Genomic DNA, 53,701 nt, shown 5'->3' with positions numbered 1-53,701 from the left:
TTGACCGAGAAGGCTTCGGATCTGGAGGCTTTGGCGCGGGGTCTGTTGGAGTACGAGACGCTCACCGGCGAGGAGATCCGCAACCTCATCGACGGACAGCCCCCAGTCCGCGACGCAGGCGGCGATCCGGTCACCCCGGCGCGTGGCTCCGCCGTTCCCACGACTCGGACCGGCCGTCCGCGCGAGAACGATGGGGGCATGGAGCCCCAGCCGCAGGCTTAAAAGTTTAGAGCTCTTCTGAACTACCTAGAACGCTCGCATTCCCGCGAGCGTTCTTTTTTGTTTACCTGAACCTTCTAGTTTCAATTCAACGAGAGGATATTTCGTTCTGTAACAATTGCTTATCACTTGTGATGAGCCTTGGCAGGACGAAGTCTTGACCCGGATTGGGGAGATTGCTTTGAAAAGGCAAGACGTGCAGCCGTACAACGGGATGGGGAGCTGAAGTCCATGCGTAAATACTTCGGGACCGATGGCATCCGCGGGCGGGCCAACGGGATCATTACGCCGGATCTGGCCCTTCGGGTTGGCCAGGCGGCGGGCCTTATGTTCAAGCAGAACGGCGATTACCGCCATCGGGTCGTGATCGGCAAGGATACGCGCCTGTCCGGCTACATGATCGAGAACGCCCTAGTCGCAGGCTTCACTTCGGTGGGCATGGACGTACTGGTTCTCGGCCCCATGCCGACGCCCGCGGTCGCCATGCTCACGCGCTCCATGCGCTGCGATCTCGGCGTCATGATCTCCGCTTCGCACAATCCCTATGAGGACAACGGCATCAAGCTCTTTGGTCCCGACGGTTTCAAGCTCAGCGACGATGTGGAGATGCAGATCGAGGCGCTGATCGATTCCGATCTGACCGCGCGCCTTGCGTGCTCCGCCACCCTTGGCCGCGCCAAGCGCGTCGAGAGCGTTCAGGCCCGCTACATCGAATTCGCCAAGCGCACCTTGCCGCGCCAGATCGATCTCGAGGGCATGCGCGTCGTGCTCGATTGCGCCAATGGCGCAGCCTACAAGGTCGCGCCCGAGGCCCTTTGGGAGCTCGGTGCCGAAGTGGTGAGCATCGGCGTTGAGCCCAACGGCTTCAATATCAACCACGAGGTCGGTTCGACCGCTCCGGACGCCTTGATCCAAAAAGTGCGCGAGCTTCGCGCGGATGTGGGCATCGCGCTCGACGGCGATGCGGACCGTGTGCTGATCGTGGACGAGAAGGGCCAGAAGGTCGATGGCGACCAGCTCATGGCCGTCGTCGCGCGCTCATGGCAGGAGGACGGCCGGCTGTCTCAGCCCGGCATCGTCGCGACGATCATGTCCAATCTCGGCATGGAGCGCTACTTGAATGGCCTCGGTCTCAATGTCGTGCGCACAGCCGTCGGCGACCGCTACGTGCTCGAGCACATGCGCGCGCACGGCTTCAATCTCGGTGGCGAGCAGTCCGGCCACATCATCATGTCGGATTACACAACGACGGGCGACGGCCTCGTCGCTGCGCTGCAGGTTCTCGCGGTGGTCAAGAGCATGGGCAAGACCGTGTCGGAGGTCTGCCACTGCTTCGAGCCCCTGCCGCAGATCCTGAAGAACGTGCGCTACAAGTCCGGTGCGCCCCTGCAGGAAGCCTCCGTGATCAAGGCCATCGAGGCGGGCCGCGAACGGCTCGGCGCTTCGGGCCGCCTCGTCATCCGCCCATCCGGCACGGAGCCGGTGATCCGCGTGATGGGCGAGGGCGATAACGAGGATATCGTTTCGCAAGTGGTGGACGATGTCGTGAATGCGGTGACGCAGGCCGCCTCCAAGGCTGCTGCCTGAAAAACCCGCGTAGCGCACAAGGACAAGGGCGCGGATGTCACCATCCGCGCCCTTTCTTTTGCCCCGCACACGCCGCAGGTCTTACCGAAGCGGCTTTGCGAAAGTGCGGCCAGCCTTAAGAATTAAGATTAACTCTCTCTTCACGGCCCAAAGTTACAGTCTAACGAAGCCGTCCTTCGCGGCGTGTCGTCGTTGAGTGAAGAAGAGCACCATGAGTTTCATCAGGATTGCGGTCCTGGCCGGTCTTGCCGGCATGACCGCCTCGGCTGCGACCGCTGCCGATCTCCCGCGCCGGGTGCTGCCGCCCGTTCCCGTCCTCGACACTACCGAAACCTGGTATCTGCGCGGCGATGTGGGCTATACCCATCACAAGCGCCCCGAGGCCGATTTCACGGCGGCAACGCTCGCAGGCAACATGGCGCGTGAAAGCATCGGCGACACTGCCGTGGCCGGCATCGGTATCGGCTACCGCTTCAGCCCTCTGCTCCGCGCCGATGTGACCCTGGACCACCGCTTCAACACGCGCTTCAAGGGCCTGCCGTCCGGTGACGGCATCGCAACGGGCTCCGTGTTCGACAAGGGACGCTTCCAGTCCTCGACGCTGATGATCAACGCCTATGCGGATCTCGGCACCTATAACGGCTTCACGCCTTATGTCGGCGCGGGCGTCGGCGTCGCGCGCAACATGATCGCCCATTACGTTCGCACCACCGATACGTTCACGGGCGTGACCGCGCAGGAGCATCTTGCGGGCGGCGACGATTACGCCTTTGCTTGGGCTCTCATGACGGGCGTCGGCTACAAGCTCTCGGACAGCTTCACCATCGATCTCGGCTATCGCTATGTGAGCCTCGGCGACCTGAAGACACGCGGTTACGCGAGCGGCGCTGGCACTGACGTGGAATCCATTGGCTCGCATGAAGTGCGCCTGGGCGTGCGCTACGCATTCCAGTAAGGCTGCCTGATGAAAGCCGACGGCGATCATGACGAACTCTGTCGGCTTTTAAATCAGCTTACTCCTGGCTTGCTCCCGCGCGATGTGTTCCACGCAATCGCGCGATTGATGGTGACGACAACATTCGTTGTCGTGCCGCTGCTGCAAAGGCTTGAAAAGACCTTCGCTTATCTGCCTCGCCGTAGTTCTGACGATCTATACTATCCGTCAATGCTGAATGCTCCAGGGACTATCATTCGCGCCAATGACGAAAGTCTTTCTGATGTGTGCCGAAGATTGGCTCAGGCAGAGTTTCCTGAAATCACGATCAAGCAGAGTCCCGTTTTCGTCGATACGGTCTATGACCGGATCGTGCGTGGGAGAGAGATATCTCTCATTCACTGGGCGGAGATAGATGATGCGTCCGACATAAGTCGCCTCACCGATGTGGATGAGTTGCCATCCGATGTCGTGCCGACGGACCGTGCGCGCATCCTGATGGCGGCGACTGCTTTCAAGAAAATTAGATAGAAAATAAAAAACCCTCGGCAATCGCTGCTGAGGGTTTTTAGGTTGGCAGTGGCCTTCTCGCTCACTCCGCCGGATGAGGCGGCGGTTCCGGGCGAGGGTGGATGTCCTCGCCATGTGGGCGCTGGCCCGTCTGCTTGCGCAAGCGGTCGAGCATCTCGCTCACGTAAGTGGCGGGCTTGGTGTAGCCGCCGAGAAGCAGATAGATCGACGGCACCACGAGCATAGTGAGGATGGTCGAGACGGTGACACCGCCCACGATCACCGAGCCGATGGCGTTGCGCGCTTCCGCGCCGGCGCCGGTGGACCAGGCGAGCGGGATCGCGCCGCCGATCATGGCAATCGAGGTCATCAGGATCGGACGCAGGCGCATCACCGAGGCTTCGAGCACCGCGTCATACACCGAATATCCGCGCTCGCGCAGCTGGTTCGAGAACTCGACGATCAGGATGCCGTTCTTGGTCATCAGGCCAATGAGCAGGATCATGCCGATCTGGCTGTAGATGTTGAGCGTCTGTCCGGTCACGAACAAAGCCAGCAATCCGCCCGTTACCGCGAGCGGTACGGTGAGCATGATGATGAACGGGTTGATCCAGCTTTCGAACTGCGCCGCCAGCACCAGGAACACTACGAGCAGCGCCATGGCGAAGGTCACGTAGATCGCGCCGGTGGAGTCGAGGAAGTCCTTGGACTGGCCGTTGTAACCGATGCGCACTTCCGCAGGCAGGTTGTCGCGCACGATCTGCTGCAGGATCTCCAGCCCCTCACCGATGGACACGCCCGGCGCGAGGCCCGACTGGATCGTGATCGAGCGCAGGCGGTCGAAACGGTTGAGGGCCTGCGGTGCGGCCGATTCCGTCAGTGTGACGAAGGAGGAGAGAGGAACGAGCTCGCCGTTGGCGGCGCGCACGAAGGTATTGGTGAGATCGTTCGGCGATGCGCGGTCCTGCGCACGGGCGCGCATGATCACTGGATACTCATCGCCGCGGCTGACGAAGGTCGACACTTCCGTCTCACCGAACATCAGCTGGAGCGTGTTCCCGATATCCTGAACCGAGACGCCGAGATCGGCGGCGCGCTGACGGTCGATCTGCACGCGGATGTCAGGCTGGGACTCGCGGTAGTTGGAGTCCATGTTGACGAACTTGCCCGTCTCCTGCGCCTTCTGCATGACTGTGTCGCGCCAGCCTCGGATGGTCTCGTAATCGGGGCCGCCGAGCACGAACTGGATCGGCTGGCCGAAGCCGCCCGCGCCGCCGAAGGCCGGCGGGTTGACCACCGATGCGCGCGCGCCGGGGAAGTTCGACACCTTCGGCGTCATCTGGCGCACGAGATCCTGCTGGCTCTGCGTCCGCTCCTCCCAGGGGACGAGGCGCACGATCACGATGCCCTCGTTGACGGGGGAGGGGCGCGCGAAGCCCGGTGCTACCTGACTCAGCATGGAGGCGACGACGCCCTGTTCCTGCAGAGGCAGAAGCGCCTTCTCGACTTCCTTCACCCGATCGCGGGTATAGTCGAGGCTTGCGCCCTCCGGCGCCTGAAGGCGCACGATGATGGCGCCGCGGTCTTCTGTCGGAGCGAACTCCTTCGGCAGCGCCTGGAACAGGGCATAAGCCGACAGCGACACCAGGAAGCCGACGGAGAGGATAACCACCGGGATACGCAACGCGCGCGAGAGCAGCCAGCGATAGCCGTTGTTCATCTTCTCGAAGACCGGCTCCGTCATGCGCTGGATGCGGCCATGAGCCGGCACCATGAGCTTGGAGCACATCATCGGGGTCAGTGTGCGCGCCACGACGCCGGAGAAGAAGATGGCGGCGGCGAGCGTGATGCCGAATTCGCGGAAGAGTTTGCCGGTGTTGCCGGTCATGAAGGCCAGCGGCACGAACACGGCCATGAGCGTGGCGGTCGTCGCGATTACCGCAAAGCCGATCTCGCGCGCGCCGTCGAAGGAGGCGAGCAGCGGGGGCTGTCCCTCCTCGATGCGCCGGTGCACGTTCTCGATCTCCACGATGGCGTCGTCCACGACGATGCCGATAGCGAGCACGATGGCGAGTAAGGTCAGCACGTTGATCGAGGCGCCGAAGAACGACATGACCATGAAGGCGGCGATGATCGAGACCGGGATTGCGACCATGGCCACGATGGTGGAACGCCAGTCGCGCAGGAAGACCAGGATCACCAGGATCACGAGCGCCACGCCTTCCAGAAGCGTTTTCAGCACGCCGTTGATGGACGCGCGGATGAACTGGCTCTCGTCATAGGCGACTTCCGCCGTGGTGCCGGGCGGCAGGGAGCTTTTAAGCTCCTCCAATTCCTTGCGCACGCCATCGACGACGGACAGCGTGTTGGCGGTCGACTGGCGCACGACGCCCATGCCGATGGCGGTCTCGCCCGATTGATAGAACTCGAAGCGCGTGTCTTCGGGGCCGACCTCGACCTGCGCCACTTCGCCGAGACGGACGAGATAGCCGTTCTTGTTGGTGACGATCACCTGTTGGAACTGTTCGGGTGTGGCGAGGCGGGAATCCGTCTTGACGGTGAACTCGCGCTGACTGGATTCGATACGTCCGCCGGGCAGCTCCACGTTCTGGCGCTTGATGGCGGTTTCCAAGTCCTGCACCGTGAGGCCGCGTGCCGCCAGCGCCGGACGATCCACCCAGATGCGCATGGCAAAGCGCCGCTCGCCGCTCAAGTTGACGTTGGCGACGCCCGGCACAGTGGACAAGCGATCCACATAGACGCGCTTGAGGAAATCGCTGAGCTCGAGCGCATCGAGCGTGGTGGAGGTCACGCCCACCCACAGGATGGCAGAGGCATTCGCATCCACTTTGCGCACTACCGGCGTGTCGGCGCCGTCCGGCAGACGTCCGGTGACGCGCGACACGGCATCGCGCACGTCCGAGGTTGCTGCCTCGGGGTCGCGGGATACTTCGAACTCGATGGAAACGGACGAACGGTCGTTCTGGCTTTGCGACGTGATCTGGCGAATGCCCTCGATGCCTGCGATGGCGCCTTCGATGATCTCCGTGACGCGGCTCTCGATCACTTCGTTCGAAGCACCGCGATAGACGGTGGAGACGGAGACGACCGGACGGTCGACCTGCGGGTATTCGCGAACCGGCAGGTTCATGAGCGAGGCAAGTCCGCCCACGATCAGCAGCAGGCTGACCACGACGGCGAAAACGGGACGGCGGATGAAGAGGTCGGAAACCTGCATGGCAATTCAGCTCTTGAGGCCAACGTTTAACAAAAGTTCTCCCGCCGGAGCGGGAGACGAGGATTACTTCGCTTCGGCGGCCTGCGCCGTGCCGATGGCGTTCGGTGCATGCAGCGTGCTGCGGGAAGGCTGCTGGCGGTTGGCTGCGGGCGTGCTTTGCGGATCCTGTGCGCCGGAGCCCAACGGGCGGGCGTTCACCTCGGCGCCCGGGCGCACGCGCTGGACGCCCAGCACGACGATGGTCTCGCCGGCCTTCAGGCCCTCCACCACCTCGACCTTGCCGCCCTGGCGCTGGCCGATGACGATGACGCGGCGCTCCACCTTGTTGTCCTTCACCGGATAGATGATGTGGCGCAGGCCCTCGCTGACGATGGCCTCTTCCGGCACCACCACCGCATCGTCCTTGGTGGAGACTTCGAGTGCGACGGACAGGAACATGCCGGGCTTCAAGGCCTCGTCGGCATTGTCGAACTCAGCGGTGAGGCGCGCGGTGCGGGTCGTCTGTTCCACGCGTGGATCGATGGTGGAAACCTTGCCCTTGAAGATGCGGTTCTTGTAGGCGGCGGAAATGGCGTTCACCGTTTGGCCGGGCTGAAGACGGCCTAAAAGATTCTCCGGCACGGCGAAGTCGAGACGGATCTTGGAAAGATCGTCGAGGGAGGTGATGCGCGTGCCGGGCGCGATATAGGCGCCGAGCGAGACGCTGCGGGTTCCGACGCGGCCGTTGAAGGGCGCGCGGATCGTCAGATCCTCCAGCCGCGCTTCGGCAGCCTTGCGCTGGGCCTGAGCCGAGGCGATGGAGCCTTCGAGGGATTTCAGCTGAGCGGTGAGGTCTTCCACCTGGGCGCTGGTGCCGGCACCGGTGCGGTTCAGCGCCTGGGCGCGCTCGAGCTTGATGGCGATCTCGTTCTTGAGTGCCACGGCACGGCTGGCTTCGGCGATGGCCTGATCGATATCGGCCTGGCGCTCGGCGGCATCGAGCTGCACCAGCATGTCGCCCGCCTTCACCTGCTGGCCTTCATCGAAGCCGATCTTGTCGATCACGCCCGCCACCCTGGCGGTCACCGTAATGGATTCGAAAGCGCGGACCGTGCCAACGGATTCGCGGACCTCCACGATACGCCCGGTCTTGACCGTATCGACCTCTACCGTGGCAGGGCCTGTGGGACCGCCCCGGCCGCCGCGCGCGCCGGCAGGAGCGCCCTGCTGGGCGGCAGGTTGACCGCTGCTCTGATACGCATACCAGCCGCCCAACCCTGCTGCCCCCAGCAAGGCGATGACGGCGAGTTGACCGGACGCACGCATGCTCGCTCCTTGAACTCTCGGAAGTCTTTTCAGCTACAAATAATCGGATGAGGCCTAACACATCATAGGTCAGGTCCCATGACTATAATGCAGCAAGCACGATGTTTTGTATTACGATTTCGTAATCTGGGACTTTTCTCCGCTGCCTAACCTTGCGGCATCTGCCTTGACCATAGGCGTTCCTTCCGTCATACCGGTCGGCGGGACACCTCTCCCCACCGAGAGGCGCCCATCTGTAAGGATGGATTAACATGACAGACCTGCCCAACGCGCGTCCTCGCGCGCCTTTCTTCTCGTCCGGCCCCTGCGCGAAGCGCCCCGGATGGTCTCTGCAAAACCTGAAAACCGATTCTCTCGGCCGCTCGCACCGTGCGAAGCTCGGCAAATCGCGCCTGAAGCTCGCCATCGACCTCACCCGCGAGGTTCTGGACGTGCCGGCCGATTACCGCATCGGCATCGTGCCTGCTTCCGATACCGGCGCCGTGGAGATGGTGCTGTGGTCGATGCTGGGCGCTCGCCCCGTCGACATGCTGGCCTGGGAAAGCTTTGGCGAAGGCTGGGTCACGGACGTCGTGAAGCAGCTGAAGCTCAGCGATGCGCGCGTCATCAGCGCCCCTTACGGCGAGCTGCCCGATCTCGCGCAGGTCGATACCAAGAACCGCGATGTGGTGTTCACCTGGAACGGCACCACCTCCGGCGTGCGCGTGCCGAATGCGGACTGGATCGCCGCCGACCGTGAAGGCCTGACGATCTGCGATGCGACCTCCGCAGCCTTCGCGCAGAAGCTAGATTTTGCGAAGCTCGATGTAGTCACCTTCTCCTGGCAGAAGGTGCTCGGCGGCGAAGCCGCTCATGGCATGCTCATCCTCTCGCCGCGCGCGGTGGAGCGTCTCGAAACCTACAAGCCTGCTTGGCCGCTGCCGAAGATCTTCCGCATGACCAAGGGCGGCAAGCTCATCGAGGGCATTTTCGAGGGCGAAACCATCAATACGCCATCCATGCTCGCGGTCGAGGATTACATCGACGCGCTCGAATGGGCGAAGTCCATCGGCGGACTCAATGCGCTCGTCGCCAAGGCCGATGCCAACGCGAAGGTCATCCTCGACTGGGTCGCGAAGACCCCATGGATCGCCAATCTCGCGAAGGTACCTGCCACCGCTTCCAACACCAGCGTATGCCTCGTCATCGCCGATCCGGAAGTGGTCGCAAAAGGCCCAGAGGCCGTGGCGCAGGTCGCCAAGGGCATCACTTCAGCGCTCGACAAGGAGGGCGTCGCCCTCGACATCGGCGCCTATCGCGATGCGCCTTCCGGCCTTCGCATCTGGTGCGGCGCGACGGTGGAGCAATCCGACCTTGAAGCCCTGACGCCGTGGCTCGATTGGGCCTTCGCGCAGGAAAAGGCGAAGCTCGCGAAAGCGGCTTGATATTCATCCTCCCCTTTGAGGGGGAGGGTCGACGCCCGTAAGGGCGGCGGGGTGGGGTGGCAGCGCTACCCGTCATCGTCGCCCTCGGACACAACACACAGCTCAATCAAACCGACTGCGCCGTTCACCCCACCCCGGCTCTTCGAGCCGACCCTCCCCCTCAAGGGGAGGATGGGACGGCGGCAAACAACAGGTGCACCATGCCCGCTCCCCGCGTACTCATTTCCGACGCTTTGTCTCCCGCCGCCGTGCAGATCTTCAAGGATCGCGGCATCGAAGTCGATTTCCAGCCAGACCTCGGCAAAGATAAAGACAAACTCGCCGCCATCATCGGCAATTACGATGGCCTCGCCATCCGCTCCGCCACCAAGGTGACGGCGAAGATCCTCGAGCAAGCTTCCAATCTGAAGGTCATCGGCCGCGCCGGCATCGGCGTGGACAATGTCGAGATTCCCGCAGCCACGGCGAAGGGCATCATCGTCATGAACACGCCCTTCGGCAATTCGATTACGACTGCCGAGCACGCGATTGCGATGATGTTCGCGCTCGCGCGCCAGATCCCGCAAGCCGATGTCTCCACACAGGCCGGCAAGTGGGAGAAGAACCGCTTCATGGGCGTCGAGCTCACCGCAAAGGTGCTCGGCGTCATCGGCTGCGGCAATATCGGCTCCATCGTCGCCGATCGCGGCATTGGACTCCGCATGAAAGTGATCGCTTACGATCCCTTCCTCTCTCCGGAGCGTGCGCTCGAACTCGGCGTCGAGAAGGTGGAGCTCGACGAGCTGCTGCGCCGGGCCGACATTATCACGCTCCACGTGCCGATGACGGAAAAGACGAAGAACGTGCTCTCGGCGGAAAACATCGCCAAGACGAAAAAGGGCGTGCGCATCATCAACTGCGCCCGCGGCGGCCTCGTCGATGAGGTGGCATTGCGCGCCGCCCTCGATTCCGGCCATGTAGCCGGCGCTGCCTTCGACGTGTTCGTCGAGGAGCCCGCAACGGCCAATCCGCTCTTCGGTCATCCCAACGTGGTCTGCACGCCGCATCTCGGTGCCGCGACGTCGGAAGCGCAGGAGAACGTGGCGCTGCAGGTGGCGGAGCAAATGTCCGATTACCTGCTCCAGGGCGCGATCCAGAACGCGGTGAACTTCCCCTCGATCACGGCGGAGGAAGCGCCGCGCCTGAAGCCTTTTGTGGCGCTCGCCGATAAGCTCGGCTCGTTCCTCGGCCAGCTCACGGAAGCCTCCATCAAGGGCATCCGCATCGAGTACGAGGGCGCCGTCGCCGAAATGAACACCCGTGCGCTCACCTCCGCCGCCGTCACCGGCGTGCTGCGTCCCTTCCTGCAGGACATCAACATGGTGTCGGCCCCCATCGTCGCCCGTGAGCGCGGCATCACCGTTGAAGAGGTGAAGCGCGAGAGCGCCGCGCGCGATTACGAGAGCTTCATCCGCATCATCGTGCAGGCGGAGGACATGTCGAGGCACGCAGGCGGCACCGTGTTCCAGGATGGCAAGCCGCGCGTCACAGAGATCCGCGACATCATGGTCGATGCCGAGTTCGCGCCGCACATGATCTATGTGCGCAATGACGACAAGCCCGGCTTCATCGGCCGCTTCGGCACGCTGCTGGGCGAATCCGGCGTGAACGTCGCGACCTTCGCGCTCGGCCGCGACAAGCCCGGCGGCGACGCGATCTGCTTCGTGTCGGTCGATGAGCCCGTCTCGGACGAGCTTCTGCGCAAGATCGAGGAGATCCCGCAGGTCAAGCGCGCCCGCGCGGTGCGTTTTTAAGGTGTAATGCTATGGCTAATGCCCCGACACAGCGCTTCGTGCTGACGCTCGCCTGCGCGAACCGCCCCGGCATCGTGGCCGCCGTGGCGGGGCATCTGTCCGAAGCTGGCCTCAACATTCTCGATGCCCAGCAATATGACGACACGCAGACGGATCGCTTCTTCATGCGTGTCGTCTTCGACCCCGTGAGCGGGCAAGCCGATCTCGGATCGTTGAAGGGCGGCTTCGCGCCGCTTGCCGAGCGCCTCAGTATGACATGGACTCTTCGCAACCGGAATGAGCGCCGCAAGGTCATGCTCATGGTGTCGAAGTTCGATCACTGTCTTGCCGATCTTCTCTATCGCTGGCGCATCGGCGAGCTGGATTTCGAGCCTGTCGGCGTGATTGCCAATCATCCGGTCGAAGCCTACAGTCACGTGGATCTCGGCAGCGTGCCGTTCCATTACCTGCCGATGACAAAGGACACGAAGCTCGAACAGGAAGGGCGCGTCTGGGAGATCATCCGCACCTCTCAGGCCGATCTCGTGGTGCTGGCGCGCTACATGCAGGTTCTGTCGGATGGATTAGCCGCGAAGCTCTCAGGCCGCTGTATCAACATCCATCATTCGTTCCTGCCGAGCTTCAAGGGCGCGAAGCCCTATCATCAGGCGCATGCGCGCGGCGTGAAGCTCATCGGGGCGACGGCTCACTACGTGACGTCCGATCTCGACGAAGGACCGATCATCGCGCAGGACGTTGAGCCGATCACGCACCGCGACAGCGCGGACGATCTCGTGCGCAAGGGTCGCGACATCGAACGGCGCGTGCTTGCCCGCGCGGTGCGCTATCACCTGGAAGATCGCATCCTGCTCAACGGCCGCAAGACGGTGGTGTTCGCGGACTAGAGGCGAGGGTTACTTCCGCTCCGCCAGCCAAATGCCGCCCAGCACCAGCAACAGACCGAGCGCGTGGTAATAGGCGAAGGGCTCGCCCAACAGCAGCACCGCGAGCAGCGCGCCGAAAACGGGCACGAGATTGACGAACAATCCTGCCCGCGCCGGGCCGATCAGTTCCACGCCGCGAATGAAGAAGATCTGGGAGAGCAGTGACGGCAGAAGGCCGATATAGAGAAGGATCAGCCAGCCCTTCGGCGTCGGCCATTGCACCGTTCCTTGAGCGATCTCCATCGCGAGCAGGGGAAGCGACGTCAAGAAGGCGATGCCTGCCAGCGCGGTGAAGAAGACGAGACCGGAAACGGGCGGACGGCGGCGCAGGCCCAGCGTGTAGCCCGCATAGAACACGCAAGCGATCAACATCCACACGTCGCCGATATTGAGCGCGAGCGTCTTCAGCACTTCGAGATCCGCTTTCACCGACACCAGCACCACGCCGAGGATCGTGACAAACATGCCGAGGATCTGGAGCGGGATCACTTTCGCGCCGAAGAACAGGATGGTGCCGATGAGCACGAGAACCGGAATGGCGCCCTGAAAGATCGTGAGGTTGACCGCGCTCGTGTGATAGGCGGCGGCATAGAAGAGGGCGTTGAAGGCGGTAAAACCCGAGGAGCCCATGAGGATGATGTAGAGCCAGCGCGATCCGATCTGCGGCCACTCCGCCACCACCTGCCGCCCCACGAGAGGCCCGAGGATGACGGCCACGATGGTCCAGCGGATACAGGTGAGCAGCATGGGCGAGACCTCGCCGACTGCGAGACGTCCGGCAATGGCATTCCCGCCCCACATGAGCGTGGTGAGAATGAGGAGCAGATAGGCCTGTCCCCAAAGTCCCTTCCAGAGCGATTGCAGGATTTTCATGGAAGGTAAAACCTCATGACGCTTGCCGCCGCGCGCAGTTTCGATAAACCAGCGCCAAAGAAGCGGGTGATACTGATGGCCTTACGGTTTCTGGTGGTTGAGGGCAATACGCGTGGCGCAAGGGAGGCCCACAGGGCAGCCTATGGACAGATGCTGTCCGAGTCCTATGCGCAGGTGATTCAGGAGGCCGGGCAGAGTGCCGTCTGCGACATCGCTTTCGCAGCTGACGAGGGCGCGAACCTGCCGGATCGGGCCGGGCTCGAGAGCTACGACGGAATCGTGCTCACCGGCTCGCATCTGAGCATCTACGACCGCACGCCCGAGATCATGCGCCAGATCGACCTGATGCGGGCGATCTACGCCTCACGGACGCCGTCCTTCGGCTCTTGCTGGGGCCTGCAGATAGCGGCGGTCGCGGCCGACGGTGATGTGCAGAAGAACCCGCTCGGCCGCGAGGTCGGTTTCGCTCGCCGCCTGCGCCGCACCGAGGCGGGGAGGGGGCACCTGATGCTGGACGGAAGGCCGGAGGTTTACGATGCCCCTGCCATCCATCTCGACATGGTGACGACGTTGCCTAAGGACGCGACGATCATCGCCACCAATCCGGTCTCCGAGGTCCAGGCGGCGGAGATCCGCCAGGACGGCGGCACCTTCTGGGGCGTGCAATACCATCCGGAATTCAGCCTCTCGGAACTCGCCGTCATCATCCGTCTGCGCACCGAACTCATGATCCGCGAAGGCTTCTGCCGCACGCCCGAGGAGGTTCACTCCTATGCGGACGACCTGACGGCTCTCGATAAGGAGCCCTCCCGCTTCGATCTGGCCTGGCGCCACGGGGTCGATGCGGAAGTGCTGGAGCCTGTCCGCCGCACCCGCGAGATCCGTAACTTTATCGAGCACCGGGTGAAGCTGGAGAAGAGTGCGCGCGGCCGCGCCTGAGTTCTGGTTCAAGCTTTACAGCACATCCACGATGATGCGTTCTGAAACTGGAGTGGCTGCGGATGGCGCACTCACCACGAAGCCTCGGCACTTTGTCGTAACCGGGCGGATGGGAGTGCGGTGCTTGTCGGCTCCGACCAGGTAGTTGACCGTGTAATAGGGGTGGCCGCCGACGAAGACCGTTTCCTTCGTCTCATAGACGTATCCGATCTCGGTCGGACTGATCCGGTAGGTCGCCCGAGGCGGACCCAGAGCCGCAATTCGCTCCGAAATCGGTCGGCCTATGAACTCCGAGCATGCGGCCGTCACGGTCTCCTGTGACGTCGACACGCATCCAGCAGTGCTCAAAGCCACGCCGACGGCGGCAGCCAGTCTTTTCACGTCAGTCCCCTCATCCCGTCCCTGGAAGAAGGATGTAGAGGACGATGTGCCCTAAGGGAAGCAGCCAAGGTTGCCGGAAGTGCTTCCGCTCTTGAAATGCCGGGAACAAGGGGCATCTCGCCCCAATAGCCGGCACCACGAATTATGGGACAGGGCTCATTCCGGCTTGACCTGGGGCGCGCGATCCACGAAGAGGGTTTGCAAGGTTTTTACCCAACCAAACCCTGGCCTTGCGCCGGGGTTTTTTCATGTGAGGCTTGAGCGATGGCGAACGTGGTTGTCGTGGGCGCCCAGTGGGGCGACGAAGGTAAGGGCAAGATCGTCGATTGGCTGTCCGAACAGGCGGACGTGGTCGTGCGGTTCCAGGGCGGGCACAATGCCGGCCATACCCTCGTGATCGGCGACAAGGTCTACAAGCTGTCGCTGCTGCCCTCCGGCGTGGTGCGCCCCAACAAGCTCTCCGTCATCGGCAACGGCGTCGTGCTCGATCCGCACGCTCTGGCATCGGAAGTGGAGCGCCTCACGGAGCAGGGCGTTGCGATCTCCCGCGAGAACCTGCGTGTGGCCGAGAACGCCACCCTCATTCTCTCCATCCACCGTGAACTCGATGCGCTGCGCGAGAGCGGCAGCGCCGGCACGAAGATCGGCACCACCAAGCGCGGCATCGGCCCCGCTTACGAGGACAAGGCGGGCCGCCGTGCGATCCGCCTCATGGATCTTGCCGATCTCTCCTCGCTGCGCGACAAGATCGATCGCCTGCTCACGCATCACAACGCGCTGCGCCGCGGTTTCGGCCTCACCGAATTCAAGCCCGAGGAAATCTACGAGGAGCTGTCCTCGGTTGCGCCGAAGGTGCTGCCTTACATGGATGCCGTGTGGCGCCTCCTCGACGAGGAGCGCCGAGCCGGCAAGCGCATCCTGTTCGAGGGCGCGCAAGGCGCGCTGCTCGATGTCGATCACGGCACCTATCCCTTCGTCACCTCCTCCAACACGGTGGCGGGCCAGGCGGCGACCGGTTCGGGCATGGGTCCCGGTGCGGTCGGTTACGTGCTCGGCATCGCCAAGGCCTACACCACCCGCGTGGGCGAAGGCCCGTTCCCGACGGAGCTGTTCGACGAGACCGGCGAGCTGATCGGCCAGAAGGGCAAGGAATTCGGCGTGGTCACGGGCCGCAAGCGCCGCTGCGGCTGGTTCGACGCCACGCTCGTGCGCCAGACCGTTCGCACCTCCGGCATCGACGGCATCGCGCTTACCAAGCTCGATATTCTCGACGGCTTCGAGACCATCAAGATCGGCGTCGGCTACAAGCTCGATGGCGAGACGATCGACTACTTCCCGGCAAGCCAGGGCGCGCAAGCTAGGGTCGAGCCGATCTATGAGGAGTTCGAGGGCTGGAGCGGTTCGACCGCCGGCGCGCGCTCCTGGGCCGATCTTCCGGCGCAGGCCGTGAAGTATGTTCGTCGCATCGAGGAATTGATCGGCGCGCCGGTCGCTGTGCTGTCGACCTCGCCCGAGCGTGACGACACAATCCTCATGAAGAACCCCTTTGAGGGTTGACGGCGGAGCCTCGGCGGGTCATTCCCAAAGCAATGGCAGATTATTACCCTCTCATTGCACGGGCCGTTGAAGGCCTGACAGAGCAGAATCCCGCCTCGCGGCGCGCTGTTTACGAGCGCGCCCGTACGGCTCTGGTCGCTCAATTGCGTTCGCTCAACCCGCCTCTCGGTGAGGAGGCCATCCAGCAGGAATGCGCCTCGCTCGATGAGGCGATCACCCGGGTCGAGGCCGATTTCGCGCCGCCGCCTGCAGGTTTCGATCCTAGTACCTTCGCCGACATGCTGGCCGAGGATCAGCGCGAGCAGACACCCGCCGAGCGCCTGCGCAGCGTGGTGTCGCCGGGGCAGGCGCTTCGGGCTCCCTCGCAGGATGAGCCGGAACCCGAAGCGGTTTCCGAGACTTTCGAGGACGCAGCTCCCGCCCGTCCGCGTGTCGACACGCGCCCGCATCCGGCCATGCAGAGCAACCGCCAGACGCGGTCCATTCTGCTCGGTGCCGCCATCGGTCTCGTGATCCTCGTCATCGCGGGTCTTGCCTGGTGGCAGAGCCGCTCGGATGCTCCGATTCCGGAGACGCCCGTCGCGGAAGCCCCGCAGGCTCCTGCGAGCCCTGAGAACTCCAAGAATAACGAACGCGTCGGCGGCCAGGCGCCGCAGGCCCCGGCTCCGGCCGCCCAGGCCATCGGCGTGGCGCATCGCGCCGTCTTCTATGAGGAAGATGCCACCAATCCCCAGACGCCGAAGGCTCAGGTGGGCCGCGTGGTCTGGCGGCTCGAGGACGTCAATCCCGGCCAGGGGCAGGCATTGGAGAAGGCCGTCACGGCCAATATCGAGATCCCCGATGCGGGCGTGACCATGAAGCTGGTCCTGCGCCGCAACCTCGATACGACGCTGCCGGCCTCGCACACGGTCGAACTTACCTTCACCACCCGTCAGGGCGACAGCGGCCGCGTGATTCGTGACGTGGGCCTCCTGCAGTTCAAGAACGAGGAAGCCGCGCGCGGCACGCCGATTGCAGGCCTGCCGGTGCCGGTGCGCGAGAACCTGTTCCTGATCGGCCTGTCCAACCTGCAGGGCGACGTGGAGCGCAATACGGAACTCTTCGTGCGCCGCAACTGGATCGACCTTCCGGTCCGCATGGCCTCCGGCCAGCGTGCGATCCTGAGCTTCGAGAAGGGCACCACGGGCGAGCAGGTTCTGAACAGCGCCTTCAGCCAGTGGCAGTAAGACTTATCCCGTGAACAACAAAAAAAGCCGCGCATTGCGCGGCTTTTTTCATGGAACTGAGCTTGCCGTTCAGGCCGAGGCTTCGGCTGAGGCCGTGCTCTCGATCTGGGTGAGGTTCTTCTTCACCGCTTCCTGAATCTTCTCGAAGGCGCGCACCTCGATCTGGCGCACGCGCTCGCGGGAGACGCCGAACTCGGTGGAGAGTTCCTCCAGCGTGATCGGATCGTCCGACAGGCGGCGGGCCTCGAAGATCCGGCGCTCGCGCGGGTTCAGAACGGAGAGAGCCGTGCGGAGCGCGGTCAGCCGGTTCTGGCCTTCCTCTTCCTCCACGAGGATCTGCTCCTGACTTTCGCTCTTGTCGACCAGCCAATCCTGCCACTCGCCGCCACCTTCGCCTTCATCGCGCAAGGGTGCGTTGAGGGAGGCATCGCCGCCGAGACGGCGGTTCATGTCCACCACGTCCTGCTCGGTCACGCCGAGCTGGGTGGCGATCTGCTTCACCTGATCGGGGCGCAGGTCGCCTTCGTCCAGGGCCGAGATGCGGCCCTTGGCTTTGCGCAGGTTGAAGAACAGCTTCTTCTGGTTCGCGGTGGTGCCCATCTTCACGAGGGACCAGGACCGCAGGATGTATTCTTGAATCGCCGCCTTGATCCACCACATGGCATATGTAGCGAGGCGGAAGCCCTTGTCGGGCTCGAAGCGCTTGACGGCCTGCATGAGGCCGACATTGCCTTCCGAGACCACCTCGCCGATCGGCAGGCCATAGCCACGGTAACCCATGGCGATCTTGGCGACGAGACGCAGGTGGGATGTCACGAGCTTGTGGGCAGCCTCGCGATCTCCATGCTCCCGCCAGCTTTTGGCGAGCATGAATTCCTCATGCGGCTCAAGCATGGGGAAGCGACGGATCTCGTCGAGATAGCGGGAAAGGCCCCCTTCATTGGCAAGCACTGGAAGCGCTGCAGCCATATCTTTTTCCTCCTTTGGCTCCTTCAAATCCGAGGCAAGCCTGAGGCGGCCCCCTCAATGGCTGGCCGCCCAACTTCCCTATATAAGCGGTTCGACCTTGTCCGAATAGAGGCGCCAGACTTCAAGACGTGGTGAACGCACCAAATCCGCAAGGGTGCCAGCGTGGCCGGATTTTGCGACGCATTGACGCTTGAAAGTCAGGCTCGAAGGGTTTCCAGCAGCAGGGCCAGATCAGCTGGAATGGGGCTCTCGAAGCGCAGGAACTCGCCCGTTCTGGGGTGCTCGAAGCCCAAAACGGCTGCGTGGAGCGCCTGCCTGTTCAGGGCCTTCAGAGCGTCCTGCTGGGGTTCTGAGAGGCGGTTCGCCTTGGTCTTGAACCCTGAGCCATAGACCGAATCCCCCAGAAGAGGATGGCCGATATGAGCCATGTGCACGCGGATCTGGTGCGTGCGCCCGGTCTCCAGCTCGCATTGCACGAGGGAGGCGATGGGATTGCCGGAGGGGAGGGCCTCCAGCAGCGCATAATGGGTGATGGCATAGCGCCCGCGCTCGTTGTCGTCGGAGACGATGGCGATCTTCTCCCGGTTATGCTGGCTGCGGGCCAGCGCTGCCTCCACCGTGCCCCGCCTGCGCTCGGGAACGCCCCAGACTAGGGCCTGATAAAGCCGCTCCAGGGGGCCGGTGCGGCCGTGATCGGCGAATTGCTCCGCCAGTCCCTGATGGGCGAGATCGTTCTTGGCCACCACGAGGAGGCCAGTGGTGTCCTTGTCGAGCCGGTGCACGATGCCCGGGCGCTTCACCCCGCCAATACCGGAAAGGCTCTCGCCGCAATGGGCGATGAGCGCGTTGACCAGGGTGCCCGATTCATGCCCAGCCGCCGGATGAACCACGAGGCCCGCCGGCTTGTCGATGACGATGAGATCGTCATCCTCATAGACAATGACGAGATCCATGGCCTCGCCCTGAGGCTCCGCCGCAACGGGCGGAGGCACCTGCAGCGCAATCCGCGCGCCGGCGCCGACCTTACGGCCCGGATCGAGCACGGGCGCGTCGTCGACGGTCACCTGGCCCTCGCGGATCAGCGCCTGCAGGCGGCTGCGGGACAAATCGCTCGCGAGCCGCGCCAGCACTCGATCCAGCCGCTCGGCCGCCGTTCCATCTTCCAGGGTCCATTCCTGCCGGGTCGTATCGTCCACCGCATCCTCATATTCATCGACGCCCTCGCTTTTTTGAGAGAAAGGGCTTGAAGGGATTCCCGATGGTGGTTATACGAGCGGCCTCCACCTTGCTAGCTCCCTTCGTCTAGCGGTCTAGGACGTCGCCCTCTCACGGCGAAAACAGGGGTTCGAGTCCCCTAGGGAGCGCCATTCCTCACGGAGCGGCCATGCATAGGCAAGGTGTAGAGTTCATCCCCCATCGATAAGTACCGACTCGCTCAGACGAGAAAATCCTTTCGTTCTGCAAGCAGGTTTCCTGGGCGGGATGTTGCTGCCTCAATGCTTAAGGCTGTGCAGAAATCCCGTCACGCCGAGAAGTGTCGCGCAATTGGGCAATACGGGCGCATGTCGGTGCGCGCGAGCGGTAGCTTGGGCTTGGTGAGGGGGGAAATCCGCTTGCGCCAGTAAATTTTTTCCAGGCCACGAGTTGAGCCGCATTGTGCGGAAAGCGCTTCCGCAAGCGTTGGTTTTATAAAGTGAAATTTCTTCAAGCGCCGCTATTCTGCGAAGCGCGAATAGGTATTTTTTCAGGGCGAAGCCTCAGAAAAACGAACATTGATGCGCCGGGTCACGATTTCGCCCTATTTAGTATAGAGAACGTTCCCAACAGATTAGCAGATGGCTGACTGGCTAAACTGAATTGAAGTCGAGTAGAGTATTTTAGAACAAGCAGCCAAATCTACCGCGTAATTGCGTATATTCCCGCCTGCCTAAAGTCTTTTGTTCAAGATCCATCAACGGTGTCTCGGAAGCCTCGAATAATGAGGCTCGGAAGACACCTGGGGCAAAACTCATGTCTTTGAATTTTGATGTCGCGCTCAGCGGCAACCTCGACCTGTCGTCTCCGGCAAAGCATCCGACACGACCTTCAGTATTCAGACCTTGCTCCGCATGAGATGAACGGCTTCGACAAAGCCGTTCTGACAGCCCCCGACCTCATCGTGAATTAGCACGATGATGCCGATCGGAGGCGGCGCTCATTCCTGTCGCTCTGCCTCCCTTCATCCTCGCCTTTGCACGGAATGCATTTTGATCCGCTGCAAGAACCGGCACTTCATTTTTTTGCCGGAAAGAGATTTTTCCAAGGATTGCTCTTTAACGCTCTCATTTTGAGAAAGCCTTTTCAAACAGGCCCCGCTTTCACGCGGGGCCTTTTTCATGAGCCGGTTGAAAAGGCTGATTCATTCAGCGGGCGTCATTCGCATCGTGGAACTGGGTTGAACGGCCGGTGCGGGGCGAAACACGAAATAGGCGAAGATCAGCATCGCGGCGAGAACGACAATCGATGCAATCCCTGCGACAGGCTCTGTAGCGGTGTAACCGAGATGGATGGCGGCGACGGCAATGGTCAGAACCACGGTGCCGATGGACCACAAGATGACCTGGATGAGCGCCAACCGGCTCGTATCAAGGGCGGGGCGACGCTCGTAGTAGATTCCGAACAGGAACAGCGACACCCATCCGAGAAGGTTTAAATGTGCATGCGCCGGCATGATCGAATGATCCTGCGTTGCCGCCATACCGATGCCCATGGCCATGCCGACTATCACGAAAAGCACGGCGAGCCTGAAGCTGAGGGACGATGCCGTCATGATGCCTACTCCTGAGCGGGTTCCCATGATCAAATGCGATTGTTGTTGTGAGCACACTCCCATCGATTCATCGGTGTGTAAAATCACAACGGCTACCTCTGAAGCATAGCTGCCCCAGAACGATATTCCGTTGATCATTCCAAAGGCGGAATTACTCCCAACGCCAAAAGAAAACGGCCTGCTTCAGCAGGCCGTTTGCGATCAAGGAAAGTCAAAGTATCGGTTGCTTTGTGCGGCGCTTGTTCGCGTGCCGCATTCTCACGATGTAGGCCGGGCATCCGATTTTGAATGAACTGATTGCGTCTTTTCCAATCCTTCTCTTTGCTGGTTCTCCGGCACAATGCGATCGCCGGCTGCCCTCTCACCGTGCTCCTTAGGATTTGAACCGCTTTGATCGGGATGCACGATGCTGGTGTTCACGCTTCGCTCAGCCAGGCCTTGCGGATGATCGCCGTGTTTGTCCGCCATGGCTCAGCTGTCGCCCTTCATGCCTTGCTGGCTTTGCAGGGCGTGCTCGCAGCGTTCCACATGGTTGATCGCGCGTTGCTTCATCTCTTGCCTGTTGTGGCAGGGATCGCCGACATCCTGATGGCAGAACTGACATTTCATGTGGGCCTCCTTGGCTTCAATGCTGTGAAGGCCAACGTGAAGAAAGAGGTTGTGTTCCGGCTTCGCAGGACGTCAGCCGCGCGAAGCCGCAGCAACAATCTCAACTGTAAAGATAATTAGGCAGCCAGAGGCCAAGCTGCGGGAAGATGTAGAACATCGCCATCGCGACGAGAACCAGAAACAGGAACGGCATTACGCCTGCGAAGATCTCGTTGATGGTGACATGAGGCGGCGCGATGCCTTTCAGGTAGAAAGGCGCCATGGCCACGGGCGGGGAGAGGAACGAGGTCTGGATGTTGAGCGCGATCAGGACGCCGAAGAAGATCGGATCGATGCCGAAATTGTCGAGGAGAGGCAGGAAGATCGGCACGAAGATCACCACGATCTCCGTCCATTCCAGTGGCCAGCCGAGCACGAAGATGATCGCCTGCGTCAGGATCAGAAACCAGAACGGCGAGAGGTTCAGATGCGTGACGAAGTTCTCGATGGGCTGGTGCCCGCCGAGAAATGCGAAGATGGACGAGAAGATGAAGGAGCCGACGAACAGCCAGCACACCATCGCCGATGTGCGCGCGGTGAGAATCACGGATTCCCTCAACTTGCCGAAGGTGAGTGAGCGATAGGCTCCTGCGAGAATGAGGCTGCCCAATGCTCCGACCGCAGCCGCTTCCGTTGGCGTTGCGATGCCGAAGAAGATCGCGCCGAGCACGGACAGGATGAGGAGCGCCAGCGGGAAGAACGAGGTGACGAGTGACCAGACAACCTTTGCGAGGGAAACCTTGCGCTGCTCCGGCGGGAGCTTTGGCGCAAGGCTTGGGTTGAGCGCACAGCGGATGATCACGTAAGCCATGTAAAGCCCCGCGAGCATGAGGCCCGGGAAGAGGGCGCCCGCATAGAGCTTCGGCACGGAGACGCCCGCCGTTGCGCCGTAGAGGATAAGCATGACGCTCGGTGGAATGAGAATGCCGAGACAGCCTCCGGCGCAAACCACGCCTGAGGCAAGGCGCGTATCGTACCCTGCGCGCAGCATGGCGGGAAAAGCGAGGAGCCCCATCAGCGTCACCACCGCGCCGACGATGCCGGTGGCAGTGGCGAAGAGCGCGCAGGTCAGAAGGGTTGCGACCGCGAGCGAGCCGGGAATGCCGCCGACGGCGATCTGGATCGAATGGAACAGCCTGTCGAGAATGTTCGCTCGTTCGATGATGTATCCCATGAACACGAAGAGCGGGATGGCGACCAACGTGTCGTTGGTCATGACCGAGTAAGATCGCTGCACCACAAGCGCGAACACGATGTCGCCCATTGCCATGTATCCGAAGCCGAAGCCCAGCGCCATGAGCGTGAATGCGATCGGAAACCCGAACATGATGAACACGATGAACAGGCCGAGCATCAGCACACCCAGTTCGGGATTCCCCAGCCCCCATGATGCCAGCATCAGACGGTTCCTTTCGTGAGGCCTTGTTGTTCGGCTTGCTCGAGAATGAGCTTTTCGGTTTCTTCCACGTCATGAAGGCGTGGGGGCCAATCGCCTGTGCGCAGGCAGGTAATGCAGCGGATGACTTCGGCGACGCCTTGGAATGCCATCAAGACGCCGACGATGGGGATGAGCGCCTTGAACGGATAGATCGGCGGTCCGTTCGGTGAGTTCATGGAATGCTCGTTCATGAGCCAGGACATTTCCGTGAAGGGAATGCCCGCATAGATGAGCGCGAGAATGCCGGGAAAGAAGAAGAGGATGTAGAGGACGAGATCCATGCCGGCCTGCCGGCGTGGCGACCAGTTGCGGTAGAGGAAGTCGCCTCGCACATGGTTGTTGCGCGCCAGCGTATAGGGGCCCGCCACCATGAAGAGCAGGCCGTACAGCATGTAGCTTGCATCGAATGCCCATTCCGTGGGCGCGCGCAGCACATAGCGGGAGAAGACCTCGTAGCAGACAGCGAAGGTGAGGGCGAGGATGGACCAGGCAACAATCTTGCCGATGAATGTATTGATGCGGTCGACGAAATAGGCGAAGCGCATGCAGGGGAGCCCTTCTCACGCGAGCTGATGGATGCAGGAAGAGGACGGCACATGCGTGCCATCCTCGATCTTGGGAGGCGGCAATGCTTCGCGGCTCAAGTCGCCTTGAAGAAGTGATCGTAAGCCATCTCGCGGGATGGCTCGTTCAAGCGCTCATAGGCATAGGTGCGCTGCACCCAAGCCTTTTGGCTGTCGATCACCTTCTTGAAGAACGCATCCTTGGAGAATTCTTCGATCACCTTGTTCCATGCATCGAGCTGCGCCTGCAGCACGGCGTCCGGGGTCTTCTTCACCGTCACGCCGCGCGCCTTGATCGCCTCGAGATCCTTCGAGTAGCGATCGAGGGCCTTCCACGACATGTCGGCGGATTCGGACTCGGCTGCGTATTTCACGATGGCTTTCAGTTCTGCGGGAAGCGCATCGTATTTCGCTTTGTTGAAGAGCAGCTCGAAGGTCTCACCGGATTGGTGATAGCTCTGAAGCATGAGGTTCTTCGAGACGTCGGGGAAGCCGAGCACCAGATCGGAGGAGGGGTTGTTGAACTCCGCTCCGTCGATGACGCCGCGCTCCAGGGCCGGGACGATTTCGCCTCCCGCCAGAATGGTAACGGCTGCGCCAAGCTGCCGGTTGAGATCGGCGGCAAGGCCCACGGTTCGGTACTTCAAGCCCTTGAAGGCATCGGCGGATGTCACCTCGCTCTTGAACCATCCCAGCGGTTGAGCGGGCATGGGGCCGGACAGGAAGCCGACGAGATTGAGCTTGAGGATCTGCTGCTGCAGCTCGTTGTAGAGATCGTAGCCGCCGCCGTAGTTCATCCAGGCCAGGAACGAATTGGCGTTCCAGCCGAAGGACGGGCCGGTGCCGAACAGGGCGTAAGCCTTGTTCTTGCCGTACCAGTAGGCCGACACCCCATGGCCGCCGTCGAGAATGCCGGCATGCACGGCGTCCTGCAGCTGGAAGGCCGGAACGACCGCGCCGGAGGCGAGAACGTCGAGCTTCAGACGTCCGCCCGACATGTCGTTCACGCGCTTGGCGAAGTCGTTGCAGAATTCGTGGAAGATGTCGCGGTTGGGCCAGGTGGACTGGAATTTCCAGGTGGCCGTTTGTGCTCGTGAGACTTGCGGAGCAGCGATGGTTGCTGCCGTGCCGAGGCCGGCGACCTGCAGGAAACGCCGACGCGAGTGTTTGGACGATCCCGGAAGCTGAGCCTCCGGAGACTTGCCTTTTTTCATGGCTTCCTCCCTCACCCCTATTGTTGTGAAGGATCGCGCTTTCTTGTGAAGGAGCGCGTGTTCCCAAGAGAATGGTGCGTCACTTTGTCATGAAATTCAAGAGGCACCCTCCTAAAGCATCAGCAATACCTGGAGAGCCCGGCTTTTACTTGGCCAGGAGAAGAACTTCTTCTTTTCAGGTGGGAAGGTTTGCGGCCTGACGTGTCAACTTGTCGTGATATGTCGTTTTAAACCCGCTCAAGCGCCGTCGTCAGATCGGCCAGCAGATCGTCACGATGCTCCAACCCGACGGACAGCCTCACGAGACCATCCGAGATGCCCATCTCGGCTCGCAGATCCGGGGCGAAGCGCTGATGGGTCGTGGTCGATGGATGCGTGACGAGGCTTTTCGCGTCGCCGAGATTGTTCGAGATGCGGATGAGCCGGAGCGCATTCATAAAGCGGAACGCGCCTTCCTTTCCGCCTTTCACGGTGAGTGCGATCATGGTCGAGCCGCCGGTCATCTGGCGTCGGATCAGCTCCGCCTGGGGATGGTCGGCGCGGCCGGGATAGGTCAGGCTCTGGAGCTTGGGATGATGGTGCAGGGCATCGGCCAGGAAGCCGGCATTCGCCGTCTGCCGCTCCACGCGCAAGGACAGCGTCTCTAGGCCTTTCAGCAGGACCCAGGCGTTGAAGGGCGAGATCGAGGGTCCTGTCATGCGCATGAATTGCTGCACCTTGTTCTCGATGAAATCCGTCGAGCCCAGGATGATGCCGCCGAGACATCGGCCCTGGCCGTCGATGTGCTTGGTGGCGGAATAGACGACGCAATCCGCGCCGAGTGCCAGGGGCTTTTGATAGAGCGGCGTGGCGAAGACATTGTCGACGGTAAGCGTCGCTCCCGCCGCGTGGGCGATATCGGCAACAGTTGCTATGTCGATGATCTGCAGGCTGGGATTGGAAGGCGTCTCCAGAAGGAAGGCCTTCGTCTGCGGACGCACGGCCTTGCGCCATGCTTCGGTGTCCATGCCGTCGACCAGGGTGCAGGCCACGCCGAAGCGGGGGAGAAAATCCTCGACTACCCATCGGCATGAGCCGAAGAGGCCGCGTGCCGCCACCACATGGTCGCCCGCCTGCACTTGGCTCACCATGGCCGCCGTGACCGCCGCCATGCCGCTTGCGGTGGCGCGGCCGGTTTCCGCGCCTTCCAGCGCGGCCATGCGCTGCTCGAACATGTCGATGGTCGGGTTGGAATAGCGGCTATAGCTGTAGCCCCCTTCCTCGTTCAGGAAGCGGCGCTCGGCGCTCTCCGCGCTCTCATAAATGAAGCCCTGGGTGAGGAAGAGGGCCTCGGAGGTCTCGCCGAAGGGCGTGCGCAGCTGCCCCTCATGAACGAGGCGGGTTTCGAGGCAGTAATCGGGGTCGCGGTTCGTCGTCATGGGCCGATACTAAGTTCGTTCTTTAAAAAGAACAATTGTTTTGTATGGAGAAAAGGTCGCGATACTCTCTCGCCTATGCCGCACCGCTTTCGCGGATGAGGCGCTCCAGGCAGGGCACTAGCGAGGCTCTCCAGGAGGGAAGGCTGATCCCGTGGATCGTTGCGAGCTTGGTACCGTCGAGGCGAGAATTGGCTGGGCGCTTCGCAGACGTTGGGTACTCTGCCGTTGAAAGAGGCCGAACCTTGGCGCTGGGGCCGCCCAGGCGTGCCGAGACCGCAAAGATTTCGGTCGCCAGTTCGGCCCAGCTCGCGAAATCCGGGGCGGCCATGTGGAAGATGCCGCGAAGGGTGCGATCCTGCGGTTTATCCAAGAGGTTCCTGGCGACGGCATAGATGCCGTCTGCAAGGTCGAGTGCGCTTGTCGGGGAGCCGAACTGGTCGGCAACGACGCCGATTTCGTCCCGGTCCCGGGCCAGCCGCAGCATCGTCTTGACGAAGTTCTTGCCGAAGGGACTGTAGATCCAAGCGGTGCGCAGGATCGCATGATCCTCCGCCGCCTCCGTCACCGCTTGCTCTCCCAGGAGCTTGGAGGCGCCGTAGGCTCCCAGCGGGTTGACTACATCGTCCTCGCGATAGGGGCGGTCCAAGCTGCCGTCGAACACGTAATCCGTGGAGATGTGGATCACGGGCACCCGCATGGCCGCCGCCACGCCGGCGATGACGCCCGCTCCGATGCCGTTGATCGCCTCGGCCAGCTCCGGCTCGGTCTCGGCTTGGTCCACGGCCGTGTAGGCGGCCGCATTCACGATCACGTCCCCGCCGGTGTCCCGAAGGATGTCCTCGATCCCGGACGGGTCTGCTAGATCCAGCTGCGGCCTGCCGAGCAGCACGGCCTTGGCACCATGCTTCGCCGCGCGCTCCGCCAAAGCGCGGGCGACCTGTCCCTCCCTGCCGATCACGACGATACGCATGAACCTCACTGTCCTCATTCTGGAGGCGTGGCCTTGCGGCCTTTTGCCGAGCGTAACAGGATTTCTAGGGAAGGCCCGAGTGTTTTCTGCCGTTGCTGCGCTGCAATATCACACTCCCGTCATGGTTTTCCCACACATTGCGATTCGCGACGCGATAAAATGGGTATGGGGATGACGAGGGAGGTGGACATGTACGCTTATAATCTGTTCCGAAACACGCAGCAGGACGGTCTCGTCTGCGCGGTTCCGGAGGAGCGTTCGGTCCCGGCTTTCGTGACCGGCCCGCATTGGCAGTTTGGCGGTCGCCTCGACGGCGGCGAGACGCCGCTCGGGTTCGACCAGCAGGCGGCTATGACAGGCGTTCGCTTCAACGGCTTTTACCTGTTCGCCTCATTTCTGAAGGATGCGCCGCAGCAATAACCCGAGCTGATGGAATGCATGAAAGCTTTTGAACTAAGTTACGCAAGGAGCTGATCGGGGTTGATCTGGTAGGACGTCTGCTCTCTACTTCGTGAATGCGGCGTCCGCCGTTGCCCTTTCTCCTGCGTGGTCCCTTGAATTCCTCTCTCGCTCTTATCTGGACCATTACGGCAGCCACGACCTTGCTTCAGGCGGCGAACGGTCTGTTGCAGGTTGTGATGCCGTTGCGCATGCAGGCCGAGGGACTCTCTGTTTCCTCCATCGGCATCGTGGCGGCGGCCTATGGCCTTGGCTTTTCGACGGGCTGTTTCATGGCGCCCGCCTTCATCCGGCATGTCGGCTATATCCGCGCTTTCGCAAGCCTTGCGGCGCTCGTCGCAATTCTGGTGCTGGCCATGACGCAGGCGCATTCCACTCTCGCCTGGGCGCTGCTGCGCGGCCTCATGGGCGTCACGCTTGCCTGCATCTTCACCGTCACCGACGGCTGGATCAGCGCGCGCGCCACATCGAGCCATCGCGGGCGGATTCTGTCGATCTACATGATCTGCACGAAGATCGCCCTGATGCTCTCACCGCTCTGCATCGGCTTCGGCGACATCAGGACCGACGGGCTATTCATGGCGATCAGCGCCGTGATGTCCCTGTCCCTCCTGCCGATTTCTGCCACGACCACGAAGGAGCCACCGGCGCCTCTGGGCGTGAAGATCGAGGTTGGGACCCTCTTCGCGCTGGCTCCCTCGGCGGTGGTCGGGGCTTTCGTCGTCGGGCTCGTCAACGGTCCGGTGATCGCGATCACGCCCGTGTTCGGCGTCAGCATCGGATTGAGCCAGGAGCGGGCAGCGGCGTTGCTCTTCGCCCTGCAAGCGGGCAGCCTCCTGCTGCAATGGCCCTTAGGCTGGCTCTCCGACAGGGCGGACAGGCGCTATATCATCGCCGGACTGGCGGCGGGAACGAGCCTCATCTCCCTGTTCATCCTGTTCGCGAGCGCGCAAGGCGCGCAGAACATGATCCTCTGGAGCTTCGCGGCCTGGGGCGGATTGGCGTTGTGCATCTACTCGGTCTGCGTGGCCCATGCCTGCGACATCGTCGATCCCGGGCGCATCGTCTCGACGGTCGGGACGCTTCTCTTCTCGTGGGCTGCGGGCGTCACGATCGGTCCGCTCATCGGCGCGGGAGCGATGGAGCTGCTCGGGCCGCAGGGGCTCTTCATTTATTCCGCGCTCGCCTCGGCCGGTCTTGCGGCCTTCATCGTCCTCCGCATCATCAAGGTTCAGCGCCCGCCTGCCGGAGGCGGGTTCGTGGTCGCCTCCACCAACTCCACCGCTCCAACCGTGACCGCCCGCACGGATATGGAAGCGGGAGAGCGCGAGGCGTCCGATCAGAAGCTGGCGTCGGCGGTCGCGCGGGATGAGACGTCCGAGTAACGCTCGAGACGCTTGTCGATCATCGTGTCGATCTTGTCATAAACCTCGGACACGCTGAGCTGGCGTGTCTTCTTGCCGTTTTGGGCAAAGAACAGCGACTTGTTCGACTGCGCCGCGCGCGGGAACGCGCTCTTGGCGCTCTTCTTCGGCGTATCGTCCACAAGCGCAATGAACCTGCTCGCGCTGTCCACGCCGAAGAAATGCGAGAGATAGAACTCGGAGCGGCTGAGCTTGCGGCCGAGGCTCTTCTCGATTTTCGTCTTGTCTCGCTGCATCATTTCCGCCGCCATGAGCGCCGAGATGTAGGGATTGCGGCGCAAGCCGAGGATGTACTCGCGCTTGACCTCGTCCGCCACCGCGAGCTTGCCGTCCTGTCTCTCGATGGACGATGCTTCCATGATCAGGCCATGCTTGGGGCCGAACGAGCGCACGGCTTCGAGCCACGTGCTCGAGATGAACTGGAAGAGACCGACAGCTGAGGAGGTCGATGCCTTGTTGCCGGGCAGGAAGCTCGATTCCTTGTCCGCGAGCGCCATCATGTAGACCGGATCGGCGCCCGTGAGTTCCGATGCGCGCATGATCGTATCGACGATCCAAAGCGGCACGCGCATCTCTTCGAACTCCATGTACTCGACCGGCGTCACGTCGATCTCGCTCCCGACATCGCCTTGAGCGACGGGAGGGTTCGTGAGCGGCATGGACGTGATGAAGAGTTCCTGCAACCGATCGTAGCTGAGCATCTCAGCCGGTTCCACGGGGGCGATGGTTTCCAGGGGATCGGCGCTGCCGTGCTGCACGGACGGCTGTGACGTCATGTCGAAGGCAGGCACGCCATCCTTCTGCGTGTTCGCTGCAAGAGCCGGAGCGCTCGCCAGCATGCAGGTCAGCAATCCCAGGCTTCCGAAGATATTGCACAAGGTATAGCGCTTGCCGGAAGGTAAAAGATTTTCCGACGCGGCGCACGCTTGAACTCCAGCGCAAGTATTGTGCTGGTAACGAAGAACGGATGACTGGCATGCGCGATGAAGCGCTGTCAGAACAATCTGCATTCGGGATGGCCCCCTGAAACGACTGCTTGCCGCAGAGCGGTTGCGCAGTCCTTCTTGATTTAACGAGGACCAGTATGTGCGAAGTCGGTATGTCCAGAATAGGTCAGCGTGGCCTTGAGGTAGGTTAATTGTCCGATGTGCGGCGAAGCGTCGCCCGCCCGAATGAGGAGGAAACCCCACGTATGAAGGGTTTCAGGCGTTTAACAAATCGTTCCATGACAGGTTGACGCAAGGGAATATTTGCTTCTTTTGAGCCCTTGTTACCCTAGCGGAAAGAGCTTTGGGCAGCGCCAAATTCACCGGTTTGCCACAATTCAGCAGTGTAAAAAGAAGAGGCCGGACGCTGCCGTCCGGCCTCCTGCAAAGCGCATTGCCGTGAAACGCGATGTTACCAGGTCGCGCGCAGGCCGGCGTAGAAAGAGCGGCCGGCTGTGCCGTAATCGTAGACCTCCTGATAATTCGCATCGGTCAGGTTTTCAGCACGGGCATAGATGCTGAAGGTATCGTTGATCTTGTAATCGGCGTAGAGATCGAAGCGTGCATAAGGGGCAAGCTCATACAGCTCACCCGGCGAGGAAAATCGGCTTCCCACGAGCACGATGGACGGCTCGATCGAGAGGCCCGGCAGGGGCGTGAACGCGAAGCCGAGACGTCCCTGATGCTCGGGACGGCGGGCAAGACGCAGATCGGTCTCTTCGTCGAAGGCTTCAAGGTAGGTATAGCTGGCCTTCACGCGCATCCAGGCGGGGACGACATCCACATCTGCCGAGAGCTCGATGCCGCTGGTGCGCGCACGGTTCACGTTGATGAAGCAGCCATAGATCTGCTGCGGACCGCAGGTTTCCGCCATTCCATACGCAATCAGATTGCGGAAGCGGTTGGCGAAGAACGTCGCCGAGAGAAGCACGCGATCATCGGCAAGGCGCTGATCGATACCGACATCGAAGCCGACGGAACGCTCGGATTCGAGATCGGCCGTGCCTGAAAACGGATCGAACTTCTGATAAAGCGTCGGAGCCTTCGCACCCGTGCCCAAGCTTGTGCGCAGCTTCGTGCCGGAATTCGGAATCTCGTAAGCCGCCGTCGCGCGCCAAGTGCCGAAAGTGTCGCCATCCTCGATGTCGTCGATGCGGCCGCCGAGCGAGAGATGCAGGTTCTCAATGGGGCTGAACTGATGCAGCGCATAGACGGAGCGCGTGTTCTGCGAAGCGTCGACGTTTTCCACTTCGTTCGTCGGGAAGGGAAGCACGTTGCGCGATGTGGAAAGCAGCGTCTCCTGCTCGATCTTCGCGCCGAAGGTGAGAAGGCCGAATGTACCGAGCTTAAGATCGCCCTGGTATTCTGCCGCCGTCCGACCGCCCTGATAGCCGTATTCATCCCAGTAGAGGCTCGGGAGGAAATAGGAACCGATCAGCTTATAATCGCGGTCCGTGCGGCTACCGGAGACAAGGAAGGTGTTCTTGAGAATACCGTCAAAGGTGTTGGCGGTGAGACGCGCATGGCCTTCGTACAATTGCTGCCGGGTCTTGGAAGGACCGTCGGGCAGGAATTCGAAAGAGGATGCGCTGTTGTCGATGGCCGCGTTGTTCTGGCTCGCATAACCGCCGATCTCAACCTCGACGTCGGGAGAAAGAGCAACCGCGACACGACCTGCCGCGCCGATGCGAGACGCGCCATCCTTCTCGAGCGGCGAAGAGAGAGCGTCCTCGATGCGGCCGATGCGATAGCCGTAGCGGGAGAAGCCACTGGTGTTGAAACCCGTTGTCGAGAAGGCGTAGGACACGGGCCCGGTGCTGCCCGAGACGGCAGCACGTCCGGCGATGGTGCTGTAGCTGCCGCCTTCCACGCCGACGCTGAAGCGCGGTGCGCCTTTACCCTTGCGGGTGATGATGTTGATGACGCCGCCGATGGCATCCGAACCGTAGATGGCGGATTGCGGGCCGCGCAGGACTTCGATGCGCTCGATGTCAACGGCGGCAAGGTTCGAGAAGTCGAACTCGCCGGAATCCGTCGAGGGATCGTTCACGCGGATGCCGTCGATGAGAACGAGCGTCTGACCGGATTCGGCGCCGCGAATGCGCACCGTGGTGGTGGCGCCGGGGCCGCCGGTCTCGGTGACGGTCACGCCCGGAACGCGGCGCAGGACATCGGCGGGGCTTTTCGGGGATTCCTTTTCGATCTCTTCCGCGGTGATCACCGAAATCGCGCTTCCGGCCTGCGAGATCGCGAGCGGCGAGCGCGTCGCCGTGACCACGAAATCGGGCGCAGGGGCCGGGTCGCCGGCGGTTTGAGCGTGAGCGATGCTCAGAGAGAGAGCGCAAAGAGAAACAGATGCCGCAAGAACGCGGCACGAAGGCACGATCATGGAGACCTCCTGCTCGCCCCACGCGAGCAATAAGGGTTGCGTTTTTCAACGCCGGCCGGTCTCCTGGCTTGCGGGTCGTTGCGAGCAATCCGCCTTCCCAAATTCTCTTGAGCTTGTGCCGCTCAAAGATTCAGTGGCATGAAGGATTGCCGCTCGCCGCTTACAGTTGCGGGGGCAGCCACGGAATAGGACTAGGTCCGCACCGTGTTCCCGTTTCACCTCGATGTTCGAGGCACCAACGTTGGATCTCTCTTTACGGACTCGTTTCTTATGCCGCAACTCCACCCCGGTCGGTTTTCCAAATGGATGTGGCCGATCTGCATCGCCCTCGCTTTAGGGGGTGGCGCTGCGGAAGCTCAGCATCGGCCCCGGCGCGTCGTGTCGCTCAATCTCTGCACCGACGAGATGCTTCTGGCCTTTGCCGACCGGGAGCAGATCGCCTCACTGACCCATCTCATCAGGGACCCGTCGATCTCGATCATGGTCGAGCAATCGCAGGGCATTCCCGTCAATGACGGGAGGGCCGAGACGATTCTGTTCAATGGCCCCGATCTCGTGATGGTCGGCACCTATGGCCAGCATTACCAGGCAGCCCTTCTGAAGGCGCAAGGACTCGAGGTTCTGACGCTGGGCGCATGGACGAGCCTCAAGGACGGGCAGGACCAGATTCGCACCATGGCGCGTGCTCTCGGCCATCCTGAGCGCGGCGAGGCTTTGATCTCAGAGATCGAGGCTGCGCTTCAGCGCACGAAGAATATCGTTCCGGGCAAGCCCAGCATCCTTGTTTATGACCGGGGCGGATGGGTGTCATCGGCGGGTTCGCCCCTGAACGAGCTCCTGGTCCATATGGGATTTGAGCTGCATCACGGATCTTTGGGATTGCCCTATGGCGGCGTGGCGCGTCTCGAATCCATCATCACCTCTCCGCCCGATTATCTGCTCGTGGACGAGGATGCGAGGACCACGGTCGATAACGGAACGGCGCTTTTTTCCCATCCGGCGCTCGTCAATGCCGTGCCTTTTGCGCGGCGTCTCGTGGTGCCGAGCAAGCTCACGATCTGCGGCGGACCTTCAACGCCTGCCGCCATCGAGGCGCTGGCGGCAGAGGTAAGAGCGAAGGTGCGCTGACCGCTCAACCCAGTTGCAGGTTGAGGGGAGGGGACGGCTTGAGCAGCACCGGACATCCGGCAGTCACCAAGACCACCGCATCGCAGGCTTGCGCGATGCGCTGGTTCAGGCGGCCCTGCTCATCCCGGAACGAGCGGCCCAGGGCCGTTGCGGGCACAATGCCCTGGCCGACTTCATTTGAGACGAGCAGCACAGGGCCTTGGATACGCGACAGCGCATCGACGAGCCCATCCGTCTCGCCATTCACGTCGCGTCCGGCCAGCATCACGTTCGAGAGCCACAGGGTCAGGCAGTCGACCAGGACGATCCGTTCGGGATGTGCGCTTGCAAGGATGGCCTCAGTGAGATCGAGGGGCGCTTCCCGCGTCTGCCATGACGCATCGCGCACCAACTGATGATGCGCGATTCGCTCACGCATTTCATCATCGAAGGCTTGAGCCGTTGCAATGAAAACGCGCGTTGACGCCGCTGACTCGGCCCATTCCTGCGCGAGGCGGCTCTTGCCCGAGCGGGCTCCGCCCAGAACGAGAACGCGGCGATGAAGGGGCATGTGCGTTTCCAGGAATGCAGGGTCGATCAGCCGTTAGCCCGTAAGACGGCTGAGAGGCAAGATCATGTGGACGCGCAGGCCCTCAGGCAGCCATTCCTGCTCCAATGTGCCTCCGAGCTGGCCGGCGATGCTTCTCTGCGAGAGCTGCGTGCCGAAACCCTGAAAATTCGGGGGAGTTTCGATGACGGGGCCACCGCTCTCCGCCCACATCAGGTCGACCGCCTCGTCGTGAATCGTCCATCGAATGGACAGGCGGCCTTCCGGACTCGACAGGCAGCCGTATTTGGCAGCGTTGGTGGCCAGCTCATGCAGGACGAGAGCTAGGCTCGTGGTGGTGTTGGAGCCCACATGCACGCTCGGTCCTTCGATGCCGACTCTGTCCGTGCCGACCTGCCGGTACGGTTCGAGAACCGCTTCGCATAAGCGGGCAAGATCGACATCGGGTCCAGCCCCATGCCCCATGGCGGCAGCCGGCTGAACCAATTCGTGAGCCCGCGAGAGCGCGCTCAGGCGGCCGCGCAGGGCCGTCGCCATTTCCTTCGGGTCCTTGGCCGTGCGCGCCGTCATCGAGACCATGCCGTTCGCGATGGCGAAGAGGTTTTTCACCCGATGGTTCAATTCCCGCGTGAGAAGCAACTGGGCTTCCTCGAAGGTGTGCCGTTCCGTGACGTCGCTCAGCACGCCGGAGAGGCTCACCGCCTGCGCCCCCTCTCCGTCGGGCGCAAACGAGGCTTGGCCGACCGAACGGAACCAGTGGATCCGCCCATCGGGCATGAGGGCGCGATATTCGCACTCGTAATGCCCGTCTGAGCGCGGATCGCAGGCTTTCTCGATGCGGATCCGGACGTTTTCCCTGTCGTCTGGATGAACCATCTGGATCGCTTCATCGAGGGATCGGGTGTGTGCTTCCTGGTGAGGCAGATGATGGAGGATGCTGGTCCCCTCATCCCAGAGGACCACGTTCTTCTCGAAGTCGATCTGCCATGTGCCGAGATCGGCGGCTTCGAGGGCCAGGCGATAGCGGGTCTCCAGGTTGCGGACAGCTTCTTCGGCTTTCTTCTGCGCGTCGATATTGGTGCTGGTTCCAAACCACCGCACGGTATCTCCCGAGAGATCCTGGATAGGAACGGCGCGGCTGAGCATCCACTCGTATCGGCCTGACGCATTGCGGATACGGTATTCGCATTCGTAAGGCACGCCAGTTTCGACGGATCGGCGCCATTGCGCCTGAATCTCGGGCAAATCTTTCGGATGAACGGCGACCTGCCAGCCGTCGCCCAAACATTGCTCAGGGGTCAGCCCTGTGAATTCGTGCCAGCGGCGGTTGAAATAATCATGCGATCCGTCCGCCCGAGCCGACCACACAAGTTGGGGCAAGGATTCCGCCAAAACGGCAAACTGGTTTTCCGTTGCGTTGAAATCCACTCGGATCTCCCTGGGGCCGCGACTTGCCGCCTGTTCTCCCGCCGAAGGGAACTTCATTCTTGTGGGCCTTTTTGATGCTGACAACCTAAATCGTGCTCAATTTGTGATTTCAGGCGCGAAAGAGTAGCCCCTGTGAGGGGAAAGGATTAAGAAACCGCTCCAGTCTGGCGCTCCGCCGCCGGAACACATAGATGCAGGACAGCCCTTGAACCCCTTGAGGCGTTTCGCGCCGAGGCTGATTGAACCTTTTCATGAACGATATGAGTCCCCATCCGGTTGCCGCGCCGGACATTGCATCTGCCGAAGCCCTGCATCCCAAGGAGCGCCGCTCGCGGCGTTTCGCCTGGATCGGTATGGCGGCAAGTGTAATATTGTTCGGAGCCTCCCTCGTTGTTCTCTGGCACATCGTCTCCGAAATCGACGTGAACGAGCTGAAATCGGCCTTCACGGCCGCAAGCCTGCGCCAGATTGGCCTTGCGGTCCTTTTTACGACAATCAGCTACAGCCTTCTCACCTGCTACGACGCCATCGCCCTCAGGCAGCTCAAGCTGAAGATTCCCTATCTCACGACAGCGATGGCCTCCTTCACCAGCTATGCGGTGAGCTTTACCCTGGGCTTCCCGCTGCTCACGGCGGGCACCGTCCGCTACTGGATCTATTCCCCTAAGGGCCTCAGCCCGGGGCGGGTGGCGAGCCTTACCGTGATCACCGGCGTGACCTTCTGGCTCGGCATGGCCCTGGTTCTGGCCTGGAGCCTGATCCGCATGGCGGATGAGCTGGCGAGCCTTGTCTACACCCATATCTGGGTCAATCAGCTCATCGGCCTAGTCGCGGCCGTCTTTGTGGCGGGCTACCTGGTCTGGGTCTCGCTCAAACGCCGAAGCGTGCGCATCCAGGGCTGGAAGCTGGAATTGCCGGGCCTGCGCCTCTCCCTCGGGCAAATCCTCATCGGCGCTGCCGATGTCTGCGCCGGAGCGGGCGTTCTCTTCGTCCTCTTGCCCGGCGGGCACGGCCTGAGCTTCGAGACGTTCCTGGCGGTCTATATCTTCGCCGTTATGCTGGGCGTGGCGAGCCATGCGCCGGGAGGCTTGGGGGTCTTCGAGGCCACGATCCTGCTGGCCCTGTCGAGCTATCCACGCGAGCCGGTGCTCGGCGCGCTGCTGCTCTATCGCCTGTGTTATTACCTCGTTCCCTTCGTTCTAGCCCTTGCCCTGCTTGGAGCCTACGAGGTGCGCAACCGCCTCCGCTCCTCGCGAGGAGCCTTCAAGCCCGACGACGAGCCTGCGGAAGAGAGCTTGGCCGGGAGGTGACTTCGTGAGGCGCGCACCGTAAAAACGGACGCGATACTCACGCGGGGCTGTAAGGCATCATGAGCGATCCCAGCGAAAACAGGCCTGCGAGCGGCTCTCCCGAGGCCGGCCCGCTACGTATGGCGGCTTTTCGCGGAGCGCTTGTGGCATGCCTTCTGCTAAGCGCCATCGCTCTCTGGCGCGGCTACGGCGATGGCTGGTTCGTCTTGGGTGTCGTCAGCGCCATCGTGCTCAGTGCCTTGGCCGGCGGCCCGTATCGGAAGCGGCTGGGCGAAGCGCTGCAGCCGCGCCCCAAGTCTTCCGGGCGCAGCGACATGGCCGAGGCTCTTCTGGCCCATATTCCCGATCCCGTGATCATGGTGGATCGTCGTCAGGTGGTTCTTGAGGCCAACAAGGCCGCTCATCGTCTCCTGCCCGGGTTGAAGATCAGCCAGCCTCTGTCCTTCGCCCTTCGCAGCCCCGATGTGCTCGACGGCATCGAGGAGGTGCTGGAGGCAGGGACTTCGTTGCGTATCGAATATTCCGAGCGGGTGCCCACGGAGCGGACATTCGAGGTGCATATCGGCCCCTTGCAGGCGGAAGCCTTGAATGTTGGCGTTCAATCGGGCGTCGTGCTGTTCTTCCGCGATCTCACCGAGGCGCGGCGTCTCGAGGTGATGCGGGCGGATTTCGTGGCCAATGCGAGCCACGAGCTCCGCACGCCCCTGGCCTCGCTTCTCGGCTTCGTCGAAACGCTGCAGGGCCCGGCCCGTGACGACCTCAAGGCGCGCGAGCGTTTCCTCGAGATCATGCGCGTCCAGGCTCAGCGCATGAAGCGTCTGATCGACGATCTCCTGTCGCTTTCGCGCATCGAGATGCGGTCGCATGTGTCGCCGACGCAGAAGGTCGATCTCGGCTCTCTTGTTGCTCCGATGGTCGAGACGTTTTCGCCTGCCGCGAAGGAAAAGGGCGTGGCGATCCGCGCCGTCCTGCCCGAGCGTCCCGTCCATGTCTTCGGCGATCGTGACGAGCTTCTGCGGGTGATCGAGAACCTGATCGAGAACGCCGTGAAATATGGGGAAAGCGGCAAGGCCGTAGATATTACCCTGGAGAGCATCGAGTCCGAGGCCGGTCCATACTCCGTTCTGTCCGTTCAGGATTATGGCCCCGGTATCGCGCCGGAGCATCTGCCAAGACTCACCGAGCGGTTTTACCGGGTCGATGCCGCTCATAGCCGCGACAAGGGCGGAACGGGCCTGGGTCTCGCGATCGTGAAGCACATCGTCAACCGTCATCGCGGCCAGCTCGACATTGCCAGCGAGCCGGGGCAGGGCGCGCGTTTCACCGTCAGGCTCCCCGAGGCTCCCACAGGCGAATGAGGCCGGATTTCAAGCCTTTGCCAGGGGATCCTTTCGGGCTGTCATCTATTTGTCATCCAACTGTCGTAGAGGCGACATGCGCCGGGCCTAGCTGTCCACTCGCGCGGTCCGGAATGGGTCATGGAACCGCCTGCCGCGCTTGTATGAACAGGGAGATTTACCGTGAAGATCATGTCCTTCGCCCTTGCGGCCGGCCTTGCCGTCGCTAGCCTTTCGACCACGGCGTCCGCTGCTGACATCACCGGCGCAGGCGCGACTTTCCCCTTCCCGGTCTATTCGAAGTGGGCTGAAGCCTACAAGAAGGAGACCGGCAACGGCATGAATTATCAGTCCATCGGCTCCGGCGGCGGCATCAAGCAGATCCAGGCCAAGACGGTCGATTTCGGCGCCACCGACGCTCCGATGAAGGGCGAGGACCTCGAGAAGAACGGCCTCGTTCAGTTCCCGACCGTGATGGGCGCCGTCGTTCCCGTCGTCAACATCCAGGGCGTCCAGCCGGGCCAGATCAAGCTGACGGGCCAGGTGCTCGCCGATATCTTCCACGGCAAGATCGCCAAGTGGAACGATGCCAAGATCGCCCAGCTGAACCCCGGCGTGAACCTGCCCGCCGCCAACATCACCCCGATCTACCGCTCCGACTCTTCGGGCACGACCAGCGTGTTCACCACTTATCTCTCGCAGGTTTCCGATGCCTGGAAGGCCGAGCTCGGCGCCGGCACCACGGTCAACTGGCCGATCGGTCAGGGCGGCAAGGGCAACGAGGGTGTGGCCGCGACGGTGAAGCAGGTTCCGAACGCGATCGGTTATGTCGAGTATGCTTTCGCCAAGCAGAACAACATTCCCCACACCCTGATCCAGAACAAGGCCGGCAAATATCCGCAGCCGGAGATCAAGTCGTTCCAGGCCGCTGCCGCCAGCGCCAACTGGAATTCGGCTCCGGGCTTCGGCATCTCGCTGACCAATCAGGCCGGTGACGACGCTTGGCCGATCACGAACCCCACCTTCATCCTGGTTCATAAGAGCGCAGAGAAGCCGGAGCAGACCGCTGAAGTGTTGAAGTTCTTCGACTGGGCCTACAAGAACGGCGACAAGCTCGCGTCCGATCTTGACTACGTGCCGCTGCCGGACAACGTCGTCGAGCAGATCCGCGCGACCTGGGCCAAGGACATCAAGAACGCCTCCGGTCAGGCGATCTTCAAGATGTAAGACTGACGGCACCTTAATAGGTTGCCGATAAGGAGTGAGGCGGATGGCTGTCGTGTCTGATCAAGTTTCAATGTCGAACATGCAGACCGTCCGCCGTCGCACTTCTCCCGTCTTCGATCAGGGCTTCCGCTGGGCTTCCTACGGCTCTGCCCTGATCGTTCTCGCGGTGCTCGCCGGCATCATCGGCTCGATGGTGTATGGCGGTTGGCCCGCCTTCCAGGAATTCGGCTTCGGCTTCGTCACGTCCAGCATCTGGAATGTCGGAGCGGACCAATACGGTGCATGGGTCGCAATTGCCGGCACACTGACCTCGGCGCTCATCGCTCTCGTTATCGGCGTCCCGATTTCCATCGGCATCGCCATCTTCCTCACGCAGCTCTGCCCGACTTGGCTGCGCCGTCCCGTCTCCACCGTGATCGAGCTTCTGGCTGCAGTGCCCAGCATCATCTACGGCATGTGGGGCCTCTTCGTCTTCGCGCCGCTGTTCGCGCAATATGTTCAGATTCCGCTGGCGACCATTGTCGAGGGCATACCGATCGTCGGAACCGTTCTTTATGCCCGCGTGCCCTCCGGCGTCGGCATGATGACGGCGGGGATCATCCTCGCGATCATGATCATTCCCTTCATTGCGTCGATCACGCGCGACATTCTCGACCAGATCCCGACCGTGCTGCGCGAGAGCGCCTACGGTATCGGCTGCACCACCTGGGAAGTGGTACGCCATGTTCTGCTGCCTCAGGCCGGGGTCAGCATCATCGGCGCGGTCATGCTCGGCCTCGGCAGGGCGCTTGGCGAGACGATGGCGGTGACCTTCGTGATCGGCAACGCGAACCGCCTGTCGCTTTCGCTGTTCGACCCGAGCTCGACCATCGCATCCCGCATCGCGAACGAATTCAACGAAGCCTCCGGCATGCAGATGCATGCGCTGATGGCCCTCGGCTGCATTCTCTTCGTCGTCACATTCATTGTTCTGGCCCTCGCGCGTCTTCTGATTTCCCGCGTGAAGACGCATTAAAGAGGTTGATGATGGATCATGCCCTTTACAATCCGGCAGCGACAGCCGCGGCACCTGCTCCTTGGGGGCGCGTGCGCCGCAGTCGCTATGTGGCCGACCGCGCACTCAAGATCACCTGCACGCTCTTCACGCTTCTCGGCGCCTTCGTGCTCGGATGGATCCTGCTGATGCTCATCGTCGAGGGCATCGGCGGCCTCTCGCCCGCGGTCTTCACGGAGACGACGCCTGGTCCCGGCACGGCAGGCGGCGGCATCGCCAACGCTATCGTCGGCAGCCTGATCCTCACATTTCTCGGCATCGTGGTTGCAACACCCATCGGCGTGCTCGCCGGAACCTATCTCGCCGAATACGGCAAGGCCTCGATGCTCGCGACGGTGATCCGCTTCGTGAACGACATTCTTCTCGCAGCGCCCAGCATTCTCATCGGCCTCTTCGTCTACATGCTGATGGTGCAGCCCATGGGCGGCTATTCCGGCTGGGCAGGCGGCGTGGCGCTCGCCATCATCGCGGTGCCCGTCATCGTCCGGTCGACCGAGGACATGCTGCGCCTTGTACCGGGTTCGCTGCGCGAGGCCGGCGCGGCGCTGGGCGCGCCCATGTCGACGGTCATCATGAAGATCAGCTGGAAGGCCGCGCGTGCGGGCATGGTCACCGGCGTGATCCTCGCCACTGCACGCATCGCGGGCGAGACCGCACCGCTGCTGTTCACGGCGCTCAACAATAATTTCTGGTTCAGCCCGACGCTCATGGGCGGCGTGTCGAACCTTCCCGTCACCATCTACCAGTTTGCGCTGGCGCCTTACGAGAACTGGCGTGAACTCGCCTGGGCCGGCGCCCTCATCATCACCCTGTCGATCCTGGCGCTGTCCGTCGTGGCACGCCTGCTCTTGAAGAAGGATAAAGTCCGATGAGCAGCACGATTGCCGTCAACACGAGCAGCGCCATCGGGAACACGGCCGCTGCCGATAGCAGCGCGCCGGTCCGCATCTCGGTCAGGAACCTCAATTTCTATTACGGCGATTTCCGCAGCCTGAAGGACATCTCCCTCGATTTCCATGACCGGCAGGTAACCGCGCTCATCGGCCCGTCCGGTTGTGGAAAGTCGACGCTGCTGCGCACCTTCAACCGCATCTACAGCTTGTATCCGGAGCAGCGCGCCGACGGGCAGATCCTGCTCGACGGACAGAACGTTCTCTCACCATCCGTCGATGTGAACGAGCTGCGCGCTCGCGTCGGCATGGTGTTCCAGAAGCCGACGCCGTTCCCCATGTCGATCTACGACAACATCGCCTTCGGCATCCGTCTCTATGAGAAGCTTTCCAAGAGCGAGCTCGACGGACGTGTTGAGGCGGCTCTGCGCAAGGCTGCCTTGTGGGACGAGGTGAAGGATAAGCTGCGCCAATCCGGCATGGGCCTGTCAGGCGGACAGCAGCAGCGCCTGTGCATCGCGCGCACCATCGCGCAGCGTCCCGAGGTGATCCTGCTGGACGAGCCGACCTCGGCGCTCGACCCGATCTCCACCGGCAAGATCGAGGAGCTGATCGAGCAGCTGCGCTCCGAATTCACCATCGTCATCGTCACCCACAACATGCAGCAGGCGGCGCGCATCTCGCAATTCACCGCCTTCATGTATCTGGGCGAGCTCATCGAGTTCGGGGACACGACGAAGATATTCATGAACCCGTCGAAGAAACAGACCCAAGACTACATCACGGGCCGCTTCGGCTAATAACGTTCCCAGGGGAGACCTCCGATGTCGGAGCATATCGTCACTTCCTACGACAACGACCTGCAGGCCCTGCGCCGCCGCATCTCCGAGATGGGCGGCATTGCCGAGAAGATGCTGGTCGATGCGATCAGCGCCCTTGTTCGTCACGACACGGCCATGGCGCAGACCGTCATCGCCTCCGACAAGCGGCTCGACGTGCTGCAGCGCGAGGTGGAGGAAAACGCCATCCTCACCATCGCCCGCCGCCAGCCCCTGGCGGTGGACCTGCGCGAGACCATCTCGGCCATCCGCGTGTCCGGCGACGTAGAGCGCATCGGCGATCTCGCCAAGAACATCGCCAAGCGCGCGCTTGCCATCGGCGCGGATTTCCAGCCGCAGAAAATCGTGCTCGGCCTTCAGCATATGAGCGATCTGGTGCTGGGCCAGCTCAAGGATGTGCTTGATGCCTATGCGCAGCAGGACACCGCCCGCGCCCTCGACGTGTGGAAGCGCGACGGTGCCATTGACGCGCTCTATACCTCGCTCTTCCGCGAGCTTCTGACCTACATGATGGAAGACCCGCGCAATATTTCGTTCTGCACGCATCTCCTGTTCTGCGCCAAGAACATCGAGCGCATCGGCGATCACACTACCAACATCGCCGAGACGGTGCATTATCTCGTGACGGGCGAAACGCTCGCCATCGACCGGCCCAAGAACGACCGGTCCATCGATACCGGTATCGAGGCGGGAGCCTGAGGATGGGACCTCGCGTTCTGATCGTTGAAGACGAGGAGCCGTTGACGCTGCTGCTGCGCTACAACCTCGAAGCCGAGGGCTACGAGGTGGACAGCGTGGCGCGCGGTGACGAGGCCGAGATCCGCCTGCGTGAGCAGGTGCCCGACATCGTTCTGCTCGACTGGATGCTGCCGGGGCTCTCCGGCATCGAACTCTGCCGCCGCATCCGCGTGCGCCCCGAGACAGAGCGTCTGCCGGTGATCATGCTCACCGCTCGGGGCGAGGAGGGCGACCGGATCCGCGGCCTGTCCACAGGGGCCGACGATTATATCGTAAAGCCCTTCTCGGTGCCGGAGCTGCTCGCCCGCGTCCGCGCGCTCCTGCGCCGCACGAAGCCCGCGCATATCGCAACGCTGCTGCGTGCGGGCGACATGGAGCTCGACCGCGAGACCCATCGCGTGCGCCGTGCCGGGAAGGACCTGCATCTGGGGCCCACGGAATTCAAGCTGCTCGAGTTCCTCATGCAGAGCCCAGGCCGCGTGTTCAGCCGCGAGCATCTGCTCAACGCCGTCTGGGGCCACGACGTCTATATCGACGAGCGGACCGTGGACGTCCATGTGGGTCGCCTGCGCAAGGCCATCAACATCCCGAAGATGCCCGACCCCATCCGCACCGTGCGCGGGGCAGGCTATTCCTTCGATGAGACCTTCGCCCGCGCCGATCAGGCTGCAAGCGCCGAGGGCTGATCGCGCATCCCGAAACGAAAAGGCCCGCTGGGTGCAGCGGGCCTTTTCTATTTCAGGATTTGGTTTGGCTTTAAGCGCGGGCCAGCTTGCGCTCACGCTTGCGGTCGGCCACCGGCTGGTAGGCGATGCGGGCGTGATGGGTGCAATAGGGCAGGCCGGTGATGGAGCGGGCGCCGCAGAAGCGGAATTCTGGCTTCGTCGGGTCGCCCATGGGCCAGCGGCACATGGACTCGCGCAGATCCATGATGGTCACGCGCTCGGACATGGGGATCGCCAGATCGTCCTCTTCGGCAACCATTACCGGCTGTTCACGCACGGGCTGGAGCGGAATGGGGGCCAGGACCACATTGTTATGGGCCTGAGGCGCAATCGGGGCCGGCGCGCTGGGGGCGCGGGTGGCTTTGCGAGCGCGGGGCGCGGACGGAGTGGCCTTCACGTCCTTAGCCCGGCCGGACAGGCCGAGGCGGTGAACCTTGCCGATCACCGCATTGCGGGTCACGTTGCCGAGCTCGGCGGCGATCTGGCTCGCGCTCAAGCCATCGGTCCAGAGCTTCTTGAGAAGCTCGACCCGCTCATCGGTCCAAGTTGCGCCCGCATCTGTCATTTTTAAACTTGCCTCCATCGTGGCCGCCTTCTTGAACCCAGAATCCCCTACACCTCGCGGACAGAGAGTTTATGTCCGACCGCGTTGGGAGGGGTCACTCCTTGGGTGAAAGCCGCCGCACGAATGCTGTACTCGACTGACCTGAAGTTACAGGATGGGTGGACTCGGGCGCAAGAGTCCCCGGTCCCCCCCCGCCGTTTTCCCCAGGGAACTCTCCCAACGGAAAATTCCTCCTGTGATGTTTCAGTTCATTTCTCTTGAATTGACAGGGTCCCGCACCTCGTTAGAATCCCCGCCGTGCCGCCCCGCTTGGGCGGCGCTTTCTTTTTATGCCCAGGGTGGCTCAAGGTGCGACCTTGGGTCCCTATAAGGCGGAGACAAACCGTGACATCGCCATTGCTGCCTGTTTTTGCCCGCGCCGAACTGTCCTTCGAGAAGGGGGAGGGCCCCTGGCTCTACGGCCGAGACGGGCAGCGATATCTCGATTTCGGAGCCGGCATCGCCGTGAATGCCTTGGGCCACGCCCATCCGCATCTGGTCGAGGCGCTGACCGAGCAGGCCTCCAAGCTCTGGCACAGCTCAAACCTGTTCCAGATCCCCGAAGGCGAGCGCCTGGCGCAGCGGCTGGTGGATCATACCTTCGCCGATGTGGTGTTCTTCACCAATTCGGGCGCCGAGGCCAATGAGGCCGCCATCAAGATGGCCCGCAAGTATCATCATGCGAACGGCCATCCCGAGCGCTTCCGCATCATCACGTTCGAAGGTGCCTTCCACGGCCGGACGCTCGCCACCATCGCGGCCGGCGGGCAGGCCAAGTATATCGAAGGCTTTGGACCCAAGGTCGAGGGCTTCGATCAGGTGCCTGTCAACGATCTGGAGGCCCTGAAGGCCGCCATCGGTCCCGAGACGGCGGCCCTGATGATCGAGCCGATCCAGGGCGAAGGCGGCGTCCGCTCCGTGGACAATGCGTTTCTCAAGCAGCTGCGCGCTCTCTGCGACCAGCACGGCCTCATGCTGATCTTCGACGAGATCCAGACCGGCGTCGGCCGCACGGGCAAGCTCTTCGCTTATGAGTGGACGGGCGTGACTCCGGACATCATGGCAGTCGCCAAGGGCATCGGCGGCGGCTTCCCGATGGGGGCCTGCCTCGCCACGCGCGAAGCGGCGATCGGCATGACGGCGGGAAGCCACGGCACCACCTTCGGCGGCAATCCTCTGGCCATGGCCGTGGGCAATGCCGTGCTCGACGTGATCCTCGCTCCGGGTTTCCTCAAAGAGGTCGAACGCAAGGGCCTGCTGCTCAAGCAGCGCCTGGCCGAGCTGAAGGATCGCCACTCCTCGATCATTGCCGAGGTGCGCGGCTTTGGCCTCATGATGGGCCTGCGCACCGTTGTGCCCAACACCGATTTCGTCGCCGCTGCGCGCGATCAGAAAATGATCGTGATCGGCGCCGGCGACAACGTCGTCAGGCTTCTGCCGCCGCTCATCATCTCCGATGAGGACATTTCGGAAGCCTTCAATCGTCTGGATGCCGCATGCGCGGCCATGGAAGCTGAGCTGAAGACCAAAACTCAGCCGGGAGCAGCCTGAATGAACACCCGTCACTTTCTCGATATCAGCGACTTCTCGGGTGCTGAGATCCGCCGCATCCTGAAGGTGGGCTCCGAGATCAAGGCCAAGCGTCGCCGGGGCGAACGCTCCAAGGAGCGTCCGCTCGAAGGCAAGACGCTGGCCATGGTGTTCGACAAGCCCTCCACCCGCACGCGCGTGTCTTTCGATGTAGGCATGCGCGAGCTTGGCGGCGAGACGCTGATGCTCACCGGCAAGGAGATGCAGCTTGGCCGCGGCGAGAGCATCGCCGACACGGCGCGGGTTCTCTCGCGCTATGTGGACGCCATCATGATCCGTACCCTCGACCATGCCATGGTGGCGGAGCTGGCGCAGTATGCCTCGATCCCGGTGATCAACGGCCTGACCAAGACGACGCATCCGTGTCAGATCATGGCCGACGTCATGACCTTCGAGGAGCATAACGGCTCCATTGAAGGCCGGACGGTGGCCTGGGTGGGCGATGCCAACAACGTGCTCGCCTCTTGGATTCACGCCTCGGCACGCCTAAATTTCGCTCTGAAGATCGCTTCTCCGCCGGAACTTGCCGTGCGACCCGAGCTTTTGTCCTGGGCAAAGAAGGAAGGAGCGGAGATCAGCGTGACGACGGATGCCTTCGAGGCCGCCGAGGGGGCCGATGCCATCGTCACCGATTGCTGGGTTTCGATGGGAGATGACGACGAGTTTCGCCGTCACAACCTGCTGAAGCCCTATCAAGTCAACAGCAAACTGATGAGCGTAGCCGCCAAGGACGCCGTCTTCATGCACTGCCTGCCCGCGCATCGCGGAGAGGAGGTGACGGACGACGTGATGGACGGTCCGCAATCCGTTGTTTTCGATGAAGCCGAAAACCGGCTTCATGCACAGAAAGGCATCCTCGCGTGGTGCCTTGGAGCAGCAAACGCATGAGTTCAACTTCGTTCGAGGGCCATGACGACGTCGTTCTGCCGTTCTCGGTGGAGCCTCTCGACGTGCGCGGGCGCGTGGTGCGCCTCGGTCCCTCCATCGACACGATCCTGGCCCGTCACGGCTACCCTAATCTCGTCGCCCGCGTCATCGGCGAGGCTGCGGCGCTGACCGTGATGCTCGGTGCATCGCTGAAGCTCGAAGGCCGCTTCCAGTTGCAGACCAAGACCGACGGCATCATCGACATGGTAGTGGTGGATTTCAACGCGCCTGACAAACTGCGCGCGACGGCCCGCTTCGACCAGGAAAAGCTCGATGCTCTCGGATCCGGATCGATGAGCACGGGCGAGCTGATCGGCAGCGGCTATCTTGCCATGACCATTGATCAAGGTACGGAACGCAGCCGCTACCAGGGCGTTGTGGCGCTCGAAGGCCAGGGCTTCGAGGAGGCGGCTCATCAATATTTCCGCCAGTCGGAGCAGATCCCCACGCAGGTGCGCCTTGCCGTGGCCGAGCAGTTCGAGGAGGGCCGCCACACCTATCGTGCCGGCGGCCTGATGATTCAGTTCCTCCCGTCCTCGCCAGAGCGCATGCGCCAAGCAGATCTTCATCCCGGCGACATTCCCGAGGGCCATGCTTCAAACGGTTTCGGCATGCCATCAGAAGACGACGCCTGGGTCGAGGCCAAGTCGCTTGTCGCGACGGTGGAGGATCACGAACTCATCGATCCCGCCGTATCGAGCGAGCGTCTGCTTTATCGCCTCTTCCACGAGCGCGGCGTGCGTGTGTTCGAAGGGCAAAACGTGCATGAGGAATGCACCTGCTCGCATGATCGTATCATGGGCATGATGCGCCGTTTCTCAGCCGAAGATCGTCGCGACATGGTGGGCGACAACGGCCGCATCGGCATCACCTGCGAGTTCTGCTCGCGCTTTTACGATCTCAACCCCGCTGACGTGGAAGCCGAGATCGCGAAGACGGAAGCATAAAAGAGCTTTTGAACGAAACAAAAAATGCCCGGTCACAAGCCGGGCATTTTGCATTTTGCCGCGGGCGCAACGTCAGGAGGCGGCGCAGGTCGCCATCAGACGGCGCATGAAGGCAGCACCTGCTTCGAGCTGATCGAGCGTGATGTATTCATCCGCCTGGTGCGCCTGGTCGATGGAGCCGGGCCCGCATACGACGGTGGGAATGCCTGCGGCCTGGAAATGGCCGGCCTCCGTTCCATATGGCACCGTCTGCGTGCGGTTCTTGCCCGCAAGACGCATGACTAAGGTTTCTGCAAACGATCCAGGTTCAGGCGCGAGGCCCGGCACATTCGCGTGGACCTTCGTCTCGATGCGCCCAAAATCGCCGAAGCGGTTGAGGCGTTTCAAGGCAACTTCCTCCGCAAACTTTTCGAGCCGTTCCGGAATCTCCTTCGGATCCAGATTCGGAAGACCACGGAATTCCCAATGGAACGAGCAGGACTTCGAGATGATGTTCCGCGCCGTGCCGCCCGAGATCACGCCCACATGCACGGTCGTATAGGGCGGATCGAAGCGCCCGGTCGCATCGCCGCGTTCCATCATTTCGTCGCCAATGCGGTTGAGTTCGGTGATCAGCTCTGCCGCCGTCATCACGGCGCTTGCACCGAGATATGGCTTCGAGGAATGCGCCTCGAAGCCATGCACTGTCGTCGTGAAGGTCACGACGCTTTTATGAGCATCTACCACCTCCAGTATCGTCGGTTCGCCGACGATCACGGCTTTGGGCAGCGGCAGATCATGTCCGAGCTTGCGGATGGTATCGACGACGCCGAGACATGTGGTCTCTTCGTCATAGGAGAGCATGATGTGGATCGGCGTCTGGAGATTGGCGGCCAGAAACTCAGGAACAAGCGCGAGCGCCAGCGCATCGAACGCCTTCATATCCACCGCGCCGCGTCCGTAAGCACGCCCGTTCTCGACGCGCAGGGTGAACGGGTCGGATGTCCAGGCTTGTCCCGCCACTGGCACCACATCAGTATGACCGGACAACACGATGCCGCCCTTATCCTGCGGGCCGATGGTGGCATAGAGCGCCGCCTTGTCGCCCATCTCGTTCGGCACGCGAATGTGCGGCACGTTCCAGCTCTGGAGATAAGTCTCCACGAATTCGATAAGGGCAAGGTTAGACTTTGCGGTTTCGGTATCGAACGAAACCAATTTCGCCAGCATTTCGAGCGGCGTCAGCCGCTGACCGTTGGAAGACATACAAACCTCAGCATGCGTCGAGCATGAATTGGGAAGTCCGTAGGACTAAGGCTCCACCCGGATTTTGGCAAATGATGCACGAGCGATGCACGCTTGAGGATAATGCATGTTCCGCAAGGGAATGGGTGGGCTTGGCAACCTGCCTGCAAGCAGACGTTGCTTTGTGTAAGGCGCACATGTAGCTTTATATGAAATATCATTACATGGACGGAACATGCCAGCTGAAATTACCCTCGCCGATAGAAGCATTGGTGCGCTCACAGCGCTGGACAACGGCACCTTCCTTTCTGTTTGGAATGCGTCCGGCAACGTCGTCATGGCGCAACTCTACAACCTGGATGGCACGAAAAAGGGCGGTTCTTTTGCGCTGTCAGCTTCGTCGGCTGGTGCAAACGTCAATTTGGCCGCCACCAATCTCGGCAATGGTCGGGTTGCCATCGTCTGGGAACAGGAAGGGGCGAAGCCTAGCGTCTATGCCAAGGTGATCGATGCCGATGGCAAGTCTGTCCACGATGTTTTCAAGATCCCGTCAGGGACGTCGGCTCAGACCTTGGATGACATCTCCGCTCTGCCCGATGGAGGCTTCGCCGTCGCGACCATCAATGAAGGTGTTGCCACTGTCGTCAAAGTGGCCGCTGACGGCACAACGGCGGGTCCGATTACTATCAAGGACAACGCGCTCGACCTGAGCATGACGAGGCTCCAGAATGGAAATTTGGCGCTTTACGTCCATATCGATACGCCCGACTATTTGAACAACACGATAGGCTATATCCTGGGCACCGCATTGTCGGGGCCTTTTTACCCTGGTTCTCTTCGCGACCCTGACGATACGGATCCGTTAAATCCGCAGATGACGGCTTTGTCCAATGGCAACATTCTGCTCGCTCACAACGGAACTTGGGGCGAAAGAGATACCCTTGAGCTCGAACTCTTTTCGAGCCCCGGTGCTTCCTTGGGGCCAGGCGCCTTTCTTATGGCAGGAGAAGGCGAAACGATCGGGGCCCATGTCATCAAGGCATTGCCTGGTGGTGGCTTCGTTTTCGCATATGAGCAAGGCGACGCTACCGATAGAGATGTTTATGTCGGTGTATCTCAGTCCGGCGCTTTGGGGGGAGTGAGTACGGAAAGGGTCGGCTTCTTCAAGTACGATGACGATCAGTCTGCGCCCAAGATCGCCGTTCTCCTGGATGGCCGATATGTCGTCAGTTGGACCGAGACGGTGTACGGCATTCCGGAAACGAGGGCGCATATCTTCGATCCCCGCCTGAGCGGCGCTATCTGGACCGGCACGAGTGCGGGCGAGCAGTACCAAGGTACGGAGTTCTCGGACAACCTCAACGGCAGCGGCGGCAATGACTATCTGGTTGGCGAGGCAGGCTCGGATGTGCTGAATGGGGGCACTGGCAGCGATACCCTCATCGGTGGTGTCGGCGATGATATCTATCACGTGGATAACAGTGGCGATCAGGTGATTGATGTTTCAGGCGTCGATACGATCGTCACCACGATCAACTATACCTTGAATTCCTCCATCGAAAACCTGACTGCATCGGACTCTGCTGGCGCAATCGCCCTGACGGGCAACAACACTCATAACGTGCTGACCGGTAATGCGGCTGCCAATACTCTCAATGGCGGTGAGGGCAACGACACGCTCGACGGCGCAGGCGGCGCCGACCGCATGGTCGGCGGCAAGGGCAACGACACCTACTACGTCAACCACAAGTCCGACAAAGTGGTCGAGACCTCCGGCCAGGGCACGGACACGATCTATGCGCGTGTCAGCTACACCATCAGCAACTACGTCGAGAAGCTGATCGGCGAGGGCTCGAGCGCGATCTCGCTTTCGGGCAACGGATCGTCCAACACGATCACCGGCAATACGGGCAAGAACACGCTCAAGGGCAACGCCGGCAACGACATCCTCGATGGCGGGCTTGGCAATGACGTGCTCTATGGCGGCACCGGCAAAGACAGCTTCGTGTTCAGCACGGCCTTGCACAAGACCAAGACCGTCGACGCGATCAAGGACTTCGTGGTCAAGGACGACACGATCCGCCTGGAGAACGCGATCTTCACCTCGCTCACCAAGACCGGCAAGCTCAACAAGGCGTTCTTCAAGATCGGCCCCAAGGCCAAGGACAAGAACGACTACCTTGTCTACGACAACAAGAAGGGCGTGCTCTATTACGACGCCGACGGTTCGGGCAAGGGCGCTGCGATCAAGATCGCGACCCTGTCCAAGAACCTCAAGATGACCCACGCCGACTTCCTCGTCATCTGACGAGGGGCCTTTGAGAAGATTCTGATGCGCTTCACAATGCGCATCAGAATCTTTCAATGCTTAGTTCAATGCAGCACGCGCTTGTTGCGCGGCATGTCGAGTGAAAATGCCGGGATCTCGGCATCGAATCTTTCGCCGTTCGCGGTTTCCATCACATAGCTTCCCTGCATGGTGCCGCTCGGCGTCGTGAGCGGGCATCCGCTCGTATAGCTGTAGCTCTCGCCCGGTCCGAGCACCGGCTCTTCACCGACCACGCCGGTGCCACGCACTTCCTGCACGCGGCCCTGCTCGTCGGTGATGCGCCAGTAGCGCGCGCGCAGCTGCACGCGCTCGAGCCCCAGATTGATGATCTCAACCGTGTAAGCAAAGAAGTAACGGTGATCGTCGGGCGAGGATTCTTCCGGCATGTAGCGGGGTGTCACGGTCACGCTGATGCCGCGGGTGACGGCCTTGTACATGGGTGGTCCCTTAGCCAGGAGTGGAATTCCCATTCCTCGTAGGACGGCCTTCAGGCCTCGTCAATCGAGGCTGAGGGAGAGCTCTTTGGGTCGGCCCAGCGGGCTTACACGGCCCGTTCCCCGCGCCGACCGTGCTTTGGCAGATTAACCTTCATCAGCGCCTTGGGCTGGGAAGGGCTGGCGTGATACCCATTTCACGATGAAGAATGATGAAACGGGCCGAGAATTCCGTTACACAGCTTCGACAGTTAAGCTAAGAACACGCGAGACAGAGCAGGGGCCCAGGAAAAGGTCATGGTTGCGTTGAAGGACGGGATTCAATCGGCGGATGCCATCATGCGCCTCGCGGAAGCGGGTGTGATCAAGCCGGAGACGCCCTTCGCCTCCGATCAGGTGCAGCCCGCGAGCCTCGACCTGAGGCTCGGCCGCCGGGCCTACCGGGTCCGCGCCAGCTTCCTGCCAGGCCGCAATCATACGGTGAAAGATCGCCTCGCTCAGTTGAGTTTCCATGAGATCGACCTCTCGGCAGGAGCTATCCTGGAGACGGGCAGCGTCTATATCGCAGAATTGCAGGAGGGGTTGTCCCTGCCGGAGGACCTGTCCGCTGCAGCAAACCCCAAGAGCTCGACAGGCCGGATCGACGTGTTCACCCGGGTGATCACCGATCGCAGCCAGGAATTCGACACCATCGGTGCCGGTTATTCGGGCCTGCTTTATGCGGAGATATCGCCGCGCACCTTCCCCGTGCTGGTGCGGACGGGCACGCGCCTGTCCCAGCTGCGCCTGCGCAAGGGCGACGTGCGCCTCACCGATGTCGAGCTTCATGCCCTCCACCAGCGTGAGCGGGTCGTGACCTCCGCCGAGCCGTCGATCCAGGACGGCGTGGCCGTGAGCGTTGATCTCGCGGGCTTCGGCCCTGACAATCTCATCGGCTACCGCGCCAAGCGCCATACCGGCCTTGTGGACGTGGACAAGCCGGGTTCTTGCCGGGTCTCCGATTTCTGGGAGCCGCTTTATGCGGAGGCCAACCGCACCCTGATCCTCGATCCCGGCCAATTCTACATCCTCGCCTCCAAGGAAGCGGTTCACGTCCCGCCGGATTATGCCGCCGAGATGGTGCCCTTCGATCCGCTCGTGGGCGAGTTCCGCGTCCACTATGCCGGCTTCTTCGATCCGGGCTTCGGCCACGCCGGCGCAGGAGGGGAGGGGGCCCGGGCGGTCCTCGAGGTCCGTTCCCGCGACGTGCCTTTTATCCTCGAGGATGGCCAGATCGTCGGCCGCCTCGTCTATGAGCGCATGGCTGAACGCCCGCAGGTGCTTTATGGGGCAGGAGCGGGGTCCAACTATCAGGCGCAAGGCTTGAAACTTTCCAAGCACTTCCGCTGACCCCTTGCGGAAATGCAGCCAAGATCGATATGGTCTTGGATAGCGCGCGGGCGTAGTTCAGAGGTAGAACGTCAGCTTCCCAAGCTGAATGTCGTGGGTTCGATTCCCATCGCCCGCTCCAACTCCTTCTCTTTGATGCGGATCAAGGCCATTTGAAGTCCCTTACGATAGGGACTTTACGGGTTATTAAGCATGCCTCTCCGGACAAGGAGGGAAAATTGCGAAATCCGCTCGGAGAGGTGTTGACAAAATGTCGGCCAATCGACATATCCGCAGCCCCGCCGGATTTCAGATCCAGGCAGGCTTCATGTCAAAGACACCGCATCGGCAGAGTTCCTTCCGGAGCTCCAAAGAATGTCGGGTCTGATCAGGAGCTCTAAAGATCCTGATCGACGCCAAGAGCCGGGAATGCCAGTTGATGGCAAATCTCCGCGGTTCCTCTGACGGACAATTCAAGTTTCTAGAAGGCGCCAGCCAACTGAAACAAAGTAAACGTAGAGATGATATCATCCCTACGAGCGATGAAGTCTGGTCTGAATACTGAAATTAGGTTGGTGCGACGCCCGGACGACGAAAAATCTTCAAAAAAGATGTTGACGTTGAAAATGGGAATCGCTAAACATCTCTCCATCGACGGCGACCTTTGACGGGTTGTCGGACTGGAGGCCCTGGGGACCTGATCGGCTGAGAGGCGGATGGGGTTCTGTGGCTTCCGTGTCTTGTCTCTTCGGGACGAGATTTGCTCTTTGACAAGTGAAGAAAGAAGGAGAAGCGTAGGCGGCGGTGTCCTTGCGCCGGTTCTTTGAACCGGAATGATAAGACAACGACCCGTTCTATG

45 protein-coding genes, 2 tRNA genes, 1 pseudogene and 1 riboswitch are annotated in these 53,701 nt (G+C 61.8%); of the genes and pseudogenes, 29 read left to right on the top strand and 19 right to left on the bottom strand.

Annotated elements, in window-relative coordinates:
• From MHY87_RS18060 to MHY87_RS18045, 4 genes and pseudogenes are all read left to right on the top strand, one after another.
• Nucleotides 1-222, top strand: a pseudogene (locus MHY87_RS18060) (cell division protein FtsH); the annotation flags it as partial.
• A 228-nt stretch (nt 223-450) separates the two neighbouring features.
• Nucleotides 451-1,806 (top strand): phosphoglucosamine mutase, encoded by a 1,356-nt coding sequence (glmM, locus tag MHY87_RS18055; RefSeq protein ID WP_239353963.1) that lies wholly within the window; start codon nt 451-453, stop codon nt 1,804-1,806.
• Nucleotides 1,807-2,017: 211 nt separating this feature from the next.
• Entirely contained in the window at nt 2,018-2,761 is a 744-nt protein-coding gene (locus tag MHY87_RS18050) for an outer membrane protein (RefSeq protein ID WP_239353962.1), read from the top strand.
• A 9-nt stretch (nt 2,762-2,770) separates the two neighbouring features.
• A complete protein-coding gene (locus tag MHY87_RS18045; protein WP_239353961.1) occupies nt 2,771-3,271 on the top strand; it encodes a hypothetical protein in 501 nt (166 codons plus the stop codon).
• Between the two features lie 61 nt (nt 3,272-3,332).
• Here the strand turns inward: MHY87_RS18045 and MHY87_RS18040 are convergent, their stop codons facing one another.
• Both MHY87_RS18040 and MHY87_RS18035 read right to left on the bottom strand, forming a co-directional pair.
• Nucleotides 3,333-6,488 carry an efflux RND transporter permease subunit gene (locus MHY87_RS18040; RefSeq protein WP_239353960.1) on the bottom strand — a complete coding sequence of 1,052 codons (3,156 nt, stop codon included), beginning with the start codon at nt 6,486-6,488 and terminating at the stop codon, nt 3,333-3,335.
• Between the two features lie 63 nt (nt 6,489-6,551).
• Nucleotides 6,552-7,793: an efflux RND transporter periplasmic adaptor subunit gene (locus MHY87_RS18035; protein ID WP_239353959.1), complete on the bottom strand. Its 1,242-nt coding sequence runs from the start codon at nt 7,791-7,793 to the stop codon at nt 6,552-6,554.
• A gap of 251 nt (nt 7,794-8,044) precedes the next feature.
• Between MHY87_RS18035 and MHY87_RS18030 the strand changes: the two genes are divergently transcribed.
• The 3 genes from MHY87_RS18030 to purU all read left to right on the top strand — a co-directional run bounded on the left by MHY87_RS18030 (nt 8,045) and on the right by purU (nt 11,894).
• Nucleotides 8,045-9,217 (top strand): phosphoserine transaminase, encoded by a 1,173-nt coding sequence (locus tag MHY87_RS18030; protein WP_239353958.1) that lies wholly within the window; start codon nt 8,045-8,047, stop codon nt 9,215-9,217.
• A gap of 200 nt (nt 9,218-9,417) precedes the next feature.
• Nucleotides 9,418-11,010 carry a phosphoglycerate dehydrogenase gene (gene serA / locus MHY87_RS18025; RefSeq protein WP_239353957.1) on the top strand — a complete coding sequence of 531 codons (1,593 nt, stop codon included), beginning with the start codon at nt 9,418-9,420 and terminating at the stop codon, nt 11,008-11,010.
• Between the two features lie 11 nt (nt 11,011-11,021).
• The gene (gene purU, locus MHY87_RS18020) at nt 11,022-11,894 is read left to right on the top strand and encodes a formyltetrahydrofolate deformylase (RefSeq protein ID WP_239353956.1); all 873 of its coding nucleotides are present in this window, start codon (nt 11,022-11,024) and stop codon (nt 11,892-11,894) included.
• A 9-nt stretch (nt 11,895-11,903) separates the two neighbouring features.
• Here the strand turns inward: purU and MHY87_RS18015 are convergent, their stop codons facing one another.
• A complete protein-coding gene (locus MHY87_RS18015) occupies nt 11,904-12,806 on the bottom strand; it encodes a DMT family transporter (protein WP_239353955.1) in 903 nt (300 codons plus the stop codon).
• A 75-nt stretch (nt 12,807-12,881) separates the two neighbouring features.
• Here MHY87_RS18015 and MHY87_RS18010 point away from each other — a divergent pair, with 75 nt between their 5' ends.
• A complete protein-coding gene (locus tag MHY87_RS18010) occupies nt 12,882-13,745 on the top strand; it encodes a type 1 glutamine amidotransferase (protein WP_239353954.1) in 864 nt (287 codons plus the stop codon).
• A gap of 15 nt (nt 13,746-13,760) precedes the next feature.
• On the opposite strand, the gene MHY87_RS18005 is transcribed toward MHY87_RS18010, so the two are convergent.
• Nucleotides 13,761-14,126, bottom strand: coding sequence for a hypothetical protein (locus MHY87_RS18005; protein WP_239353953.1), 366 nt, complete (start codon nt 14,124-14,126; stop codon nt 13,761-13,763).
• A gap of 264 nt (nt 14,127-14,390) precedes the next feature.
• On the opposite strand from MHY87_RS18005, the gene MHY87_RS18000 reads away from it, so the two are divergent.
• Both MHY87_RS18000 and MHY87_RS17995 read left to right on the top strand, forming a co-directional pair.
• The gene (locus tag MHY87_RS18000; protein ID WP_239353952.1) at nt 14,391-15,683 is read left to right on the top strand and encodes an adenylosuccinate synthase; all 1,293 of its coding nucleotides are present in this window, start codon (nt 14,391-14,393) and stop codon (nt 15,681-15,683) included.
• A gap of 32 nt (nt 15,684-15,715) precedes the next feature.
• Nucleotides 15,716-16,909 (top strand): histidine kinase, encoded by a 1,194-nt coding sequence (locus MHY87_RS17995; protein ID WP_239353951.1) that lies wholly within the window; start codon nt 15,716-15,718, stop codon nt 16,907-16,909.
• A 69-nt stretch (nt 16,910-16,978) separates the two neighbouring features.
• Here MHY87_RS17995 and rpoH read toward each other — a convergent pair whose 3' ends face one another.
• On the bottom strand, nt 16,979-17,878 hold the full coding sequence (rpoH, locus tag MHY87_RS17990) for an RNA polymerase sigma factor RpoH (protein WP_239353950.1): 900 nt from the start codon (nt 17,876-17,878) through the stop codon (nt 16,979-16,981).
• A gap of 197 nt (nt 17,879-18,075) precedes the next feature.
• Nucleotides 18,076-19,074, bottom strand: coding sequence for an RluA family pseudouridine synthase (locus MHY87_RS17985; protein WP_239353949.1), 999 nt, complete (start codon nt 19,072-19,074; stop codon nt 18,076-18,078).
• Between the two features lie 95 nt (nt 19,075-19,169).
• On the opposite strand from MHY87_RS17985, the gene MHY87_RS17980 reads away from it, so the two are divergent.
• A tRNA-Glu gene (locus MHY87_RS17980) sits at nt 19,170-19,245 on the top strand.
• A gap of 1,031 nt (nt 19,246-20,276) precedes the next feature.
• Here the strand turns inward: MHY87_RS17980 and MHY87_RS17975 are convergent.
• Complete coding sequence (locus tag MHY87_RS17975) at nt 20,277-20,687, bottom strand: hypothetical protein (RefSeq protein WP_239353948.1); 411 nt, start codon at nt 20,685-20,687, stop codon at nt 20,277-20,279.
• A 390-nt stretch (nt 20,688-21,077) separates the two neighbouring features.
• Here MHY87_RS17975 and MHY87_RS17970 point away from each other — a divergent pair, with 390 nt between their 5' ends.
• Complete coding sequence (locus tag MHY87_RS17970; protein WP_239353947.1) at nt 21,078-21,416, top strand: hypothetical protein; 339 nt, start codon at nt 21,078-21,080, stop codon at nt 21,414-21,416.
• On the opposite strand, the gene MHY87_RS17965 is transcribed toward MHY87_RS17970, so the two are convergent.
• The 5 genes from MHY87_RS17965 to rfbD all read right to left on the bottom strand — a co-directional run bounded on the left by MHY87_RS17965 (nt 21,397) and on the right by rfbD (nt 26,938).
• On the bottom strand, nt 21,397-22,734 hold the full coding sequence (locus MHY87_RS17965) for a TRAP transporter large permease subunit (RefSeq protein ID WP_239353946.1): 1,338 nt from the start codon (nt 22,732-22,734) through the stop codon (nt 21,397-21,399). The genes MHY87_RS17970 and MHY87_RS17965 overlap by 20 nt on opposite strands.
• Complete coding sequence (locus MHY87_RS17960) at nt 22,734-23,318, bottom strand: TRAP transporter small permease subunit (protein WP_239353945.1); 585 nt, start codon at nt 23,316-23,318, stop codon at nt 22,734-22,736. The genes MHY87_RS17965 and MHY87_RS17960 overlap by 1 nt, the downstream gene beginning before the upstream one ends.
• A 95-nt stretch (nt 23,319-23,413) precedes the next feature.
• On the bottom strand, nt 23,414-24,550 hold the full coding sequence (locus MHY87_RS17955; RefSeq protein ID WP_239353944.1) for a TRAP transporter substrate-binding protein: 1,137 nt from the start codon (nt 24,548-24,550) through the stop codon (nt 23,414-23,416).
• 227 nt (nt 24,551-24,777) lie between these two features.
• On the bottom strand, nt 24,778-25,968 hold the full coding sequence (locus tag MHY87_RS17950; RefSeq protein WP_239353943.1) for an O-succinylhomoserine sulfhydrylase: 1,191 nt from the start codon (nt 25,966-25,968) through the stop codon (nt 24,778-24,780).
• Between the two features lie 73 nt (nt 25,969-26,041).
• On the bottom strand, nt 26,042-26,938 hold the full coding sequence (gene rfbD / locus MHY87_RS17945) for a dTDP-4-dehydrorhamnose reductase (protein ID WP_239353942.1): 897 nt from the start codon (nt 26,936-26,938) through the stop codon (nt 26,042-26,044).
• 189 nt (nt 26,939-27,127) lie between these two features.
• On the opposite strand from rfbD, the gene MHY87_RS17940 reads away from it, so the two are divergent.
• Together MHY87_RS17940 and MHY87_RS17935 are read left to right on the top strand one after the other, a co-directional pair.
• On the top strand, nt 27,128-27,358 hold the full coding sequence (locus MHY87_RS17940) for a hypothetical protein (protein ID WP_239353941.1): 231 nt from the start codon (nt 27,128-27,130) through the stop codon (nt 27,356-27,358).
• A 134-nt stretch (nt 27,359-27,492) separates the two neighbouring features.
• Complete coding sequence (locus tag MHY87_RS17935) at nt 27,493-28,782, top strand: MFS transporter (protein WP_239353940.1); 1,290 nt, start codon at nt 27,493-27,495, stop codon at nt 28,780-28,782.
• On the opposite strand, the gene MHY87_RS17930 is transcribed toward MHY87_RS17935, so the two are convergent.
• On the bottom strand, nt 28,737-29,699 hold the full coding sequence (locus MHY87_RS17930) for a transglycosylase SLT domain-containing protein (RefSeq protein WP_239353939.1): 963 nt from the start codon (nt 29,697-29,699) through the stop codon (nt 28,737-28,739). The two genes, MHY87_RS17935 and MHY87_RS17930, sit on opposite strands and share 46 nt — an antisense overlap.
• Nucleotides 29,700-30,219: 520 nt before the next feature.
• Nucleotides 30,220-32,196: a TonB-dependent siderophore receptor gene (locus MHY87_RS17925; RefSeq protein ID WP_239353938.1), complete on the bottom strand. Its 1,977-nt coding sequence runs from the start codon at nt 32,194-32,196 to the stop codon at nt 30,220-30,222.
• A gap of 35 nt (nt 32,197-32,231) precedes the next feature.
• Nucleotides 32,232-32,451: riboswitch (cobalamin riboswitch) on the bottom strand.
• Nucleotides 32,452-32,466: 15 nt separating this feature from the next.
• Between MHY87_RS17925 and MHY87_RS17920 the strand changes: the two genes are divergently transcribed.
• The gene (locus tag MHY87_RS17920; RefSeq protein ID WP_239353937.1) at nt 32,467-33,324 is read left to right on the top strand and encodes an ABC transporter substrate-binding protein; all 858 of its coding nucleotides are present in this window, start codon (nt 32,467-32,469) and stop codon (nt 33,322-33,324) included.
• A 4-nt stretch (nt 33,325-33,328) separates the two neighbouring features.
• Here the strand turns inward: MHY87_RS17920 and cobU are convergent, their stop codons facing one another.
• Nucleotides 33,329-33,874 carry a bifunctional adenosylcobinamide kinase/adenosylcobinamide-phosphate guanylyltransferase gene (gene cobU, locus MHY87_RS17915; RefSeq protein ID WP_239353936.1) on the bottom strand — a complete coding sequence of 182 codons (546 nt, stop codon included), beginning with the start codon at nt 33,872-33,874 and terminating at the stop codon, nt 33,329-33,331.
• A gap of 33 nt (nt 33,875-33,907) precedes the next feature.
• The gene (locus MHY87_RS17910) at nt 33,908-35,299 is read right to left on the bottom strand and encodes a sensor histidine kinase (RefSeq protein ID WP_239353935.1); all 1,392 of its coding nucleotides are present in this window, start codon (nt 35,297-35,299) and stop codon (nt 33,908-33,910) included.
• A gap of 251 nt (nt 35,300-35,550) precedes the next feature.
• Between MHY87_RS17910 and MHY87_RS17905 the strand changes: the two genes are divergently transcribed.
• The 8 genes from MHY87_RS17905 to phoB all read left to right on the top strand — a co-directional run bounded on the left by MHY87_RS17905 (nt 35,551) and on the right by phoB (nt 43,380).
• The gene (locus tag MHY87_RS17905) at nt 35,551-36,609 is read left to right on the top strand and encodes a lysylphosphatidylglycerol synthase domain-containing protein (protein WP_239353934.1); all 1,059 of its coding nucleotides are present in this window, start codon (nt 35,551-35,553) and stop codon (nt 36,607-36,609) included.
• A gap of 59 nt (nt 36,610-36,668) precedes the next feature.
• Nucleotides 36,669-37,967 carry an ATP-binding protein gene (locus tag MHY87_RS17900; RefSeq protein WP_370644988.1) on the top strand — a complete coding sequence of 433 codons (1,299 nt, stop codon included), beginning with the start codon at nt 36,669-36,671 and terminating at the stop codon, nt 37,965-37,967.
• 162 nt (nt 37,968-38,129) lie between these two features.
• Nucleotides 38,130-39,173, top strand: a complete 1,044-nt coding sequence (gene pstS, locus MHY87_RS17895) for a phosphate ABC transporter substrate-binding protein PstS (RefSeq protein ID WP_239353933.1) — start codon at nt 38,130-38,132, stop codon at nt 39,171-39,173.
• Between the two features lie 79 nt (nt 39,174-39,252).
• A complete protein-coding gene (pstC, locus tag MHY87_RS17890; RefSeq protein WP_370644989.1) occupies nt 39,253-40,188 on the top strand; it encodes a phosphate ABC transporter permease subunit PstC in 936 nt (311 codons plus the stop codon).
• 11 nt (nt 40,189-40,199) lie between these two features.
• Nucleotides 40,200-41,099: a phosphate ABC transporter permease PstA gene (gene pstA, locus MHY87_RS17885; RefSeq protein WP_239353931.1), complete on the top strand. Its 900-nt coding sequence runs from the start codon at nt 40,200-40,202 to the stop codon at nt 41,097-41,099.
• Entirely contained in the window at nt 41,096-41,917 is an 822-nt protein-coding gene (gene pstB, locus MHY87_RS17880; protein WP_239353930.1) for a phosphate ABC transporter ATP-binding protein PstB, read from the top strand. Before pstA ends, pstB begins: the two co-directional genes overlap by 4 nt.
• Before the next feature lie 24 nt (nt 41,918-41,941).
• Nucleotides 41,942-42,655, top strand: a complete 714-nt coding sequence (gene phoU / locus MHY87_RS17875; RefSeq protein ID WP_239353929.1) for a phosphate signaling complex protein PhoU — start codon at nt 41,942-41,944, stop codon at nt 42,653-42,655.
• A gap of 2 nt (nt 42,656-42,657) precedes the next feature.
• The gene (gene phoB / locus MHY87_RS17870; RefSeq protein ID WP_239353928.1) at nt 42,658-43,380 is read left to right on the top strand and encodes a phosphate regulon transcriptional regulator PhoB; all 723 of its coding nucleotides are present in this window, start codon (nt 42,658-42,660) and stop codon (nt 43,378-43,380) included.
• Between the two features lie 70 nt (nt 43,381-43,450).
• On the opposite strand, the gene MHY87_RS17865 is transcribed toward phoB, so the two are convergent.
• A complete protein-coding gene (locus tag MHY87_RS17865; protein WP_239353927.1) occupies nt 43,451-43,984 on the bottom strand; it encodes a GcrA family cell cycle regulator in 534 nt (177 codons plus the stop codon).
• Nucleotides 43,985-44,368: 384 nt separating this feature from the next.
• On the opposite strand from MHY87_RS17865, the gene MHY87_RS17860 reads away from it, so the two are divergent.
• From MHY87_RS17860 to MHY87_RS17850, 3 genes are read left to right on the top strand one after another with little or no spacing between them, the layout of a single operon-like run.
• Entirely contained in the window at nt 44,369-45,574 is a 1,206-nt protein-coding gene (locus MHY87_RS17860; RefSeq protein ID WP_239353926.1) for an aspartate aminotransferase family protein, read from the top strand.
• Nucleotides 45,575-46,501, top strand: coding sequence for an ornithine carbamoyltransferase (argF, locus tag MHY87_RS17855; RefSeq protein ID WP_239353925.1), 927 nt, complete (start codon nt 45,575-45,577; stop codon nt 46,499-46,501).
• Complete coding sequence (locus MHY87_RS17850) at nt 46,498-47,487, top strand: Hsp33 family molecular chaperone (RefSeq protein WP_239353924.1); 990 nt, start codon at nt 46,498-46,500, stop codon at nt 47,485-47,487. Before argF ends, MHY87_RS17850 begins: the two co-directional genes overlap by 4 nt.
• A gap of 72 nt (nt 47,488-47,559) precedes the next feature.
• Here MHY87_RS17850 and argE read toward each other — a convergent pair whose 3' ends face one another.
• Nucleotides 47,560-48,732 (bottom strand): acetylornithine deacetylase, encoded by a 1,173-nt coding sequence (gene argE / locus MHY87_RS17845; RefSeq protein WP_239353923.1) that lies wholly within the window; start codon nt 48,730-48,732, stop codon nt 47,560-47,562.
• 214 nt (nt 48,733-48,946) lie between these two features.
• Between argE and MHY87_RS17840 the strand changes: the two genes are divergently transcribed.
• Nucleotides 48,947-51,019, top strand: coding sequence for a calcium-binding protein (locus tag MHY87_RS17840; RefSeq protein ID WP_239353922.1), 2,073 nt, complete (start codon nt 48,947-48,949; stop codon nt 51,017-51,019).
• A gap of 65 nt (nt 51,020-51,084) precedes the next feature.
• On the opposite strand, the gene apaG is transcribed toward MHY87_RS17840, so the two are convergent.
• Nucleotides 51,085-51,477 (bottom strand): Co2+/Mg2+ efflux protein ApaG, encoded by a 393-nt coding sequence (gene apaG / locus MHY87_RS17835; protein WP_239353921.1) that lies wholly within the window; start codon nt 51,475-51,477, stop codon nt 51,085-51,087.
• 294 nt (nt 51,478-51,771) lie between these two features.
• Here apaG and MHY87_RS17830 point away from each other — a divergent pair, with 294 nt between their 5' ends.
• Both MHY87_RS17830 and MHY87_RS17825 read left to right on the top strand, forming a co-directional pair.
• Nucleotides 51,772-52,863 (top strand): 2'-deoxycytidine 5'-triphosphate deaminase, encoded by a 1,092-nt coding sequence (locus MHY87_RS17830; RefSeq protein WP_239353920.1) that lies wholly within the window; start codon nt 51,772-51,774, stop codon nt 52,861-52,863.
• Nucleotides 52,864-52,909: 46 nt separating this feature from the next.
• Nucleotides 52,910-52,984: transfer RNA gene (locus MHY87_RS17825), tRNA-Gly, on the top strand.
• Nucleotides 52,985-53,701: the final 717 nt, after the last annotated feature.

It is taken from the genome of Microvirga sp. ACRRW (assembly GCF_022346925.1).
GTDB lineage: Bacteria > Pseudomonadota > Alphaproteobacteria > Rhizobiales > Beijerinckiaceae > Microvirga.
Note: the sequence above shows the minus strand (reverse complement) of the source record. Positions and strands in the feature narration are given on the sequence as shown.

Excerpts from the sequence above, each read along its gene's own strand:
- glmM (WP_239353963.1), top strand. The coding sequence starts at position 451 with ATGCGTAAATACTTCGGGACCGATGGCATCCGCGGGCGGGCCAACGGG.
- MHY87_RS18050 (WP_239353962.1), top strand. The coding sequence starts at position 2,018 with ATGAGTTTCATCAGGATTGCGGTCCTGGCCGGTCTTGCCGGCATGACC.
- MHY87_RS18045 (WP_239353961.1), top strand. The coding sequence starts at position 2,771 with ATGAAAGCCGACGGCGATCATGACGAACTCTGTCGGCTTTTAAATCAG.
- MHY87_RS18040 (WP_239353960.1), bottom strand. The coding sequence starts at position 6,488 with ATGCAGGTTTCCGACCTCTTCATCCGCCGTCCCGTTTTCGCCGTCGTG.
- MHY87_RS18035 (WP_239353959.1), bottom strand. The coding sequence starts at position 7,793 with ATGCGTGCGTCCGGTCAACTCGCCGTCATCGCCTTGCTGGGGGCAGCA.
- MHY87_RS18030 (WP_239353958.1), top strand. The coding sequence starts at position 8,045 with ATGACAGACCTGCCCAACGCGCGTCCTCGCGCGCCTTTCTTCTCGTCC.
- serA (WP_239353957.1), top strand. The coding sequence starts at position 9,418 with ATGCCCGCTCCCCGCGTACTCATTTCCGACGCTTTGTCTCCCGCCGCC.
- purU (WP_239353956.1), top strand. The coding sequence starts at position 11,022 with ATGGCTAATGCCCCGACACAGCGCTTCGTGCTGACGCTCGCCTGCGCG.
- MHY87_RS18015 (WP_239353955.1), bottom strand. The coding sequence starts at position 12,806 with ATGAAAATCCTGCAATCGCTCTGGAAGGGACTTTGGGGACAGGCCTAT.
- MHY87_RS18010 (WP_239353954.1), top strand. The coding sequence starts at position 12,882 with ATGGCCTTACGGTTTCTGGTGGTTGAGGGCAATACGCGTGGCGCAAGG.
- MHY87_RS18000 (WP_239353952.1), top strand. The coding sequence starts at position 14,391 with ATGGCGAACGTGGTTGTCGTGGGCGCCCAGTGGGGCGACGAAGGTAAG.
- MHY87_RS17995 (WP_239353951.1), top strand. The coding sequence starts at position 15,716 with ATGGCAGATTATTACCCTCTCATTGCACGGGCCGTTGAAGGCCTGACA.
- rpoH (WP_239353950.1), bottom strand. The coding sequence starts at position 17,878 with ATGGCTGCAGCGCTTCCAGTGCTTGCCAATGAAGGGGGCCTTTCCCGC.
- MHY87_RS17975 (WP_239353948.1), bottom strand. The coding sequence starts at position 20,687 with ATGACGGCATCGTCCCTCAGCTTCAGGCTCGCCGTGCTTTTCGTGATA.
- MHY87_RS17965 (WP_239353946.1), bottom strand. The coding sequence starts at position 22,734 with ATGCTGGCATCATGGGGGCTGGGGAATCCCGAACTGGGTGTGCTGATG.
- MHY87_RS17960 (WP_239353945.1), bottom strand. The coding sequence starts at position 23,318 with ATGCGCTTCGCCTATTTCGTCGACCGCATCAATACATTCATCGGCAAG.
- MHY87_RS17955 (WP_239353944.1), bottom strand. The coding sequence starts at position 24,550 with ATGAAAAAAGGCAAGTCTCCGGAGGCTCAGCTTCCGGGATCGTCCAAA.
- MHY87_RS17950 (WP_239353943.1), bottom strand. The coding sequence starts at position 25,968 with ATGACGACGAACCGCGACCCCGATTACTGCCTCGAAACCCGCCTCGTT.
- rfbD (WP_239353942.1), bottom strand. The coding sequence starts at position 26,938 with ATGCGTATCGTCGTGATCGGCAGGGAGGGACAGGTCGCCCGCGCTTTG.
- MHY87_RS17940 (WP_239353941.1), top strand. The coding sequence starts at position 27,128 with ATGTACGCTTATAATCTGTTCCGAAACACGCAGCAGGACGGTCTCGTC.
- MHY87_RS17925 (WP_239353938.1), bottom strand. The coding sequence starts at position 32,196 with ATGATCGTGCCTTCGTGCCGCGTTCTTGCGGCATCTGTTTCTCTTTGC.
- MHY87_RS17920 (WP_239353937.1), top strand. The coding sequence starts at position 32,467 with ATGCCGCAACTCCACCCCGGTCGGTTTTCCAAATGGATGTGGCCGATC.
- cobU (WP_239353936.1), bottom strand. The coding sequence starts at position 33,874 with ATGCCCCTTCATCGCCGCGTTCTCGTTCTGGGCGGAGCCCGCTCGGGC.
- MHY87_RS17905 (WP_239353934.1), top strand. The coding sequence starts at position 35,551 with ATGAACGATATGAGTCCCCATCCGGTTGCCGCGCCGGACATTGCATCT.
- MHY87_RS17900 (WP_370644988.1), top strand. The coding sequence starts at position 36,669 with ATGAGCGATCCCAGCGAAAACAGGCCTGCGAGCGGCTCTCCCGAGGCC.
- pstC (WP_370644989.1), top strand. The coding sequence starts at position 39,253 with ATGCAGACCGTCCGCCGTCGCACTTCTCCCGTCTTCGATCAGGGCTTC.
- pstA (WP_239353931.1), top strand. The coding sequence starts at position 40,200 with ATGGATCATGCCCTTTACAATCCGGCAGCGACAGCCGCGGCACCTGCT.
- pstB (WP_239353930.1), top strand. The coding sequence starts at position 41,096 with ATGAGCAGCACGATTGCCGTCAACACGAGCAGCGCCATCGGGAACACG.
- phoU (WP_239353929.1), top strand. The coding sequence starts at position 41,942 with ATGTCGGAGCATATCGTCACTTCCTACGACAACGACCTGCAGGCCCTG.
- phoB (WP_239353928.1), top strand. The coding sequence starts at position 42,658 with ATGGGACCTCGCGTTCTGATCGTTGAAGACGAGGAGCCGTTGACGCTG.
- MHY87_RS17865 (WP_239353927.1), bottom strand. The coding sequence starts at position 43,984 with ATGACAGATGCGGGCGCAACTTGGACCGATGAGCGGGTCGAGCTTCTC.
- argF (WP_239353925.1), top strand. The coding sequence starts at position 45,575 with ATGAACACCCGTCACTTTCTCGATATCAGCGACTTCTCGGGTGCTGAG.
- MHY87_RS17850 (WP_239353924.1), top strand. The coding sequence starts at position 46,498 with ATGAGTTCAACTTCGTTCGAGGGCCATGACGACGTCGTTCTGCCGTTC.
- argE (WP_239353923.1), bottom strand. The coding sequence starts at position 48,732 with ATGTCTTCCAACGGTCAGCGGCTGACGCCGCTCGAAATGCTGGCGAAA.
- MHY87_RS17840 (WP_239353922.1), top strand. The coding sequence starts at position 48,947 with ATGCCAGCTGAAATTACCCTCGCCGATAGAAGCATTGGTGCGCTCACA.
- apaG (WP_239353921.1), bottom strand. The coding sequence starts at position 51,477 with ATGTACAAGGCCGTCACCCGCGGCATCAGCGTGACCGTGACACCCCGC.
- MHY87_RS17830 (WP_239353920.1), top strand. The coding sequence starts at position 51,772 with ATGGTTGCGTTGAAGGACGGGATTCAATCGGCGGATGCCATCATGCGC.